Source organism: Mycobacterium decipiens (assembly GCF_963853665.1).
Lineage (GTDB): Bacteria > Actinomycetota > Actinomycetes > Mycobacteriales > Mycobacteriaceae > Mycobacterium > Mycobacterium decipiens.
Window position 1 is genome coordinate 3624442 of record NZ_OY970459.1, and the last position, 57671, is coordinate 3682112.

Annotated in this window: 47 protein-coding genes and 2 tRNA genes (2 of these 49 only partly in view); 22 read left to right on the forward strand and 27 right to left on the reverse strand. The window is 66.1% G+C overall.

All coding sequences use genetic code 11. The features are described 5' to 3' along the window. Window positions 1-455, forward strand: the 3' portion of a protein-coding gene (locus AADZ55_RS15965; RefSeq protein ID WP_085324446.1) for an enoyl-CoA hydratase. The gene continues 316 nt to the left of window position 1, outside the view; only the last 455 of its 771 coding nucleotides appear in the window; the start codon falls outside the window, past its left edge; its stop codon occupies window positions 453-455. 22 nt (window positions 456-477) lie between these two features. Here the strand turns inward: AADZ55_RS15965 and AADZ55_RS15970 are convergent, their stop codons facing one another. The 11 genes from AADZ55_RS15970 to AADZ55_RS16020 form a co-directional block, all read right to left on the reverse strand. Further along, window positions 478-1659 carry a dihydrolipoamide acetyltransferase family protein gene (locus AADZ55_RS15970; protein ID WP_085324445.1) on the reverse strand — a complete coding sequence of 394 codons (1182 nt, stop codon included), beginning with the start codon at window positions 1657-1659 and terminating at the stop codon, window positions 478-480. Beyond that, the gene (bkdB, locus tag AADZ55_RS15975; RefSeq protein ID WP_085324444.1) at window positions 1656-2702 is read right to left on the reverse strand and encodes a 3-methyl-2-oxobutanoate dehydrogenase subunit beta; all 1047 of its coding nucleotides are present in this window, start codon (window positions 2700-2702) and stop codon (window positions 1656-1658) included. Before bkdB ends, AADZ55_RS15970 begins: the two co-directional genes overlap by 4 nt. Beyond that, window positions 2686-3804 carry a pyruvate dehydrogenase (acetyl-transferring) E1 component subunit alpha gene (pdhA, locus tag AADZ55_RS15980; protein ID WP_085324443.1) on the reverse strand — a complete coding sequence of 373 codons (1119 nt, stop codon included), beginning with the start codon at window positions 3802-3804 and terminating at the stop codon, window positions 2686-2688. Before pdhA ends, bkdB begins: the two co-directional genes overlap by 17 nt. A 177-nt stretch (window positions 3805-3981) precedes the next feature. Continuing rightward, complete coding sequence (locus tag AADZ55_RS15985) at window positions 3982-4803, reverse strand: HpcH/HpaI aldolase/citrate lyase family protein (protein ID WP_085324442.1); 822 nt, start codon at window positions 4801-4803, stop codon at window positions 3982-3984. Beyond that, window positions 4800-5306, reverse strand: a complete 507-nt coding sequence (locus AADZ55_RS15990; protein ID WP_085324441.1) for a MaoC family dehydratase — start codon at window positions 5304-5306, stop codon at window positions 4800-4802. Before AADZ55_RS15990 ends, AADZ55_RS15985 begins: the two co-directional genes overlap by 4 nt. Continuing rightward, window positions 5303-6469: an acyl-CoA dehydrogenase family protein gene (locus tag AADZ55_RS15995; protein ID WP_085324440.1), complete on the reverse strand. Its 1167-nt coding sequence runs from the start codon at window positions 6467-6469 to the stop codon at window positions 5303-5305. The genes AADZ55_RS15990 and AADZ55_RS15995 overlap by 4 nt, the downstream gene beginning before the upstream one ends. A 3-nt stretch (window positions 6470-6472) precedes the next feature. Then, a complete protein-coding gene (locus AADZ55_RS16000; protein WP_085324439.1) occupies window positions 6473-8437 on the reverse strand; it encodes an acetyl/propionyl/methylcrotonyl-CoA carboxylase subunit alpha in 1965 nt (654 codons plus the stop codon). Window positions 8438-8441: 4 nt separating this feature from the next. Next, window positions 8442-10025 (reverse strand): carboxyl transferase domain-containing protein, encoded by a 1584-nt coding sequence (locus tag AADZ55_RS16005; RefSeq protein ID WP_085324438.1) that lies wholly within the window; start codon window positions 10023-10025, stop codon window positions 8442-8444. Then, window positions 10022-10669, reverse strand: a complete 648-nt coding sequence (locus AADZ55_RS16010; RefSeq protein ID WP_085324437.1) for a 3-oxoacid CoA-transferase subunit B — start codon at window positions 10667-10669, stop codon at window positions 10022-10024. Before AADZ55_RS16010 ends, AADZ55_RS16005 begins: the two co-directional genes overlap by 4 nt. A 55-nt stretch (window positions 10670-10724) precedes the next feature. Continuing rightward, a complete protein-coding gene (locus AADZ55_RS16015; RefSeq protein ID WP_085324436.1) occupies window positions 10725-11468 on the reverse strand; it encodes a CoA transferase subunit A in 744 nt (247 codons plus the stop codon). A 72-nt stretch (window positions 11469-11540) separates the two neighbouring features. Further along, the gene (locus AADZ55_RS16020) at window positions 11541-13184 is read right to left on the reverse strand and encodes an AMP-binding protein (protein WP_085324435.1); all 1644 of its coding nucleotides are present in this window, start codon (window positions 13182-13184) and stop codon (window positions 11541-11543) included. 115 nt (window positions 13185-13299) lie between these two features. Here AADZ55_RS16020 and AADZ55_RS16025 point away from each other — a divergent pair, with 115 nt between their 5' ends. Then, the gene (locus AADZ55_RS16025) at window positions 13300-13947 is read left to right on the forward strand and encodes a TetR/AcrR family transcriptional regulator (RefSeq protein ID WP_085324540.1); all 648 of its coding nucleotides are present in this window, start codon (window positions 13300-13302) and stop codon (window positions 13945-13947) included. Between the two features lie 113 nt (window positions 13948-14060). After that, window positions 14061-14867, forward strand: a complete 807-nt coding sequence (locus AADZ55_RS16030; protein WP_085324434.1) for an MmpS family transport accessory protein — start codon at window positions 14061-14063, stop codon at window positions 14865-14867. Here the strand turns inward: AADZ55_RS16030 and AADZ55_RS16035 are convergent. Continuing rightward, on the reverse strand, window positions 14864-16234 hold the full coding sequence (locus tag AADZ55_RS16035) for an MFS transporter (protein WP_085324433.1): 1371 nt from the start codon (window positions 16232-16234) through the stop codon (window positions 14864-14866). The two genes, AADZ55_RS16030 and AADZ55_RS16035, sit on opposite strands and share 4 nt — an antisense overlap. A 44-nt stretch (window positions 16235-16278) precedes the next feature. Between AADZ55_RS16035 and cmrA the strand changes: the two genes are divergently transcribed. Continuing rightward, complete coding sequence (cmrA, locus tag AADZ55_RS16040; protein ID WP_085324432.1) at window positions 16279-17082, forward strand: mycolate reductase; 804 nt, start codon at window positions 16279-16281, stop codon at window positions 17080-17082. Between the two features lie 3 nt (window positions 17083-17085). On the opposite strand, the gene AADZ55_RS16045 is transcribed toward cmrA, so the two are convergent. Next, window positions 17086-18687: a helicase HerA-like domain-containing protein gene (locus tag AADZ55_RS16045; protein WP_085324431.1), complete on the reverse strand. Its 1602-nt coding sequence runs from the start codon at window positions 18685-18687 to the stop codon at window positions 17086-17088. Between the two features lie 68 nt (window positions 18688-18755). Here AADZ55_RS16045 and orn point away from each other — a divergent pair, with 68 nt between their 5' ends. After that, entirely contained in the window at window positions 18756-19403 is a 648-nt protein-coding gene (gene orn / locus AADZ55_RS16050; protein ID WP_085324430.1) for an oligoribonuclease, read from the forward strand. 47 nt (window positions 19404-19450) lie between these two features. After that, window positions 19451-19526, forward strand: a tRNA-His gene (locus AADZ55_RS16055). 36 nt (window positions 19527-19562) lie between these two features. On the opposite strand, the gene AADZ55_RS16060 is transcribed toward AADZ55_RS16055, so the two are convergent. Further along, entirely contained in the window at window positions 19563-20720 is a 1158-nt protein-coding gene (locus AADZ55_RS16060) for a L,D-transpeptidase (RefSeq protein WP_423202403.1), read from the reverse strand. A 262-nt stretch (window positions 20721-20982) separates the two neighbouring features. Between AADZ55_RS16060 and AADZ55_RS16065 the strand changes: the two genes are divergently transcribed. Next, a tRNA-Lys gene (locus AADZ55_RS16065) sits at window positions 20983-21058 on the forward strand. Between the two features lie 19 nt (window positions 21059-21077). Here the strand turns inward: AADZ55_RS16065 and AADZ55_RS16070 are convergent. Continuing rightward, complete coding sequence (locus tag AADZ55_RS16070) at window positions 21078-21305, reverse strand: DUF3618 domain-containing protein (RefSeq protein WP_085324539.1); 228 nt, start codon at window positions 21303-21305, stop codon at window positions 21078-21080. Window positions 21306-21367: 62 nt separating this feature from the next. Here AADZ55_RS16070 and bcp point away from each other — a divergent pair, with 62 nt between their 5' ends. Continuing rightward, on the forward strand, window positions 21368-21841 hold the full coding sequence (bcp, locus tag AADZ55_RS16075; RefSeq protein ID WP_085324428.1) for a thioredoxin-dependent thiol peroxidase: 474 nt from the start codon (window positions 21368-21370) through the stop codon (window positions 21839-21841). Here bcp and AADZ55_RS16080 read toward each other — a convergent pair. The 4 genes from AADZ55_RS16080 to AADZ55_RS16095 form a co-directional block, all read right to left on the reverse strand. After that, on the reverse strand, window positions 21813-23174 hold the full coding sequence (locus AADZ55_RS16080; RefSeq protein ID WP_085324427.1) for a dipeptidase: 1362 nt from the start codon (window positions 23172-23174) through the stop codon (window positions 21813-21815). The genes bcp and AADZ55_RS16080 overlap by 29 nt on opposite strands. Before the next feature lie 112 nt (window positions 23175-23286). Further along, window positions 23287-23679, reverse strand: a complete 393-nt coding sequence (locus AADZ55_RS16085) for a holo-ACP synthase (protein ID WP_085324538.1) — start codon at window positions 23677-23679, stop codon at window positions 23287-23289. Window positions 23680-23765: 86 nt separating this feature from the next. Then, complete coding sequence (locus AADZ55_RS16090) at window positions 23766-33029, reverse strand: type I polyketide synthase (RefSeq protein ID WP_085324537.1); 9264 nt, start codon at window positions 33027-33029, stop codon at window positions 23766-23768. A gap of 548 nt (window positions 33030-33577) precedes the next feature. Continuing rightward, the gene (locus tag AADZ55_RS16095; RefSeq protein ID WP_085324426.1) at window positions 33578-34300 is read right to left on the reverse strand and encodes a DUF1906 domain-containing protein; all 723 of its coding nucleotides are present in this window, start codon (window positions 34298-34300) and stop codon (window positions 33578-33580) included. A gap of 143 nt (window positions 34301-34443) precedes the next feature. On the opposite strand from AADZ55_RS16095, the gene AADZ55_RS16100 reads away from it, so the two are divergent. Next, window positions 34444-35580, forward strand: coding sequence for an aromatic ring-hydroxylating oxygenase subunit alpha (locus AADZ55_RS16100; RefSeq protein ID WP_085324425.1), 1137 nt, complete (start codon window positions 34444-34446; stop codon window positions 35578-35580). Here the strand turns inward: AADZ55_RS16100 and AADZ55_RS16105 are convergent. Continuing rightward, window positions 35552-36925 (reverse strand): secreted hydrolase, encoded by a 1374-nt coding sequence (locus tag AADZ55_RS16105; RefSeq protein WP_085324424.1) that lies wholly within the window; start codon window positions 36923-36925, stop codon window positions 35552-35554. The two genes, AADZ55_RS16100 and AADZ55_RS16105, sit on opposite strands and share 29 nt — an antisense overlap. A 42-nt stretch (window positions 36926-36967) precedes the next feature. On the opposite strand from AADZ55_RS16105, the gene AADZ55_RS16110 reads away from it, so the two are divergent. Further along, window positions 36968-38458: an aldehyde dehydrogenase gene (locus tag AADZ55_RS16110; RefSeq protein ID WP_085324423.1), complete on the forward strand. Its 1491-nt coding sequence runs from the start codon at window positions 36968-36970 to the stop codon at window positions 38456-38458. Here the strand turns inward: AADZ55_RS16110 and AADZ55_RS16115 are convergent. The 6 genes from AADZ55_RS16115 to AADZ55_RS16140 form a co-directional block, all read right to left on the reverse strand. Further along, entirely contained in the window at window positions 38430-38876 is a 447-nt protein-coding gene (locus AADZ55_RS16115) for a MaoC/PaaZ C-terminal domain-containing protein (protein ID WP_085324422.1), read from the reverse strand. The two genes, AADZ55_RS16110 and AADZ55_RS16115, sit on opposite strands and share 29 nt — an antisense overlap. Further along, window positions 38873-39415 (reverse strand): FAS1-like dehydratase domain-containing protein, encoded by a 543-nt coding sequence (locus AADZ55_RS16120; RefSeq protein WP_085324421.1) that lies wholly within the window; start codon window positions 39413-39415, stop codon window positions 38873-38875. The genes AADZ55_RS16115 and AADZ55_RS16120 overlap by 4 nt, the downstream gene beginning before the upstream one ends. A gap of 24 nt (window positions 39416-39439) precedes the next feature. Further along, entirely contained in the window at window positions 39440-39868 is a 429-nt protein-coding gene (locus AADZ55_RS16125; protein WP_085324420.1) for a nuclear transport factor 2 family protein, read from the reverse strand. Between the two features lie 41 nt (window positions 39869-39909). Beyond that, complete coding sequence (locus AADZ55_RS16130) at window positions 39910-41478, reverse strand: AMP-binding protein (protein WP_242670026.1); 1569 nt, start codon at window positions 41476-41478, stop codon at window positions 39910-39912. Window positions 41479-41482: 4 nt separating this feature from the next. Further along, window positions 41483-42571 carry an aromatic ring-hydroxylating oxygenase subunit alpha gene (locus AADZ55_RS16135; RefSeq protein ID WP_085324418.1) on the reverse strand — a complete coding sequence of 363 codons (1089 nt, stop codon included), beginning with the start codon at window positions 42569-42571 and terminating at the stop codon, window positions 41483-41485. A gap of 116 nt (window positions 42572-42687) precedes the next feature. Further along, window positions 42688-45072: a CoA transferase gene (locus tag AADZ55_RS16140; protein WP_423202321.1), complete on the reverse strand. Its 2385-nt coding sequence runs from the start codon at window positions 45070-45072 to the stop codon at window positions 42688-42690. 61 nt (window positions 45073-45133) lie between these two features. Here AADZ55_RS16140 and AADZ55_RS16145 point away from each other — a divergent pair, with 61 nt between their 5' ends. Continuing rightward, window positions 45134-45955: a FadR/GntR family transcriptional regulator gene (locus tag AADZ55_RS16145; protein ID WP_085324536.1), complete on the forward strand. Its 822-nt coding sequence runs from the start codon at window positions 45134-45136 to the stop codon at window positions 45953-45955. 59 nt (window positions 45956-46014) lie between these two features. Here the strand turns inward: AADZ55_RS16145 and AADZ55_RS16150 are convergent, their stop codons facing one another. Then, window positions 46015-46860 carry an LLM class flavin-dependent oxidoreductase gene (locus AADZ55_RS16150; protein WP_085324416.1) on the reverse strand — a complete coding sequence of 282 codons (846 nt, stop codon included), beginning with the start codon at window positions 46858-46860 and terminating at the stop codon, window positions 46015-46017. 72 nt (window positions 46861-46932) lie between these two features. Here AADZ55_RS16150 and AADZ55_RS16155 point away from each other — a divergent pair, with 72 nt between their 5' ends. The 11 genes from AADZ55_RS16155 to AADZ55_RS16205 all read left to right on the forward strand — a co-directional run. Continuing rightward, window positions 46933-47985 carry an acyl-CoA dehydrogenase family protein gene (locus tag AADZ55_RS16155; RefSeq protein WP_085324415.1) on the forward strand — a complete coding sequence of 351 codons (1053 nt, stop codon included), beginning with the start codon at window positions 46933-46935 and terminating at the stop codon, window positions 47983-47985. Further along, window positions 47982-49109 carry an acyl-CoA dehydrogenase family protein gene (locus AADZ55_RS16160; protein ID WP_085324414.1) on the forward strand — a complete coding sequence of 376 codons (1128 nt, stop codon included), beginning with the start codon at window positions 47982-47984 and terminating at the stop codon, window positions 49107-49109. Before AADZ55_RS16155 ends, AADZ55_RS16160 begins: the two co-directional genes overlap by 4 nt. After that, window positions 49106-50263, forward strand: a complete 1158-nt coding sequence (locus AADZ55_RS16165; protein WP_207569052.1) for an acyl-CoA dehydrogenase family protein — start codon at window positions 49106-49108, stop codon at window positions 50261-50263. Before AADZ55_RS16160 ends, AADZ55_RS16165 begins: the two co-directional genes overlap by 4 nt. After that, window positions 50260-51189 (forward strand): acyl-CoA dehydrogenase family protein, encoded by a 930-nt coding sequence (locus AADZ55_RS16170; RefSeq protein WP_085324413.1) that lies wholly within the window; start codon window positions 50260-50262, stop codon window positions 51187-51189. The genes AADZ55_RS16165 and AADZ55_RS16170 overlap by 4 nt, the downstream gene beginning before the upstream one ends. Beyond that, window positions 51186-52652, forward strand: coding sequence for a class I adenylate-forming enzyme family protein (locus tag AADZ55_RS16175; protein ID WP_085324412.1), 1467 nt, complete (start codon window positions 51186-51188; stop codon window positions 52650-52652). The genes AADZ55_RS16170 and AADZ55_RS16175 overlap by 4 nt, the downstream gene beginning before the upstream one ends. A 625-nt stretch (window positions 52653-53277) precedes the next feature. Further along, entirely contained in the window at window positions 53278-54246 is a 969-nt protein-coding gene (locus AADZ55_RS16180; protein WP_085324411.1) for a 3-oxoacyl-[acyl-carrier-protein] synthase III C-terminal domain-containing protein, read from the forward strand. Next, entirely contained in the window at window positions 54243-55160 is a 918-nt protein-coding gene (locus AADZ55_RS16185) for a diiron oxygenase (RefSeq protein WP_085324410.1), read from the forward strand. The genes AADZ55_RS16180 and AADZ55_RS16185 overlap by 4 nt, the downstream gene beginning before the upstream one ends. Beyond that, complete coding sequence (locus AADZ55_RS16190; RefSeq protein WP_085324409.1) at window positions 55150-55428, forward strand: hypothetical protein; 279 nt, start codon at window positions 55150-55152, stop codon at window positions 55426-55428. Before AADZ55_RS16185 ends, AADZ55_RS16190 begins: the two co-directional genes overlap by 11 nt. Further along, window positions 55425-56357: a hypothetical protein gene (locus tag AADZ55_RS16195; RefSeq protein WP_085324408.1), complete on the forward strand. Its 933-nt coding sequence runs from the start codon at window positions 55425-55427 to the stop codon at window positions 56355-56357. The genes AADZ55_RS16190 and AADZ55_RS16195 overlap by 4 nt, the downstream gene beginning before the upstream one ends. Beyond that, window positions 56354-57445 (forward strand): SDR family oxidoreductase, encoded by a 1092-nt coding sequence (locus tag AADZ55_RS16200; RefSeq protein WP_165759359.1) that lies wholly within the window; start codon window positions 56354-56356, stop codon window positions 57443-57445. Before AADZ55_RS16195 ends, AADZ55_RS16200 begins: the two co-directional genes overlap by 4 nt. A 16-nt stretch (window positions 57446-57461) precedes the next feature. Further along, window positions 57462-57671, forward strand: partial view of a ferritin-like domain-containing protein gene (locus AADZ55_RS16205; RefSeq protein ID WP_085324406.1) — the 5' portion only. The gene runs 375 nt beyond the window's last position; only the first 210 of its 585 coding nucleotides appear in the window; its start codon is at window positions 57462-57464; its stop codon lies beyond the right edge, outside the window.

Sequence of the window (57671 nt, forward strand, 5' to 3'; positions counted from 1 at the left end):
GCGCCGCCGTCGGAGCCGGGCTGAACCTGGCGCTGGCTGCCGACGTGCGCATCGCCGGGCCCGCAGCGATGTTCGACGCCCGTTTCCAGAAGCTGGGCATCCACCCCGGTGGGGGTGCGACCTGGATGCTGCACCGGGCGGTCGGCCCACAGGTCGCCCGGGCAACCTTGCTGTTCGGCATGCGCTTCGACGCCGAGGCGGCGGTAGCGCATGGGTTGGCACTGCGGGTCGCCGAGGATCCCGTGGCCGCCGCGCTCGAACTGGCCGCCGGACCCGCCGCCGCCCCGCGTGAGGTCGTGCTGGCAACCAAAGCCACCATGCGCGCCACCGCAAGCCCGGGGTCACTCGACAATGAGCACCACGAACTCGCCAAGCGCACCGAGTTGGGCCCGCAGGCCCGATCGATCCAGTCACCGGAGTTCGCCGCCCGATTGGCGGCGGCACGACGCAAGTAGCAGCTACCGCGACGCCCTCAACCTAGAGGTCCAACAACGCGGTCTCGGGCGACTCGATCAGATCCCGCAGCTCGCACATGAACTGGGCGACCTGGGCACCGTCGACAACTCGGTGGTCGAACACGCAGGTCAGCGTCATCGTTGGCCGGACAACAACGGAGTCGGCGACGGCCACCGGGCGCGGTTTGATCGCGCCCATCCCCAGGATTGCCGCTTCGGGGTGATTGATCACCGGCACACCGTCGTCTACGCCCAGAGCACCGAAGTTCGACACCGTGAACGTCGAACCGCGCAGCTCCGCGGGGGTCAGGGTGCCTTCACGGGCACCGGCGATCAATTCAGCTGCGCGGCCGGCAAGTTCGCGGGTGTTCTTGCCCTGGGCGTCAGTGACCACCGGAACCAGCAACCCACGCTCGGTGGCCACACCGAAGCCCAGATGCACCTCGTGATGGACGTGTACCTGCGGACCTTCGGCCGAGTCGACCCACGTTGAGTTGAGAATCGCATTGTGTTTCAACGCAATAACAAGCAGCCGCAAGGTCAGAACGAACGGCGAGATCTCGGGCACCGCCGAACGGAACCTATCGCACAGCCGCAGCAATTCGGCACACACTACCTCAACGCTGGCCTTTGCAGCCGGGATTTCTTTGTGGGACAACGTCATTTTCTCGGCCATCCGCGCGTGCACACCGTGGACCGGTCGCACGTCTGGCCCGGCTTGGGGGGCGCCGGGAGCGGCGGCCAGCACGTCCGCCCGGGTGATTACCCCACCCGAGCCCGACCCGGGCCGCAGCGCGGCCAGGTCGACCGCCAGCTCCTTGGCCAGCTTGCGCACTACAGGTGCGGCCAGCGGCCGGCTTGGCCGTCTGCTGGTTTCGGCGCCCGCGTCGGCACCGTAGCCGACCAGCGTGGGTACCGCCCCCTCACCGTTGGGTGGCGCGACCAGCGAGGGTCCAGTGTCGATCCGAACCAACACCGCGCCCACCTGGAGCACATCGCCCTCGGCGCCGCCCCTTTCGACGATCCGTCCGGCGTAGGGGCTTGGGATTTCGACCTCGGCCTTGGCCGTCTCCACCGAGCACAGCGTCTGGTTGATCTCCACCTCATCGCCGACGGCGACGCGCCAGCACGTCACCGTCACCTCCTCGAGTCCCTCTCCGAGGTCGGGGACCCGGAAGGACCGGATGCCGTCGTCACCGCTCATGGCTGACGCAGCGCCCGCTCGACGCAGTCCAACAGCCGATCGGGCCCGGGTAGCCACCATCGCTCCAACCGCGCAGGCGGGTAGGGCGTGTCAAATCCGCAGGCACGCAACACCGGAGCCTCCAGTTCGTAGAACATCTCCTCCTGGATACGCGCGGCCAAATCGGCACCGTAGCCGAGGCTTCGTGGCCCCTCATGCATCACGACACAACGCCCGGTGCGGTGGATCGACGCGGCGATGGTGTCGATGTCCAGCGGGACCAACGATCGCAGATCGATGACTTCCAGGCTCCAATCGTGCTGTTGCTCAGCATCGTCCGCGGCCGACAAGGCGGTGCTTACCAGGCTTCCGTACGTCACGACGGTCACGTCGGTGCCGGGCCGGCGCACTATTGCCTGGCCGATCTGCGGTTCCGGCTGACTCGTGTCGACCAGCCCGCGGCCGTGGTAGCGGCGCTTGGGCTCCAGGTACATCACTGGGTCCGGGCAGGCGATAGCGTGGCGCAGTAGCCAGTAAGCGTCCCCGGGTGTCGACGGCACCACCACCTTGAGGCCCGCGGTATGCGCCCAGTATGACTCGGTGGAGTCCGAATGATGTTCGGCCGCACCGATACCGCCGAACGACGGGATCCGGACGGTCACCGGCATGTTCACCTCGCCGCGGGTGCGAGTCCGGTACTTGGCCAGGTGGCTGACCACTTGGTCGAAAGCCGGGTATGAGAAGCCGTCGAACTGAATCTCTGGCACCGGCACAAAGCCGCGCAGCGCCAGTCCGACGGCGATCCCGATGATCGCGGACTCCGCCAGTGGCGTGTCGAAACACCGGTCTGCGCCGAATGTTTCGGCCAGTCCCTCGGTCACCCGAAACACCCCACCCTCGACCGCGACATCCTCGCCGAACACCAGTACCCGCTCGTCGGCCGCCATCGCGTCATGCATCGCGCGGTTGAGCGCCTGCACCATGGTTAACGGTTGCCTGATATTGGCCACCGCCGCCGCGAGTGTTTCGTCGGTGCGGGTCGGCCGGTCAGCGATTTGAGTCATGCCCGCCTCCTTGGTCGGTCCGGGCCAGTTCGGCGCGCAGCTGTTCGCGCTGCGCCTGCAACCCGGGTGTGATTTCGGCGTACACCATGGTGAACACGTCATCGACGTCGAAGTCAGGCGCATCGAAGACCGCGTCGCGCAGCTCGGCCCGCATTCGTTTCGACCGGGCCGTCACCCGTTCGTCCAGGCGCTCCGACCACAGGCCCTGGCCTTGTAAGTAGGTGCGGTAGCGGGGAATCGGGTCCAGCGCGAGCCAGCGGTCCACATCCTCGGCGCTGCGGTACCGGGTCGGATCATCGGCAGTGGTGTGCGGACCAAGGCGGTAGGTGACGGCCTCGATTAGCGTTGGACCGTCGCCGGCCCGGGCCCGGGCGGCAGCTTCGGCCATCACCGCGTAGCATGCCAGCACGTCGTTGCCGTCCACCCGGATGCCCGGCATCCCGTAGCCAACCGCCTTGTGCGCGATAGAGGGTGCGGCGGTCTGCTTGGATACCGGCGTCGAGATCGCCCACTGGTTGTTCTGCACGTAAAACACGCACGGCGTGGTGAACACCGCCGCGAAATTGAGCGCCTCGTGCACGTCGCCCTCGCTGGTGGCACCGTCGCCGAGGAAGGTCACCGTCACGGAGTTCTCGCCGAGGCGTTGCGCGGCCATCGCCGCACCCACAGCGTGCAGGGTCTGGGTGCCGATGGGAACCGACATCGGTGCGCAGCACTTCTTGGTGAATTCCAGACCGCCGTGCCAGGTTCCGCGCCAGGCGGCCCCCACATGGCCGGGGGGGATGCCGCGCACCAGATAGACGCCCAATTCTCGGTATTGGGGGAACAACCAGTCGGTCTTGCGTAGGCAGGCCGCCGCGCCGACCTGCGCCGCTTCCTGCCCCCGACAAGGCGTGTACAACGCCAGCTGCCCCTGGCGCTGCAGATTGACGAATTCGGTATCCAGCTCGCGGGCGATGACCATCATCTCGTAGAGCCAGCACAGCGTCTCCTCGGGGAGGTCACGACCGTACTGGCATTGGGCCGTCGGCGTGCCGTCCGGGCCGACGAGTTGCACCGGCTCAAGTTCGACAGTCATCGGCACCTGGGACCTACCGCCCATTCCGCCTCCTCAGCTCGGAGCCACGACGGTTACACCAGCTGCGAGCCGAAGTCGATCGCCAGCCCCGCGATAGCTTCCGCTCGCCGCAACACTGGCGTTCTTCCATTATGCCCCCAATTGCGAAGACCCCAGGCCGATCGAGAAGGATAGCAGCCGCGTCGCGACGATCCGCAACCATCACCCAGGGGTGGCTTCCCCGGCCCGCCGCAACATCGCTTCGGCGTGCCTGAGCACTGGCGAGTCGACCATCTGGCCTTCGAACGCGAACGCCCCACGCTCGTTTCGGGACGCGGCCAAAACACGTCGCGCCCAGGCCAGCTTCTCGTCGCTGGGCCGATAGGCTTTACGCACCACCGGGATCTGACTCGGGTGGATGCACACGGTCACGTCGAAGCCCACCGCCGCGGCGTCTCTGGCCTCTTCCTGCAAGCCCTCGACATCAAGGATATCCAGATGTACCGCATCGAGCGCGAGGCGGCCGAACGCGGACGCGGCGAGCAGGATGGTGGACCGGACATGACGGGTCACGTCACGATAAGCACCGTCGGCCCGCCGGCTCGAGCTGCCGCCCAGGGTGGCGATCAGGTCTTCGGCACCCCACATCAATCCCACGATGGGATCGGCGGCGGCAATCTCGGCGGCACGGACGGCACCGCGCGCGGTCTCCACCAGCGCGATGACATCGCGTGGCGCCAGCTCGGCGACCTGGGCGGCCGATTCGGCTTTGGACAGCATCACCGTTGTATAGGCGGTGTCCACCAGGGCCTTTAGGTCACGGGCCTGGTCCTCGGTGCCGCACGCGTTGATTCGCACCACGGTGCGTTCGGGGTCCAGCGGGGTGTCCCGCAACGCCCTGCGCGCGGCGGGTTTCTCCGCCTCGGCGACGCCGTCCTCGAGGTCGAGTATCACCACGTCGGCCGCGGCCGCGGCCTTCGCGAAGCGCTCCGGGCGATCGGCAGGGCAGAACAGCCACCCGGGACCGGCGGCACGCAGGTTCATTTCGCCTCCTGACTTGGCTGCTTGTGGACCAGCGTGGTGCGCACCGCCCGCGCGACCACGTCACCGTGCTGGTTGCGGCCCGTGTGCTTGAGGGTGACGATGCCTTCGCCGGGCCGGCTTTTCGACTCGCGTTTGCCGGTACAGACAGTCTCCGCATACAGCGTGTCGCCGTGGAAGACCGGGTTGGGAAACGACACTTCGGAGAAGCCGAGGTTGGCCACGATGGTGCCCAGCGTCAATTGCGCAACCGACAGACCGACCAGCGTCGAGAGGGTGAACATCGAGTTCACCAGCCGCTCGCCCCGAAAGCCCGGCTGCTGCCCGGCCCACGCCGCGTCGAGGTGCAGTGACTGGGTGTTCATCGTCAGCGTGGTGAACAAGACGTTGTCGGCCTCGGTCACCGTGCGGCCGGGCCGGTGCAGGTATGTGGTGCCGGTCTCGAACTCCTCGAACCACAAGCCCCGCTGGAGAACGGACTTGCCGGACGGCTCCGCGGCGGTCATGAGAGCCCCAGGGATCGCGCGATGAGCATCAGCTGCACCTCCGTGGTGCCCTCACCAATCTCGAGGACCTTGCTGTCGCGGTAGTGCCGCGCCACCGGATACTCGTTCATGAAGCCGTATCCGCCGTGGATCTGGGTGGCATCGCGGGCGTTATCCATCGCCGCCTCCGAGGAGACCATCTTCGCGATAGCCGCCTCCTTCTTGAAGGGCTTGCCCGCCAACATCTTTGCGGCCGCATCGTAGTACGCCGTGCGAGCGACGTGGGCGCGCGCCTCCATCCGTGCGATCTTGAAGCTGATTGCTTGATAGGAACCGATCGGCTGGCCGAACGACTGACGCTCGTTGGCGTACTTGACGCTCTCGTCCACACAGCCTTGGGCCGCCCCGGTGGCCAGCGCGGCAATCGCGATCCGGCCCTCGTCCAGAATGGACATGAAGTTCGCGTAGCCGCTCCCGCGGGCGCCCAGCAGGTTCTCCCGGGGTACGCGTGCGTCGGCAAACGTCAGCGGGTGGGTGTCTGAGGCGTTCCAGCCGATCTTGTTGTAGACCGGCTCCACGGTGAACCCCGGTGTGCCGCTAGGCACGACGATCGTCGAGATCTCCTTCCTACCGTCGGTAGCGCTCCCGGTGACCGCAGTGACAGTGACCAGCGAAGTGATGTCGGTGCCCGAGTTGGTGATGAATTGCTTGGAGCCGTTGATGATCCACTCGTCACCTTCGAGGCGCGCCGTGGTGCGGGTGCTGCCGGCGTCCGATCCGGCACCCGGCTCGGTGAGACCAAAACCGGCAAGCGCGCGGCCCGCGGTCAAGTCCGGCAACCACTTCTGTTTCTGCTCCTCGGTGCCGAACCGGTAGATCGGCATCGCACCGAGGCCCACCGAGGCCTCCAGCGTGATCGCAACCGACTGGTCGACCTTGCCGAGCTCCTCAAGTGTGAGCGCCAGCGCAAAGTAGTCGCCGCCCATGCCCCCGTACTCCTCGGGAAACGGCAGGCCGAACAGTCCCATTTCGCCCATCTTCGCGACGACCTCGTACGGGAAGCTGTGTTCCTCGTCGTGTTTGGCCGACACCGGCGCGACCACGGTGCGGGCGAAATCGGCCACTGTGGCGCGAAGATCCTCGTATTCCTTGGGTAACGTCCCTGCGGTGATCGCTGTCGTCATGATCTAATCCTTGATCCTCGCCAATACCTGTTCGACCTTCACCTGATCACCAACGGACACCAGCACTTCTACTTGTCCCGAAACCGGCGCGGTGAGTGAGTGTTCCATCTTCATCGCTTCGACGACCACCACGGCATCACCCTGCGACACCGCAGCGCCGGACGCGACCTGCACGGCGATCACGTTGCCGGGCATGGGGCTGACCACCTCGTCCTGCCGCTCGCCCACAGCGCGGTGAATCTTGCGCTCCTCGGCCTCACGCAGGTGCCAGGTTCCGCGCTCATCGGCGATCCACAAATGCCGGTCGGCCTCCGCCCAACGATACTCCCGGCGCAGCCCGCCTATCGTCGCGCTGATCTGCTCCCGCGTAACTTGCGCACTCGCAGATTCGATCTCGCCATCGCCAACCTGAACCCTGGCGGCCTCGGGTAGCCCCCACACCGACACGGTCTCACTGCGCAGCGGGGTGCGCATCGCGGTGCGAACCGGTGCCATACGGCCGCCGACCCGCCATCCGGTCGGCGTGGCCCACGGGTCGCTCTTTGCCAGGCGGGCCAGGGCCCACTGGCGGTAGAGACCACCCGCGGCGAGCACGTCGTCGGGCGCCGGCAACGGAGTGAAATCGGCCAGGCGCTCGTCCAGCAAAGCGGTGTCCAAATCCCCGGCGCGGACCCGCTCGTCGGCGAGCAGAAAGCGCAGGAACTCGACGTTGGTCTGCACCCCCAGCACCGCCGTCCGGGCCAGCGCCTCATCGAGCCGATCCAGCGCCTGCTCCCGGTCGGCACCGTACGCGATCACCTTGCTCAGCATCGGGTCGTAATCACTGCCGACCACCGTGCCGCCCAACAGCGACGAGTCCACCCGCACACCGGCGCCGGAGGGTTCGAACACCTGCAGCACCCGCCCACCGGTGGGCAGAAATCCCCGTGCCGGATCCTCCGCGTACACCCGGGCCTCGATCGCGTGCCCGCGTAGCTCGACGTCGTCCTGGGCGAAGGCCAGCTTTTCGCCCGCGCCCACCCGTAGCTGCCACTCGACCAGGTCCAGCCCGGTGATCGCCTCGGTGACCGGATGTTCCACCTGCAGCCGGGTGTTCATCTCCATGAAGAAGAATTCGTCGGGGCGTTCCGCCGAGACGATGAACTCCACCGTGCCGGCGCCGACGTAATCGACGCTGCGAGCGGTGTTGCAGGCCGCGGTCCCGATGCGCGCCCGGGTCTGCGGGTCGAGCAGCGGCGACGGAGCCTCCTCGATGACCTTCTGGTGGCGTCGCTGCAGGCTGCACTCACGTTCACCCAGATGCACCACGTTGCCATGCGTGTCTGCGAGCACCTGCACCTCGATGTGCCTGGGCCGCAACACAAACCGCTCCAGGAACAGCGTGTCGTCGCCGAACGAGGACGCCGCTTCGCGCCGAGCACTCACCAGCGCTTCACGCAGCCGTGCGGGATCTTCCACCAACCGCATGCCTTTGCCACCACCGCCCGCGGACGGTTTGATCAGCACCGGATAGCCAACCTCATCGGCGGCGGTGACGAGATCGTCGTCCGTCAGCCCGGCACGTGCCACACCGGGCACCACCGGCACGTCGAAGGCGGCGACCGCGCCCTTGGCGGTGATCTTGTCGCCCATCACCTCGATCGCGCGCGCCGGAGGGCCCAGGAACACCACCCCGGCCCCCTCACACGCCGCGGCGAAATCGGCGTTCTCGGAAAGAAACCCGTAACCCGGATGGATCGCCTGGGCTCCGGTGCGCGCCGCTGCATCGAGCACCTTGCCGATATCCAGGTAGCTTTCGCGCGCCGGGGCGGGGCCAAGCCGCACCGCCGCGTCCGCCTCGAGGACGTGGCGGGCATCGGCGTCGGGGTCGCTGTAGACGGCGACCGACCGGATATTCAGCCGGCGCAGCGTCGCGATCACCCGAACCGCGATCTCGCCACGGTTGGCCACTAGCACGGTGTCGAACATTGCCTCACATCCGAAAGACGCCGTAGCCGACCTGATCTAACGGAGCGTAGGCGCATACCGAAAGGGCAAGCCCAACAACCGTTCTAGTGTCAGCCGGGTCGATGATGCCATCATCCCACAACCGGGCGGTCGAGTAGTATGGGTTGCCCTGGTGCTCGTACTGCTCTCGGATGGGCGCCTTGAACTCCTCCTCTTCGTCAGGTGACCACGGGCTACCCGCTGCGGTGAGTTGCTCACCGCGCACGGTCGCGAGCACCGACGCGGCCTGTTCACCGCCCATCACCGAGATCCGCGCATTCGGCCACATCCACAGAAAGCGCGGCGAGTAGGCGCGTCCACACATCGAGTAGTTGCCCGCGCCATAGGACCCCCCGATCACGACGGTCAACTTCGGCACCCGGGCGCAGGCCACTGCGGTGACCATCTTGGCACCGTGCTTGGCGATGCCGCCGGCCTCGTAGTCGCGGCCGACCATGAAGCCGGCGATGTTCTGCAGAAACAGCAGCGGGATCTTGCGCTTGTCGCACAGCTCGATGAAATGCGCTCCCTTGAGCGCGGATTCGCTGAACAACACGCCGTTGTTGGCGATAATCCCGACGGGGTGGCCGTGAATGCGGGCAAACGCGGTCAACAGGGTTTTGCCGTATTTGGCTTTGAACTCATTGAATTCGCTGCCGTCGACCAGCCGCGCAATGACCTCGTGCACGTCGTAGGGGACCCGCGGGTCCGGGGGCACGATGTCGTAGAGCTCGGTCTGTGCGTGCTTGGGCTCGACCGCACGGCCCACTTCCCATTGCGCGGGTTCGCGCGGGCCGAAGGTGCCCGCGATCGCGCGCACGATCCGCAGCGCGTGCTCGTCGTCGTCGGCGAGATGGTCGGTGACACCGGACGTTCGCGAATGCAGGTCGCCGCCGCCGAGTTCCTCGGCCGAGACGATCTCGCCGGTCGCCGCCTTGACCAGTGGTGGACCGCCGAGGAAGATCGTGCCCTGCTCGCGGACGATGACGGCCTCGTCACTCATCGCCGGCACGTAGGCTCCGCCCGCCGTGCAGGAGCCGAGCACCGCAGCCACCTGCGGGATGCCCTTGGCGCTCATCGTCGCCTGGTTGTAGAAGATCCGCCCGAAATGCTCGCGGTCCGGAAACACCTCGTCTTGGCGGGGCAGGAAGGCGCCGCCCGAATCCACCAGGTAGAGGCACGGCAGCAGATTCTGCAGCGCGACCTCCTGAGCGCGCAGGTGCTTCTTGACCGTCATCGGGTAGTAGGTACCGCCTTTGACCGTCGCGTCATTGGCGACGATCACGCATTCCCGCCCGGACACCCGACCGATTCCGGTGATGATCCCCGCACCCGGGGATTCGTCGCCATACATGCCGCCGGCGGCCAGCGGAGCCAGCTCGAGTAGCGGGCTGCCCGGGTCGAGCAGCCGATCCACCCGTTCGCGAGGCAAAAGCTTGCCGCGGCTGACGTGGCGTTCCCGCGCGCGTTGGTTACCGCCCAGGGCGGCGGCGGCAAGCTTGTCGTTCAGCTCCGCCACCAGCCGACGGTGCTCGTCGGCAAAGGAAGGTGCGGGTGCGACGGCCGTCACCGTGTCGCCAGATCTGAAAGCATTAGGGGCGGTTGGGTTTTCGCGACAACCTCGTCGACCGGCACGTCAGGGGCGGTCTCGACCAAGTGCAGGCCATCGTCACAAACATCGATGACCGCGAGTTCGGTGACGATGCGGTCCACGCAGCCGACCCCGGTCAACGGCAACGTGCACCGTTGCAGGATTTTCGGGCTACCGTCCTTGGCGGCGTGCTCCATCATCACGATCACCTTGCGAGCGCCGTGCACCAGGTCCATCGCCCCGCCCATGCCTTTTACCATCTTGCCGGGGATCATCCAGTTTGCGAGGTCGCCGGTGACCGAAACTTGCATGGCCCCAAGCACTGCGACGTCGAGATGACCACCGCGGATAATGCCGAAGGATGCCGACGAGCTGAAGAACGCCGCACCCGCCAGCGTGGTGACCGTCTCCTTGCCCGCGTTGATCAGATCAGCGTCAACATCCGCAGGCCGCGGGTATGGGCCGACACCGAGGATGCCGTTCTCCGAATGCAGGACGACGTGGACCCCGTCGGGAATGTGGTTGGGGATCAAGGTGGGCATTCCGATGCCAAGGTTGACGTACTGGCCGTCCTCGAAGTCCGCGGCCACCCGCGCGGCCATGTCGTCCCGGCTCCAGCTCATACTGCGCCGCTCCCCCTCATCGCTGGCGCCTCGAAGCACATCTCCCTGGGCACGCTCATCGGACCGTCTCCTTCTCGATCTTCTTGGTCAGATCGGGCACATGTAGGACCCGTTGCACAAACACGCCCGGGGTGTGCACGGTGGCTGGGTCGATCTCACCGGGTTCGACGAGGTGCTCGACCTCGGCGATCGTGATCCTGCCGGCCGATGCGCACTCCGGGTTGAAGTTGGCCGCGGCGTAGCGGTACACCAAGTTCCCGTGCCGGTCGCCCTTCCAGGCATGCACCAACGCGAAGTCGGTTCGGATCCCGCGCTCGAGAACGTAGGTGACGCCGTCGAACTCGCGAGTCTCCTTGGCGGGCGATACCACCGCCACCCCACCCGAGGCGTCATAGCGCCACGGCAGGCCGCCGTCGGCGACCTGGGTACCAACGCCGGCCGGCGTATAGAAGGCCGCTATACCCATCCCGCCGGCCCGCAACCTCTCGGCCAGCGTGCCCTGCGGGGTCAGTTCCACCTCGAGTTCACCCGATAGGAACTGCCGGGCGAACTCCCTGTTCTCGCCCACGTAGGAGGAGATAGTCCGGCGAATTCGCTTGTGTTCCAACAATAGTCCTAGACCGACTCCGTCGATGCCGCAATTGTTCGAAACCGTCTCCAGGTCGGTCACACCGCTGTCCACCAACGCTGCGATCAGTGCCTCGGGGATGCCACATAGACCGAATCCCCCAACCGCCAGAGACGACCCGTTGGTTATGTCTGCTACCGCCTCTGCAGCGGTGGCCACCAGCTTGTCCATTACCACAACTTTCAGTTAATCTTCATTAACTGGAGCGAGAATACCACTGTCCGCACGGTGCGTCCAGGGATGTCACTGTCGGCCGCTGAGGTATTCGACGGCCCGTTGTCGCATCTCCACTTTACGAACCTTGCCGGTGACAGTCATCGGGAACTCGTCGACGATCCACAGGTACCGCGGGATCTTGAACCGCGCGATGCGCCCCAGGCAGAACTCGCGCAACCGCTCAACAGTCAGCTCCGGCGCCCCGGCTCTTAGCTTGACCACCGCCATGAGCTCCTCGCCATACTTGGCGTCGGGCACCCCGATGACGTGACCATCGACAATATCGGGATGGGTGAACAGGAGTTCCTCGATCTCACGCGGGGAGATGTTCTCGCCACCCCGGATGACGAGGTCTTTGATCCGGCCGGCGATCCGGACGTAGCCGCATTCGTCCATCGCCGCCAGATCCCCGGTGTGCATCCAGCCATCCGCGTCGATCACCTCGGCGGTCTTCTCCGGGTCATTCCAGTACCCGGCCATCACCGAGTAGCCTCGCGTGCAGAACTCGCCTACCACGCCGCGGGGCACCGTCTCGCCCGTGACCGGATCCACCACCATGATCTCTAGATGCGGACCCACCCGGCCGACCGTGCCGACGCGGCGCGCCAGCGAGTCGTCGGTGCGTGTCTGGGTGGAGACCGGCGAAGTTTCCGTCATGCCGTAGCAGATCGAGACCCCGGGCATGTGCATGTGCGAGATCACCTTGCGCATCACCTCGACCGGGCACGGCGCGCCCGCCATGATCCCGGTGCGCAGGCTGCCCAGCTCGTAATCGGCGAACTCCGGCAGGCCGAGCTCGGCAATGAACATCGTCGGCACGCCGTACAGGCTGGTACACCGCTCGGTCTGCACCGCCCGCAGCGTGTCGGCCGGATTGAAGCCAGGCGCCGGGATCACCATTGCCGCGCCGTGAGTAGTGGCCGCAAGATTACCCATCACCATGCCGAAGCAGTGGTAGAACGGCACCGGGATACAGATCCGATCTTGCGCGGTGTACCCGAGCAGCTCACCAACCAAGAAGCCGTTGTTGAGGATATTGCGATGGCTCAGCGTTACACCCTTCGGGTATCCCGTTGTACCGGAAGTGTATTGGATGTTGACCGGATCACCGCTATGCAGCGTCGCCGCGGTCCGCTGCAGTGCAGTCGGATCGGGCTCGGCACCCGCCAGCGCGTCCCAGCCATCGCTTTCCATAAAAACCACGTCGGCCAGATCGGGACATCGCGGCCCCACCTCGGCCAGCATGCCACGATAGTCCGCATCCTTGAAACCCGTTGCCGCGATTACCATCGCGACGCCGGATTGCCTAAGCGCATAATCCAATTCGCGAACCCGGTAGGCGGGGTTTATCGTCACCAAGACCGCACCGATCTCAGCTGTCGCGTACTGGACAAGCACCCACTCCCACCGGTTCGGCGCCCAGATGCCGACCCGATCGCCCGCGCCGATCCCCGCCCGCACCAGCCCCGTCGCCAGCCGGCGCACGTCGGCCAGCAGTTCGGCATAACTCCACCGCCGCGCGGCCCCGACGTCGACGAGCGCGTCCCGATGTGGGTATCTGGCGGCGGTGGCTGCGAAGTTGGCGCCGATCGTCGACTCGAGCAACGCTGGCGTGCTCGGACCGCGATCATAGGAAAGCGGATTGGGGCCTGCGAATTCCGCGGCTGCCACGGTTCCTCCGCCTGGTGCCTACCGCGTCACCGACTCGAGTTATTGACAAATAACTCGTGCTACGTTAGTGACGATTAACCGAAGTGTCCAGCACAAGTTGTGTACGGAGGCCGTCGTGACAGCGTCCGCCCCGGACGGCCAGCCCCCCCGGCCTGAGGCCCCAAATCGTCGCAGTCAGTTGAAGTCCGACCGGCGATTGCAACTCCTGTCAGCCGCCGAACGATTGTTCGCCGAACGAGGATTCCTCGCGGTGCGGCTCGAAGATATCGGCGCAGCCGCCGGCATCAGCGGTCCGGCCATCTACCGCCACTTCCCCAACAAGGAGTCGCTACTGGTGGAATTGCTGGTCGGCATCAGTGCCCGGCTGCTCGCCGGTGCACGCGATGTGACGAACCGCAGCCCTGACTCGGCTACCGCGCTGGACGGCCTCATCGAATTTCACCTCGACTTTGCCCTGGGCGAACCGGACCTCATCCGCATCCAGGACCGTGACCTTGCGCATCTGCCGGCCGTCGCCGAGCGGCAGGTGCGAAAGGCCCAGCGACAATACGTGGAGGTCTGGGTCGGCGTCCTGCGTGAGCTGAACCCCGTCCTGGTCGAAGCCGACGCCCGGCTGATGGCCCACGCCGTATTCGGCCTGTTGAACTCCACGCCACACAGCGTGAAGGCGACCGATAGCAAGCCGGCGCGGACGCTGCGGGCACGCGCCGTGCTGCGGGCCATGACGGTCGCCGCGCTATCAGCCGGAGATCGGTGTCGGTAGCGTCAATACATGTTGAAGACCCATCGACCGGACACCTTCCCACGCGGCGGTGTCGTCGGGTGCGTCAGCGCACCCGAGACCGCCGCGGGTACCCTGCATCCCATGAGGTGGACATGAACGATCCACGTCGCCCCCAGCGATTTGGTCCCCCTCCTCCCGGGTATGGACCGGCCGGGCCGCACGTTCCCCGAAATCCGTCGACTACCGACCCGGCCTACGCCGACCAGGCGCCATACGGCTCCGCCTACGGCGGCTACGTTTCCCCACCGTGGTCCCCACCGGGGCCCCCGCCATGGCCGGGCCCCAACGAGCCCAACCCGACCCAACAGCCGCCGCAATACTGGCAGCAAGACCCGCCCCCGCCGGGCGGATTTCCCACCGACGAGCTGACTCCCCCACCACCGCAAGGCCCACGAACGCCGCGCTGGTTATGGTTCGCCGCAGGCGCGGCCGTGCTGCTCGTCGTCGCGTTGGTCATCGCACTGGTCATCGCCAACGGCTCGGTCAAGAACCAAACCGCGATCGAGCCGTTGCCCCCGATGCCCGGGCCTAGCCCGACACTTCCGACAACGACAACACGGATCACACCCTCACCCAGCACCACACCGGTACCGACAACTACCAGCGGTACGCCCACCGAGACAACCGCCGGCGCGATGCAGACCGTTGTCTACAACGTCACGGGGGAAGGCCGTGCGATCAGCGTCACCTACATGGATACCGGCGACGTGATACAGACCGAGTTCAACGTGGCGCTGCCATGGCGCAAAGAGGTCAGCCTGTCCAGGTCGGCCTTGCATCCGGCCAGCGTCACGATCGTCAACATCGGTCATGACGTCACCTGCTCGGTCACGGTGGCCGGGGTTCAGGTACGCCAGCGCACCGGGGTGGGCCTGACGATCTGCGACGCCGGAGGCTAGATCGGCTCGGCCGCGACAGCGCCGCCGTGCCGCCCAACGCGCACTCGCAGCATCAGCAGCAGTCCAAGAATCAACACCAGGCACACCCCGCCCAAGCCGGCCCGGACAGCATGGAACACGTCCACGAAGACGGAAAACATCCAGGGCGCTAGGAAGGACACCGCCCGGCCGGTCATCGTGTACAGCCCGAAGGCGACTCCTTCCTTGCCGTGTTGGGCCATCTGCAGCAGCAGCGCGCGAGACGAGGACTGGGACGGTCCGATGAACAGGCACAGCAACAGCGCGCACACCCAGAACGCCAGCGGCCCGGACAGGGCAAGCAAAGTCAATGCCATGGCGATGATCGCCGTCAGTGATCCGACGATGACCCGTTTGGATCCGATCCGGTGGTCGATGAGGCCACCCACTACCGCTCCTAGCGCGGCCACCACGCAGGCGGCCACACCAAAGACCAGGACGTCGGCTTGCGAAAGGCCATATACGTTGACACCGAGTACGGCGCCGAAAACAAACATCGCCGCCAGCCCGTCGCGGAAGACCGCGCTCGCCACCAGGAAGTACACCAGGTTTCGGTCGCGGCGCCATTCCGCGGTGATATCCAGCCAAAGTTTGCGATAACCACCGAGCATGCTCATCGGCGGGGGGGACACCGGACCTGTTTGCGGACCTGACTCGGGTAGCCGGTGGGCGAACAACAGCAGTGGCAGCGCGAACAGCGCCAGCCACGCCGCAGTCATCAGCATCGTCGCCCGCACGTTCCAGCCATCCTGGGTGGGCAGGCGCAGCAGACCGCGCGCCGGGCCGGTTCCGGACATGAAGCCCAGATAAACCACCACCAGCAGCAGTACGCTCCCGACGTAGCCGGCCGCCCATCCGAAGCCCGAGATCCGGCCCGCGGTCTGCGGTGTGCAGAATTGGCGCAGCATCGCGTTGTACGGGACGCTGGCCAGGTCGCTGGACGCCACGGTCGCCGCCAGCAACGCCAAGCCGGGCAACAAGTAGCGCGGGTCGTCACGAATCAGGCTCATCGATGCGGTCAGCGTCACCACCAGGCTGGTCAACCCGCCCAGTACTACCCGTCGGCGGCGCGGCGACTCCACCCAGACGCCCAGTACCGGGGCAAGCACGGCGATCGCCAATCCGGCGATGGCCAGCGTCCGACCCAACCAACTCTCCGGGGACGTACCTCCGGCCGGGCTCTGCCCCACCCTGTCGGTCAAGTAGACGGTGAACACGAAGGTCCCCACGATGGCGTTCAGCCCGGTGGAACCGCAGTCCCACAGTGCCCAGGCCAATACTGGGGATCGCGCAGGTGTGTCCCGACGTTCTACTCGGCGGCTCGCTGAACCCGACTCCGAGTGACTCATGCCCGGCACTCTAACGGGACTTGCTGCGTGTTTACGATTGGCGCATGCCGATACCCGCCCCCAGTCCCGACGCACGTTCCGTTGTCACCGGAGCCTCGCAGAACATCGGCGCAGCGTTGGCCACCGAACTTGCCGCACGGGGGCACAGCCTGATCGTCACCGCGCGGCGCGAAGACGTGCTCACCGACCTCGCCGCCCGGTTGGTCGACAAGTACCGCGTCGCCGTCGAAGTACGACCGGCCGATCTTTCCGACCCCGGGGAACGAGCCAAGCTATGCGACGAACTTACCGCCCGCCCCATCTCGATCCTGTGCGCCAACGCCGGCACTGCGACATTCGGTCCGGTCTCGGCACTCGACCCGGCGGGCGAAAAGGCGCAGGTGCAGCTGAATGCCCTTGGAGTGCATGACCTTACGTTGGCGGTGCTACCTGGAATGATCGAGCGCAAAGCCGGCGGCATATTGATTTCCGGTTCGGCAGCAGGCAATTCACCAATTCCCTACAACGCCACCTACGCCGCCACCAAGGCCTTCGCGAACACCTTCAGCGAATCTCTGCGCGGCGAATTACGCGGTACCGGGGTGCACGTCACCCTACTCGCGCCGGGCCCGGTACGCACCGAGCTCCCCGATGCTGGCGAAGCGTCGCTCGTTGAGAAGTTGGTGCCCGACTTCCTCTGGATCTCGACCGAGCACACCGCCCGGGTATCTCTGGATGCCTTGGAGCGCAACAAGATGCGCGTTGTCCCGGGCCTTACGTCAAAAGCCATGTCGGTCGCCAGCCAATACGCTCCACGCGCGATCGTGGCGCCGATCGTGGGAAGCTTCTACAAGAAGCTGGGCGGCTAGCCGCTACCTGCGCCGGCGCCGCCCAGTACCGAAGATGCTGCGGGTGATCTCGCGCGCGGTGGTGTTCAGCACGCTCTTCACCGTCGGATTCTTCAGTACCTCTTCCCACATGGACGGGCCTTGCGGCCCGGCCGGCACCGGCATCGGCGGCACTTCGATGTCGCTCGGCCAAGGCAGCGGATCGTAGGGCCCCCGCTGGGCTGGAACCTCCTGCTGCGGGGCTTGGGGCCCCGTCCCGTACTTTTCGTTCACCAGCTCGTAAGCCGACTGTCGATCAATGGTCTGGCCGTATGCGGCTTGCAGTGAGCTGGCCCTGGCCGCAGCGTCAATCGCGTCGGTGCCGATGGCGCCCATCAGCGATCGGGGTGCTCGCATCCGGGTCCACGCCACCGGCGTCGGCGCGCCCCGCTCCGAGAGCACGGTGACGATAGCCTCGCCAATGCCCAGGGACGTCAGCGCGGACTGAAGGTCGTAGACATCGGTTTTCGGGTAGGTCCGGACGGTCTTGGCGAGCGCCTTGTGATCGTCGGGGGTGAATGCCCGCAGCGCGTGCTGTATCCGGGCTCCCAGTTGGGAGAGCACGTCCTTGGGTAGATCGGTTGGCAACTGGGTGCAGAAGAACACCCCGACGCCCTTGGAGCGAATCAGTTTGACGGTTTGCTCGACCTGCTCCAGGAAGGCCTTGGAGGCGTCGGTGAACAGCAGGTGCGCCTCGTCGAAGAAGAAGACCAGCTTGGGCTTGTCCAGATCCCCCACCTCGGGCAGGAACGTGAATAGATCGGCCAACATCCACATCAGGAAGGCGGAGAACATCACCGGGCGCAACGACTGACGGCCGAACTCGAGCAACGAGACGATGCCGCGGCCTTGGCTGTCGACGCGCAGCAGGTCCTCCGGTCTGATTTCCGGCTCGCCAAAGAAGGTGTCGGCGCCCTCGGCCTCCAGATTGACCAATGCCCTCAAGATGACGCCGGCCGTCGTGGGAGACACTGCCCCAAGGGATTTCAGCTCGGTCTTGCCCTCGTCGCCGAGCAGGTAACCGATGACCGCACGCAAGTCCTTCAGGTCCAGTAATGGCAATCCCCGCTGGTCGGCCCAATGGAAGATCAGCCCGAGCGTCGATTCCTGAGTAGCGTTGAGCCCCAAGATCTTTGCCAGCAAGATGGGGCCGAAGCTGGAAATCGTCGCACGCACCGGAACCCCAATTCCCTTGGTGCCCAGTGACAAGAACTCCACCGGGAACGCCGTCGGCGCCCAGTCGTCCCCGGTGTCCTTGGCGCGCGCGGCGGTCTTGTCGTTCGCCTCTCCCGCCCGGGCCAGGCCGGACAGATCACCCTTCACATCGGCCATCAGCACGGCCACACCCGCCGCGCTGAGCTGCTCGGCGATCAGCTGCAGCGTTTTGGTCTTGCCGGTTCCGGTGGAACCGGCCACCAGGCCGTGCCGGTTGACGGTGGCCAGCGGAATGCGAATCTGTGCGGTCGGGTCGGCCACGCCGTCAACGACGACGGTGCCCAATTCCAGCGCCCGGCCTTCGACGGCATAACCGGCCGAGATTCGCTGGGCCGGCCCGCCAAGCCCACCGGACGCCGATTCGGTGCTCATAGCCCCATCACACTACTTGCCCGGGGGGAGGCCGCTGCGATGGCTGGCGTGCGCCTACGCTGAGCGCTGTGCGCGACGAATTGGTGTGGATCGACTGCGAGATGACCGGGCTCAATGTGGGTTCGGACAAGTTGATCGAGATCGCCGCCCTGGTCACCGATGCCGATCTGAACATTCTGGGCGACGGTGTCGACGTGGTGATCCACGCCGACGACGCCGCGCTGTCGGGCATGATCGACGTCGTCACCGAGATGCACTCGCGCTCGGGACTGATCGCGGAGGTGAGGGCGTCCACCGTCGACATGGCGACTGCCGAAACCATGGTCCTTGACTACATCAACGAGCACGTCAAGCAACCCAAGACGGCGCCGCTGGCCGGCAACTCGATCGCCACCGATCGTGCGTTCATCGCCCGGGACATGCCCACCCTGAACTCGTTTCTGCACTACCGGATGATCGACGTCAGCTCGATCAAGGAACTCTGCCGACGCTGGTACCCGCGCATCTATTTCGGCCAGCCGCCCAAGGGGCTGGCGCACCGGGCGCTGGCCGACATTCACGAATCCATCCGCGAACTGCAGTTCTACCGGCGCACCGCATTCGTGCCCCTACCAGGGCCCTCTACCAGCGAAATCGCGGCGGTGGTCACCGAACTCCAGGGCGGAGCCGACGCACCGGGAGAAACCGATTCGGCCGACGAGCCGCCAAGCGGTTAATATCGACGTCGCCGCTCGTTGCCCCTGCGGGGCCGCTGGCGGCCATGGTGAGTGTAGTTCAGTTGGTAGAGCACCAGGTTGTGATCCTGGGGGTCGCGGGTTCGAGTCCCGTCACTCACCCCAAAGCGGAACGTGGGCCCGAATGCGCTGTAGCGGCGCTCACGCCTTGGCGTTGCCGGCGCGCCATTGATCCCACGGGATGTTCCAGTCGCCCAGCCCCTCGGTCCCGGGCAGCGTGCCTCCCACGGTGTTGACGATCTCGACGATGTCACCACGTTTGACGTGGTCGTAGAACCACTCCGCGTTGCTTGGGCTCACGTTCAGGCAACCGTGGCTAGTGTTGGTGCGGCCCTGAGCGCCCACCGACCACGGCGCGGAATGCACATAGACACCGCTGTAGGAAATCTGGGTGGCCCAATTGACGTCGGTGCGATATCCGTTGGGCGAGTTGACGGGTACGCCGTAGGTCGACGAGTCCATGATGATGTGCTTGAACCGCGCACCGACGATGTAGATGCCGTTGGCCGTGGGGGTGCTGTCCTTGCCCATTGACGTCGGCATGGTTTTGACGACTTCGCCGTTGACCCGCACGGTCAGCATCTTGGTGTTGTCGTCGGCGGTCGCGATGACCTCATCGCCGATGGTGAAGTGCGTGCTCACGTTGTCCTCGCCGAACATTCCCTCACCCATATCGACACCGTAGGTGTTGACCGCAACGTCAACAGCGGTACCCGGCTTCCAGAAATGCTCGGGGCGCCAACGCACTTCGCGGTTGTTCAGCCAGTACAACGCGCCCTCGACGGGCGGGTTGGTGGTGATTTTGATGGCCTTCTCGGCGGCCACGCGGTCTGCGATGTTCTCGTCGAACCGGATCGCCACCGGCTCACCGATACCCACCACCTCACCATCACCCGGCATGACGTAGGGCATCGTCAGGTGCGCGGGGGAACTGGTTTGGAAGGTCATCTGGCGGGTCGCCGCGCCCGCAAGTCCGAGCGCCGTCGCGTTCAGTGTGTAGCGCCGGTTGTAGCCGAGCTGTTCGGTCGTCGACCAGTGCAGTCCGTCGGGGCTGAGCTGACCAGTCACCGGCCTGCCGTTGTCGTTGACCATGGTGACCGCCGCCAGCACGCCGTCGGCCGCGGTGACCGACACCGGTGCATCCACGGTGACGCCGACGGCGCCGTCGGTCACCGAGGCGGTGAGCTTGGGGACCAGCAGATCGGCGAACGGCGTGCCCTTATCCACGATGACCTGCAGCGGCGCAGGTCCGTTCCCGCTGCTGCATGCGACGGCACCGACCACCACGGCGGTCATCATCAGCGCGGTCAACCAGGCTCTGCGAGCGCTGGACCGGCCCGGACGGGTCACTGTCGCCACCTTTCGGCCCACCTGTGGCATCCTTCCCCTCACCTCCCTCGTTTTGGGGCCCTCACTGCGTCGTGACCGGGCTGAAGCGCTACACTCGGCTAAAGTCTAGGGCCAGACAGGCTACCGGGGTGCGATGCTTCCACCATGTCCGGTGTGAGATTTCACGCTGGAGGGCAATGCCTGTTAATGTGCCCTGGCTAAGTGAATCTAGGCGCCGTTAGCTCAGTTGGTAGAGCAGCTGACTCTTAATCAGCGGGTCCGGGGTTCGAAACCCTGACGGCGCACCATTGCCACACGGATATCGCGTCAGCGATTCCTGACCCGGCGCACCACCACGACCACGACGAGGATGCCAACCCCAACCAGTGACACCGTCACCGCGGGCCGCGTGACGAACCCGATCGCCCGCGCCTTGAGGTCATCCGCGAGACGGCGGGGATTGGCGCGCTCAGCAAGGGAATCGACGGTCGCGGCCAGCTGGTCGCGGGCGAGGTCGATCTCCTGCTTGATGGTGTCGGGATCGCGGTCCGCCACGTGTCTGTCCTCCAAGTCGCCCACTATCCGGCTCAAGCACCTGCCCGCACTACCCTAGAGCAGTGACCAAGACCTCGCGGTTGGCGCCCGGCGACACTGCGCCTGCTTTCACCCTGCTCGATGCCGACGGCACCAAGGTGTCGCTGGCCGACTATCGAGGACGCCGCGTCGTCGTGTACTTCTATCCGGCGGCCTCGACACCGGGATGCACCAAGCAGGCCTGTGATTTTCGCGACAACTTGGGCGATTTCACCGATGCCGGCCTCGACGTCGTCGGTATCTCCCCCGACTCACCGGCGAAGCTCGCCAAGTTCCGCGACGCCGAGGGCCTGACCTTCCCACTGCTGTCCGATCCCGACCGCACGGTGCTAGCCGCCTGGGGCGCCTACGGGGAGAAGCAGATGTACGGCAAGACGGTCCAGGGGGTGATCCGGTCCACCTTTGTCGTCGACGAAAATGGCAAGATCGCCGTCGCGCAGTACAACGTGAAGGCCACCGGCCACGTCGCTAAACTTCGGCGCGACCTGCCGGTGTAGCCGCCAGGTTGGCCAGCAGCAGCGCCTCGGTGGCCGCCGCGCGTTCCAGCACGCCCAAATGCAGGCTTTCGTTGACGCTGTGCGCTTGTGTTCCCGGATCTTCCACCCCGGTGACGAGGATCGTTGCCTGCGGGAATGCGGCGGCAAACTCGGCGATGAACGGGATCGATCCACCCATTCCCATATCGATCGGATCCGCACCCCAGGCCTGCCGGAACGCCGATCGCGCGGCGTCATAGGCCGGGCCGGTCGCGTCGATAGCGTAGGGCTGGGCGATCTCGCCGCGTGTGACGCTGACCCGTGCGCCCCACGGGGCGTGCTGTTGCAGATGGGCTTCCAGCGCGTCCAGGTGCGCCGCGGCGTCGCCGCCGGGAGCAACCCGGATACTGATCTTGGCCCGGGCCCGTGGAATCAGCGTGTTCGACGCTGCCGCAATGGATGTAGTGTCGATGCCGATCACCGTGATCGCTGGCTTGGCCCACAACCGCTGCGGCACCGAGCCCGAGCCGATTTCCGAGACCCCGTCGAGCAAGCCGGACTCGGTGCGTACCCGATCGGGCGGGTACGCAGGGAAATCGGCTGCGGCTGGGGTGCTTTCATGCAAGCCGGCTACGGTCACGTTGCCGTCGTCGTCGTGCAGGCTGGCGAGTAGCCGCACCAGCGCACTCAGCGCGTCGGGAACCACACCGCCCCATAAGCCCGAATGCAGCCCATGATCGAGTGTGGCAACTTCCACCACGCAATCGGCCATGCCGCGTAGCGATACCGTCAGCGCCGGGATGTCGGTGCTCCAATTGTCCGAGTCAGCGATCACGATCACGTCGGCGGCCAGCGCGTCACGGTGGGCTGCCAGCAACCGGGCCAATGACGGCGAGCCGGATTCCTCTTCGCCCTCGACGAAGACCGTGACGCCCACCGGCGGCTTGCCGCCATGTGCTCGGAACGCGGCCAAATGCGTTGCGATGCCCGCCTTATCATCGGCGGTGCCCCGCCCATACAGGCGCCCGTCGCGTTCGGTCGGCTCGAATGGCGGCGACACCCACTGACCTTGGTCACCCTCGGGCTGTACGTCGTGATGGGCATACAACAGCACGGTCGGCGCCCCTGGCGGCGCCGGATGCCGCGCAACGACCGCCGGCGCGCCCCCTTCGCTGACGATTCGCACATCGTCAAAACCAGCCTGCGACAACAGCTCCGCCACCGCCTGCGCACTTCGGTGCACATCATCCCGCCGATGGGGGTCTGCCCACACCGATTCGATTCGCACCAGGTCCTCAAGATCGCGCCGTACCGACGGCAACACGTCGCGCACCCGCTCAACCAGATCAGTCACGGCTCAAGGCTAATCGTCGTCCGAAGCCTCCCCACCGCCACGCTGGCGTGACGCTCGACACGCACCGCCACGCTGGCGTGACGCTTCGCGCGGCGGCAGGGCACACAGGGGCTCAGGGCGCCTCGAGTATGGCCACCGCGGCTGCGGTATCCCCTTCGTGGGTCAGCGACACGTGGATCGTCACGTCGGCCAGATACTCCGCGATGGCTCCGGTCAGCCGGACCCGCGGTCGACCCCACATGTCGGTGACCACCTCGATATCGCGGTGGATGTCCTCCGGCAACACCGGACGCTGCGCGAAGCGCGACCCGGACCACGCCTTGATCACCGCCTCCTTCGCGGCCCAGCGGGCCGCCAGGTGACGGGCCGCCGACGAACTCTTGTCGGATGCGTCGCGCCGCTCACCCGGGGTGAAGGTTGCCGAGAACACCGTCCCCGGCTGGTCGACCTGCTCGGCGAAATCGGGAATGGAGACCAAGTCGATCCCCACTCCGACGATGCCCATGGGTCGCCACGTTAACGGATGACCCAGTCCGGCGACGATGCGGTCCGCGCAGCCGACCGAGGTGAAGCCTGGCAATCCGGCCAAAGTCAGCCGATATACGCCTCGCCGTCACCGAGCCGGGCGGCCGGATCCAGCAACATCGCCGCCTCCTGCGGCTTCTCCGGGGCGTGGTGGTCGAATCGACGGTCGGCCGGCCGCTGGTACATCGGCGCCCCACCGGCGATAGCGGCGGCCAGCCGGCGCTGACCGGCCAACAGGCGTGTGTTCGCACGCCGCTGGTAGTCGGCGCGCTGTGCGGGGTCCAGCGACGCAATGAACGCCTGCGGGTGCACCAGTGCGACCAGGCCGGACACATGGCCGAACCCGAGGCTGGTCAGCATCCCCGCTTTGAGCGGGAACTTGCCGCCGAGCCGCAACGTCTCGCGCACCCACACGAAGTGCGCCGAGCCGGCGAGTTCGTCGTCCACGCAGTCCAGGCTGCGGTTGGGTGGGACCACGCCGTCCCGCAGCATCTGGCAGAGCCCCATCATCTGGAAGACCGCCGCACCTCCCTTGGCGTGGCCGGTCAAACTCTTCTGCGACACCACGAACAGCGGGGCGCCTTCGGATCGTCCGAGTGCGTCCGCGAGTCGCTCGTGCAGCTCGGTCTCGTTGGGATCGTTGGCCAGCGTCGAGGTGTCGTGCTTGGAGATGACCGCCACGTCGTCGGCAGCCACGCCCAGCTTCGCCAGCGCCCGCGCCAACGGCGAATCCTTGCCACCGCGGCCCGCACCGAGCGCGCCCAGGCCCGGGGCCGGGATGGACGTGTGCACGCCGTCGCCGAACGACTGCGCGAACGCCACCACCGCAAGCACCGGCAACCCCATCTTGAGCGCCAGGTCACCACGGGCCAGCAAGATGGTGCCGCCACCTTGGGCTTCGACGAAGCCCAGCCGTCGGCGGTCGTTGGGTCGGGAGAACTTCGAGTCGTGGATGCCCCGGCCACGCATCATGGAAGTGTCGGCGGTGGCCGCCATGTCACCGAAGCCGATGATGCCCTCCAGCGTCAGGTCGTCCAGACCACCGGCAACCACCAGTTGGGCCTTGCCCAACCGAATCTTGTCGACGCCCTCCTCGACCGACACCGCGGCCGTCGCGCATGCCGCAACCGGGTGGATCATCGCGCCGTAGCTGCCGACGTAGGACTGAACCACGTGCGCGGCAATAATATTCGGCAAGACTTCCTGGAAGATGTCGTTCGGCTTGTTACGGCCCAACAGATTGCCGTGGTACATCGTCTGCATCGAAGTGCCGCCACCCATGCCGGTGCCCTGGGTGTTGGCCACCAAGCTTGGGTGCACATAACGCATTACCTCGGCCGGGCTGAATCCGGAGGACAGGAACGCATCGACGGTCGCCACGATGTTCCACACCGCCAGCCGGTCGATGGAGCTCGCCATGTCCGGGCTGATCCCCCACACCGTCGGGTCGAACCCGGTCGGGATCTGGCCGCCAACAACCCGCGACAGCTTGGTCTTCCGCGGCACCCGGATCTCAGTGCCGGCTTTGCGGATGACTTGCCAGTCGCTCGAGTCGGGCACCGGCCGGATGACCGTGTGCTCTGGATCGAACTCGGCGAAAGCCCGCGCGTCGGCCTCCGAAGACACCACGAACGAAAAGTCCTTGTCCAGGAATACCGACACCAGCAACGGCGAGGCGTGGTCGGGGTCGATCGCCCCGTCATCAACAAATTCGCGAACTCCCACTCTGTCCACGACGGTGTCGTGGTATCGCTCGACCAGCTCGGATTCGTCGACCAACTCGCCGGATCCGGTGTCATACCAACCCGGTTGAGGGTCGTCTTCCCAGCGGATCAACCCGGTCGTCCAGGCCAGCTCCAACACACCGGCCGCCGACAGCTGGTTCTCGACCTCCATCTCGAATCGGGTGCGAGACGAGCCGTACGGGCCGATTTCCGCGCCGCCGACGATCACTGCCAGGTCGGCCGGGTCGACGTCGAGGTCGTCCCATTCCGGCGGCGGGGCCGGACGGTCGCCGCGGGGCGGCGAGGGCAGCGCGTCGATAATGCCCTCGGCCCCGGTAGTTTCGGCGTCGTCGTGCACAGCTGAGTCGGCCGACATCTGCTCGCGCGCCTTGGCGGCCAGTTCGGCCATGTCGAGGTTGGCTTCGGCAAGGCCGCCGGTCAGGTCCGCCTTGATCGGCGAGCTGGCCGCGGCCACCCTGGACTCCACGTCGCACAGATCCAGCAGCATTGCGGCCATCTCATCGGTGGAGTAGGTGGTGACGCCGGCCTCTTCGACTGCGCTGACGATGGCATCGTTGTGGCCCATCAGCCCGGTGCCACGGGTCCAACCGATCAGCGCATGCGCCAGGCTGACCCGGGCCGCCCACGAAGACTCGGCGTGCCAGCGGCTCACCACTGCGTCCAGCGCAGACTTGGCCTCGCCGTAAGCGCCATCACCGCCGAACATTCCGCGGTTCGGCGAGCCGGGCAGCACCACGTGCAGCCGCGACGCGATGTCACGCTCGGCGCCGATCGTCGACAGGCCGCCGATCAACCGCTCCACGGCCCACAGCAGTACCTTCATCTCCATCTCGGCCCGCGAACCGGCCTCCGACAGGTCGCCGACGACACGCGGTGCCGCGAACGGGAACAGCAGCGTCGGGGTCTGCGCGTCCTTGATGTGAATCGACTGCGGCCCAAGGCTTTCGGTCTGCTCCGTGCCCACCCATTCGACGAGAGCGTCAATGTCGGAGTAGGACGCCATGTTCGCCGCAACGACCCACAGCGCCGCGCCGTAGCGAGCGTGGTCGCGATACAGCGTGCGGTAGAAGGTCAATCGCTGCTCGTCCAGCTTCGAAGTCGTCGCGATGACGGTGCCACCGCCGTCGAGCAGTCGCGCGACCACCGAAGCGGCGATGGAGCCCTTCGAAGCGCCGGTCACCACGGCGATTTCGCCGCCGTAGGGGCCCGGGTTCGGGTTCTCAGCCCCGGCGGCGATACGGCCGTACAGCGACGCGTGGATGTGGCGGCCAGCGGCCAGCGACTTGCCCTGCCACCAGGTGGCCTGGGTCGCCACGACGTGACCGGCGCCCTCGAACCTTTCGGACAGATGCGACCACCCGGCGTCAATCTCACCCTCGTCGGTCAGCCACAACTTGACCAGATCCTCGCGGGCGCTGGCCCAGCGGTCGTCGAAGACGACGGCCTTCTTTCCGTCGAACACCGGCGCCACCAGACGTGGCCAGTCCGCGCCCAGTTCGGCGGTGACCAGGTCGATGAGCTCGGCATCGGTGGCCGCGGGGGACGCGGAAACCGGGTCATCCAGCCCCAGCTGGCCAAGCACCAGGCGGGCCGCCGAGGCAAGCACGCCGTCGCGGCCGGTGATCTGCTGGGTGAACTCGGAGAGCGCGGCCGCGTCGACGGTCGCACCACCCCCACCGCCGCTAGCTGGCAGGGCGACGGCGACACCCCGACGCGCGGCGACCGAAGCGACTGCGGCGTCGACGACCTTGTCGACGGAAGCGGCGTCGGCCAAAGCACCCTCGTGCAGGTGCCCCAGGGCGTCGCCACGAACGCTGGTGCCCTCGCGCGTTCCCAGCGCGACCTCGACCGTGACGTGCTTGGCCCAACCGTCACCAAGCTCCCAGGTCTTCTTGACCCGATCGGCGATGGCGCCGGGCCGCTTGCCCGACGGGCCGAGCACCGTCCGCAGCTGATCGTTGATCGCGTCGGAAAGCACTGGGCCGTAAGGCTTATATGTGCGCGCCAGCTTGGTGACCTGCGAACGCAGCCCGGCCAGGTCGGACTCCGCGGCACCGTCGATGGCACCCAGGTTCAGCTCCGAACCCAAGTCCACCAGCAACTGGTTGCGCCGCGACGACGCGCCGTCGGTGATGGACTCGATGGAGTCCAGTTCCTCGATCTGGTCGATGCGCATCTTGGCCGACAATGCAATCAGCGCCAGGGTGGCATCGGCGGCGTCGAAGGCCAGGTCGTCGGGGCGCGCAGCCCCGGACGGAGCTCCGGCGCCAGCCGGAGCGACCGCCGGGGCGACATCGACCGCGGGTGCAGCGTCCGGCGCTGCGGCTTCTGCCGCGGGTGCCGACTCGTCCTGAAGCTCCGGCTCGGGATCGGTGTCAGTGGCGAACAGCACCGCGGCGTCGCGCTCGGCATTGAGCACTTCCACTGTGCTGTGGGCATATTCGGGCAGCTTGAGGGTGTTGGTGGCCAAACCCGCCACCGTCGGCGACGTCTTCACGCCGATCTCGACGAACCGCTCCACACCCAGGCCGCCGGCGGCCTCCTCGATAAACAGCAGATCCTGCGTCTCGATCCACCGCACCGGGCTGGCGAACTGCCAAGCCAACAGCTCGATGAACACCGTGCGGGCCATCTCGTGCGGGCGCTCGCGAAGCCAGGTGTCGTAGTCGGCCAGAATTTCGTCAAGCGGCTCGGCGGGCACCAGATCCCGGATCTCCTGGATGAAGTCACGATCCAAGGTGAACAACCGCGGCACCAGGTTGGGGATATAGCGCCCGATGATCAGGTCGGGATCGGCATCGCGCGGCATGACCCGGTCCAGCGAGCGGCGGAAATCCGCCACCCCGACCCGCAGTACCCGCGAATGGAACGGAACATCGATGCCGGGCACCAGGATGAAGGACCGCCGGCCGCCAGCGAGTTCGCGGCGCCGCTCCACCTCGGCTTCCAGCGCCTCGAGCCCGCGCACCGTACCGGCAATCGCATACTGCGACCCGCGCAGGTTGAAGTTCACAATCTCCAGAAATTCACCGGTGCTCTCGGCGATCCCGGCGACGAATGCGGGAACGTCGGCGTCGGGGAGGTCGATCTGGGACGGCCGAATCGCGGCCAGCCGGTAGTTGGAGCGGCCCAGCTCGTCGCGCTCCACGATGTCATGCATCTTCGAGCCGCGGTGAAACACCATCTCCAGCAAGGCTTCCAGCTCATAGATCCCGGTCACACAGGCCAGCGCGGTGTACTCGCCAACCGAGTGGCCACACGCGATGGCATCTTCGACAAAAGCGCCTTGCTCCCGCATCTCGGCGACCTGGGCGGCCGCCACCGTCGCCATGGCGACCTGGGTGAATTGGGTGAGGTACAGCACCCCATCGGGGTGGTGGTAGTGCACACCACTGGCGATGATGCTGGTGGGATTGTCGCGCACCACGTGCAGCACCGAGAAGCCCAGCGTCTCGCGGGTGAACTTGTCCGCGGTGTCCCACACCTTGCGAGCCGCCTTGGAGCGGGCCCGCACCTCCATGCCCATGCCCTTGTGCTGGATGCCCTGCCCGGGAAATGCGTAGACGGTCTTGGGTGCCGCCAGCCGTGCCGACGCCGACATGACCAGATCCGAACCGATGCGGGCGGCTACTTCCAGAACCTCTGCGCCCTGGTCGATTCCGACTCGCTCGACGCGGAAGTTCACCTCGTCGCCGGGACGAACCATGCCCAGGAACCGCGCGGTCCAGCCGACCAGTCGGGCCGGTGGACGGGCCTGCCCGTCGGTGGCGGTCACCGCGTGCTGCGCTGCGGCCGATAACCACATGCCGTGCACGATCGGCGATTCCAGGCCGGCGAGCAGCGCGGCCGCCCGGTCGGTGTGAATGGGGTTGTGGTCGCCGGACACCACCGCGAACGGGCGCATGTCGACCGGTGCGGTGATCGTTACATCGCGGCGCCGCCGGCGCGGGGTGTCGGTGGCGTTTTCGGAGACCGCGCCACCGGCCCGCATCGGCTCGACCAGTTCGGCGGCGCCGGTGCGCCCAAGGATCGCGAACCGCTCCTGCATGGTGACGATCACCGCGCCGTCGCTTCCGCTAACCGTGACCGAAACCGGGACGACGCGGCCCATGTCGGTGTCGACCGCATTGGAAGCCGTTGCGGTGACGGTCAATTGGGCCGGGACGGTCGGCAGCCGACCGATCACACGGGCGGCGTGGTCCAGGTGCACCAGGCTCAGTAGGCCCTCCACCACAGGGTCACCGGTGTCGGCGACCGCCGAGCCGATGGCTGCGAAAACCGCGGGCCAGCAAGGTCCGACGAGCGCGTCGGGCACGGTGGTGAGGCTGGGCGCCAGCGGCTCGCCGAAGGTGGCCGTGACCCCGGTGTGGTCGGCGACCCGCTCGGGGTCCCAGTCCACCGCCAGGGTGGCCGTCCCGTTGGCGACCGGGGGCAACGACTCCGGGCCGGCAACGCCGGCGGCGATCGCCAGCACCGAACGCATGGCGGTGGTGGCGTCCTCGGTGGAGATCACCGGGGTACCGCCGTCAGCGGTGTTGGCCGGCAGGGTGAACCGGATGTCGACCCAGGTGCCCGACACCGGCACACTCAGCACGACGTCGCCGCCTTGAGTTTGCAGCCGAGCTCCGGTGGATGAGTGTGTGGCACGCGGGTTTTCGGGTCCATCGTGCACCTGCCAGTCGGCCGGATCGGCGATTCGATGAACCGGGTTGGTGGCGGTCCGCCCGCACCAGCGCACATCGGGCGCGTCGAGCACGACGGCCAGCGCACCACAGACATCGGCGCGGCCGCGCCTGCGCGAGGTGACATCTTGTGGCTCGGCCCCGGTGGCGAGCACTTCATCGATCGCGGCCCGCTCGAAGCGGTCCAGCAACTCACCGACCGGCTCGTCCATCCTGGTGATACCGGCGACCGACGCGGTGCCCGGAATGATGCACACCTGGTCGGCGTCGTAGCGCGCGTCGTGCGCCTGCCACAGCGAGTCGCTGCGCCACCAGCGCCGCACGTCCTTGTCGATCACTGGCACGAAGTTGACCGGCTTGCCCAGTGTCTTGCACAGCGTCACGAAGAAGGGCACGTCCGCGGGATGCAACTGCACGGTTTCGGCGTCTGGGTAGTGCGCCAGCAGGGTGCCGATGGCCTGGTCGGGGTTTTCCAGCAGCGCACCGTCGGTGAACACGGTCTCGATTGGGCCGAAGTCCTTTGGATGCAACCGGGCTTCGGCGCGTTGCAACATCTGCTCGAAGCGGTCCCGCCAGGTGTCGGCCAGCCAGGGGCTACCGGGTGAGGCGGTGTCGGCAGTCGAGGTGCCCTCGCCGATGGTCAGCTCGACATAGCGGCGCAGCCACCGCAGGTAGGTCATCTCGGCGACGTCGCCGAAGTAGGGCTTAGCCGTGCGGTCCAGCGCCGCGACGATCTCGTCGCGGCGCGCCGCGACGGCCTCGGCGTCGCCGGCGACCTCGTCGAGCAGCCGGCCACAACGCGACGCGGTGTTGTCGATCTCGTGAATGTCGGCACCGAGCTGGCTGCGGCTGGACGCCATGCCGCCCTGAGCCTTCCCGGCACTGATCCATTGGTCGGTGCCGTGCGTCTCGACCAGCATCCGCTTGACCGACGGCGACGTGGTGGATTCCTTGGTCGCCATCGCCGCGGTGCCAACCAGGATGCCGTCGATCGGCATCAGCGGGAAGCCGTAGGCCTGTGCCCAGCGCCCGGACAAGTACTCGGCGGCACGTGCCGGCGTGCCGATGCCGCCGCCGACGCAGACAGTGATGTTGGCGCGCGACCGCAACTCCGAGTAGGTGGCCAGCAGCAGGTCGTCGAGATCTTCCCAAGAATGGTGGCCGCCGGCGCGCCCGCCCTCGACATGCATGATCACCGGTTTGGTGGGCACCTCGGTCGCGATCCGGATTACCGAGCGGATCTGTTCAATGGTCCCGGGCTTGAACACGACGTGGCTGATGCCGATGTCGCCCAGCTCGCCGATCAGCTCGACCGCCTCCTCGAGGTCCGGGATGCCGGCGCTGACCACCACGCCGTCGATCGCCGCGCCGGACTGGCGGGCCTTCTGTACCAGCCGCTTGCCGCCCACCTGGAGCTTCCACAGGTAGGGATCGAGGAACAGCGCGTTGAACTGGTAGGTGCGGCCAGGCTCGAGCAGTCCGGCCAGTTGTTCGATCCGGTCATGGAAGATTTCTTCGGTAACCTGCCCGCCGCCGGCCAGCTCGGCCCAATGCCCGGCGTTGGACGCGGCGGCGACGATCTTGGCGTCGACCGTGGTGGGGGTCATGCCTGCCAGCAGGATCGGCGACCGGCCGGTCAGCCTGGTGAACTTGGTCGAGAGCTTAACCCTGCCGTCGGGGAGGCGAACCACGGTCGGGGCGTAGCTGGACCAGGGCCGGGCGACCTCGGGAATGGCACCGACGGTAAAGAGGTTGCGCTGACCTCCGCGGGTGGCGGCGGGCACAATGCCCACGCCGAGGCCGCGGATGACCGGCGCGGTCAGCCGGGTCAGGATATCGCCGGGACCCAGATCGAGAATCCAGCGCGCACCGGCCTCATGGACGCGGGTGATTTCTTCCACCCAGTCGACCCGGCGTACCAGGATGGACTCGGCCAAGTCCCGGGCCAACGTGACGTCGAGACCCAACCGCTGCGCCCAGCCTCCGACGATGTCAATTCCATCGGCCAGCCGCGGCGTGTGGAAACCCACCTCTACCTGCACCGGGTCGAAGACCGGCGCGAAGACGTCGCCGCCGCGGACCTTGTTCTTACGGTCGGCCGCTTCCTTCTCGGCGATCTGCTGGCAGTAGAGCTCGAAGCGCGACAACTGCTCGGGCGTGCCCGTGATGACGACGGAACGCCGGCCGTTGCGGATCGACAACACCGGGGGAAGCACCGTGCGAACGTCCTGGGCGAACTCGTCGAGCAACCGGCCGATGCGCTCGGGGTCGGCGTTGGTGACCGACACCATCGGCGCACGATCGCCGAGCACGGAAATTCCGCGCCGGCGGGCCACCAGCGTTCCGGCGGCGCCGATCAGCTGGGCCAAGGCAAATAGCTCTACGTCGCGTGCTCCACCGGCCTTGAGCGCCTCCACCGCCAGTACACCCTGGGAGTGCCCCGCCAGGGCCACCGGCGGGGTGGCCATCAGGTCCATACCCTGCCGGGCCAGCGCGCGCGTGGCCGCGATCTGGGTGAGCAGCACACCCGGTACCGACACCGCGGCGGATGTCAGGTGCTTGTCGGACGGAACCGGATCCTCGGCCGCCAGCTCACGCACCCACTGCAGCGGCTCGAAGCCGATCGGGCGCACCACTATGAGTTCATCGGCGACCGGCTCGAGCAACAGGTCCGCCTCACCGACCAGCGTCGCCAACTCGGGTTCGATCCCAGCGGCCGACACCAGCTCTTCGAGGGTCTGAAGCCAGGCGCTGCCCTGGCCACCGAACGCGACGGCGTACGGCTCACCAGCCATGAGGCGATCGACCAGAGCATGGGTGTCGCCGGCAAGCGGGAGCTGCCCCTCATGCGGGCTATCCCCGCCGCGATCAGCGGACACCCGGTCGTGCTCGTGGATCGTCACGTTGTCTCCCTGTGTGCGTCTGTACGTGTTCGTGCGGCGGGTCATCGCCGCCGTGCGGGTCCTGCCGATTCCGGGCCGATTTCAGGCCGATCCCGGTTGATTCCGCATCGAATCGCCGCCGAAAATCGTCTGACCGGTGTGTTGTCGGTCGGCCGGCCCGTGGATCGAGCGGCGCGACGGACTGCATCGGCCATATAAGAGTGGCATAAGGAGCGGTCCACTTTTTTTACGCTGATTGGTTACTGGCGAGTTCTACGCACGGGTAACCGTGTCGTGGGTAACACCGCGTTTGATCGTCGGCGCGGGGATCCACAACAAAGCTCCTGCATGCAGGTGGTTACGGCTGAGTAGCTATAACTGCGCTGATCAAGGCAGTTTTGTTATCAAATCGTTATGTTAAAATTAACCGCTGCGGCGGGGGCGTGACGATGTGCCGACCGTGGCGCCGCGCAATCGGTCGCGTTTGGCCCGGAACTGGCAATGCCGCGCAGCGAGCGAACGAGTGTTTGCTGGAGTGCAGCGCGCGGCGGGCCTGACCGGGCAGCGGGCTAGGCCCACTGCCCGAATTGGGGCTTGAGGATTTCGTTGACGTCCACCCCGACCCCACCAACCGAGCGCTTGTCGATCTCTACCTGGTGCAGGTGTGCGGCCGGGTGGGCGTACCCCTTGGGCGAGCCCCAGTTGTGCTGCCAGAAGTAGGAGCCCAAGCCGTCGCGCAGCGCCCAATCGATGGTTTTCGAGTTGGCGTATACCCCGGTCCGCTGGTGTCCGACTACCGACTCCCAGGACCGCAGATACGGAACGATCTGGTTCTTGTACTGCTCATATGACGGGTTGTCGTCGATCGAGGCGTAGATGGGGGCGCTCGCCGGGCCGCCTGCGGCCGTGTGCAGCTGCAGCCCGCGCTGGGCATGCTGCAGGCCGGCGCCGGCACCGCCCAGCCAGTCGGCGGTGCTCCCCTTGCCGTACTGGTAGCACGACACGATCTTGAGTCCATTGCGGTTCAGGTCACGGGCCTCGGCGAGCTGCATCGGCTTGCCGAGCATCCAGGCGCCGCCGGGCCGCCGATCCGACACGTATCGGATCGCACCCGCGGCGCCGGCCGCCCTGATCTGGCTGGCGGGGATGACTCCGGCCGCGTAGTCCAACAAGGTGCCAAGTGAACCCGCCGACGCCGGTACGGCGCGCAACGCCGACGCCGCGACGCCGAGACCCAATAGGCCCGGCGTCGCCGCCGCGCATTTGAGCACATCACGCCGCGAAACCGCCATATGCCACAGGGTACGACAAAAGCCCCAGCTGACACACTGACTCCATTGGTCACATATACATCACGGTGACCCAACAACCGTCGTGGCCGAATCTTTGTTGTCACTATAAAGTTAGTAAAGTTACCCTCAACGAGGTAGTTCCGATGGATCACGACCAACTCATCGACCTCACCCGCCGGGCCTTGAAACTGGCCCGCGACAAATCGACCGACCTCGCGCCCCAGCAGTACGCGGTCGACGCGCGGGACTACACCTCGCCGGAGCGACACAACCGCGACAAAGCCATGTTGATGTCCAGTCCACAACTGGTCGGTTACGTGTCGGAGCTGGCCAGTCCGGGCGCGTATTGCACCAAGACGGTGATGGGACGATCCATCCTGCTGACCAGAACGTCCGACGGATCAATCAAGGCGTTCGACAACGTCTGCTTGCACCGGCAGGCACCGGTGGTGACCGGGTGCGGCACCGCGAAGCGGTTCAGCTGCCCGTACCACGCCTGGACATACGACAACACCGGGCGACTGGTCGGGCTACCGGGCCGCGAAGGCTTCCCCGAGGTGGCCTCCAAGTCCGATGGGCTTACCGAACTTCCGGCGGCCGAACTCGCCGGGTTCCTTTGGGTGGCACTAGATCCCGGTGCCACCCTGGACGTCGCAGCACACCTGGGGCCGCTGGCCGACGAGCTCGACTCGTGGGGGATCGCACGGTGGTCGCCGCTGGGCGAAAAGGTGCTCGACTCCCCAATCAATTGGAAGCTGGCGGTTGACACCTTCGCGGAGAACTACCACTTCGCTACCGTGCATCAGCAGACTTTTGCCACCATCGCCCGCAGCAACTGCACCGTTTTCGACTCATATGGTCCGCACCACCGGTTGATCTTCCCGCTCAACACGATCGTGGACCTCGACAACGTTTCCGAGGACCAGTGGGACCCGTTGCACAACATGGTCGTGATCTACGCACTGTTCCCGAACATCGTGGTGTCGGTGACGATCGCCAACGGAGAGCTGTTCCGGATCTACCCGGGCGACCACCCGGGTAGGTCCATCACCGTTCATCAGAACTCGACGCCGCTGGACCTGTCCAACGATGCGGCCGCCGCCGGCGCCGCAGCCGTCTTCGACTACGCACATGCGACTGTGCGCGACGAGGACTACCGGCTGGCCGAGGGGCTGCAAGCGAACCTGACGGCCGGCATCCGCGACCAGTTGGTGTTCGGGCGCAACGAACCCGGGCTGCAGCATCGCCACCTCACGTGGGCCCGCGCACTGCGCCAGTAGGCGCGTTGGTCAGCGAGTCGATCACCGCGTCGAGGGCGTCTCGGACATCCTGGTCACAATCCGCCGGCAGCACCGCGGATGGCGCCCGCAGCACGTCGAGCGCTTCACGGCGGCGGCCCGAAACTACCATCGGCAGCACGTTGTCCACCGTCGCACTCAAGCCCGGCTCGGCATTCGCGACGGCGGCGGCCAGCACATCGATCAGCTCCCAATCCCGGTACAGTGCCAGCGAACGTTCGTAGAAAGCAAAGCCACGCACCGGTCTACCCCGCAGCATTCCGCGGTAGCGGTACGGACCTGCCAAGTATTCGATCGGCAGGCAATGCGCCGGAACGGCCACCAGGGGCTCCCCAACGAGATCCAGTTGCATTGTGGCGCTGATGATTCGGTGGCGATCCGGCAGGTACCGGGCGCCAGCGATCGGAGGCAGGAGGGGCCGCACCGAACTTGGCCAGCGGACATAGCTGTTGACGGTGACATCGATGTCCTCGGCGCACTGCGGGACCAGGTCAGGATCGGGGTAGCTTGTCGTCACACCGGTAAACGGTTGCAGCGCATTACCATTCATGCGGTCGAACTGTCGCCAGATGCTCAGATCGACGCCGTTGTCGAGATTGATCGTGCACCATTCATGCGATCTGGCCCGCGGGTCTCCCCCACTTCCCCCGCCGCCCGCATACTTCGGAAACCACTGCCGGTCGACATGCCCGGCAACGCCGGAAACCTGTTCGGCCAGCTCTCCCCAGCACAGCGTTCCGGTCATGGCCATTCCGGTTTGGAAGTAGGAGTAGGTGTCGGGTTGGCCGAAGCAGACGATCTTCCCGTGGTACGTCGAGGCGCCCACTGGTGTCGGAGCGCGTGTCGGCGTCACGGCCAGGTCCAGCCGCATGGACCGACCGGACTGGTCTTCGCCGACCAGGCTGACCTGGTAGGTGTAGGGCCGCAGTTCCCCTGCGCCGTCGCGGCAAGTGGTCCACGACGCGGCGCCGGCACTGCTTTGGTACTCGAGGTCGAGATGCCCCACAGCGACGGACAGCTTGGGCGCCACGCCCGGTTTCATGCTGGCCGGCGGCATGTCGTAGTCCGTATACGTGCCGTACCCCGCGGTGTCCAGATCGAACAGCGCCAGCGTGTAGAAGTCGGCCACGACCGATCCCCCCGGCCGGTTCTTGTTGAAGATGGTCAGGAATGCGAACGACCGGCCGGTTTCGCGCCCGTCGAGCTGACCGCCCAGAAACCAGGTATCGGACTCCTGGTCGGGATGTTCGCCTTCGGCGGCGGGAAACTCCAGCCAGTCGTCACCGGGCACCAGCCGAAATGGGTACTTGCGCCAGTCGCCATTCATCTCAGCCCCGCTTTTTTGGCTATGTTAGCGTCAATAGTCAAGATGACGGAAAACCCCGAACACCATTCCTACGATGAACTGTTCATCGGCGGAGGCTGGCGCAAACCCGCCGCTGCCGATCGGCTCACGGTCATCTCCCCGCACTCCGAAGAGCCGATTGGCCACGCTCCGGTGGCCGGCCTCGACGAGGTAGACGCCGCCGTCGCCGCCGCGCGGCAAGCTTTCGACCACGGTCCGTGGCCGCGGTTGGAGCCGCAAGAGCGGATGCGCAAGATCGAAGAGCTGGCCGCGATCTACGCGCGCCACCTCGACGAAATGGCCGACCTGATCACCGCGGAGATGGGGTCGCCGCGCAGTTTCAGCAGACTGGGCCAAGCGGCCGGAGCCGCGTCGCTGATCCACCTCACCCTCGCGGCAGCCCGGGACTTCGGGTGGACAGAACGCCGCCACGGCGTGCTCGGCGAGGTACACCTGCGCAGGGCTCCGGTCGGGGTGGTCGGGGCGATCGTGCCGTGGAACGTGCCGCAATTCCTGATCATGCCCAAGCTGATACCCGCCCTTATCGCAGGCTGCACCGTCATCGTCAAACCGGCGCCGGAGACACCGCTGGACGCCTTGTGGTTGGCCGAGATGATCGGCCAAGTTGATCTACCCGACGGCGTGGTATCGGTGCTCACCGGCGGACCGTCGGTGGGCGCGGCGCTGGTGCGCCATCCCGGTGTCGACAAGATCGCGTTCACCGGTTCCACCGCCACCGGGCGCCGGATTGCCGCCCTGTGCGGAGAACAGCTGAAACGGGTGAGCCTGGAGTTGGGTGGCAAGTCGGCCGCCATCATTCTCGACGACGCCGACATCGACAAGACCGTTGCGGCATTAAAGACGGCCGGCCTGATGAACAACGGACAGGCCTGCGTGGCACAGACCCGAATCCTGGTCAGCGAACGGCGTCATGACGACGTCGTCGACGCGTTGGCCGAGATGATGTCGGCCCTGCGCGTCGGCGATCCCGCCGACGAGGCGACCGACATCGGACCTCTGGTCACCCGACGGCAACAACATCGGGTCCAGGATTACATCCGCTGCGGGGAAGGGGACGGCGCCCGCATCGTGGTCGGTGGCTGGGACAACCCGGCCGGGCGCGGCTGGTACGTGCGGCCGACGCTGTTCACCGACGCCACGAACGACATGCGCATCGCCCGGGAGGAGATATTCGGCCCGGTCCTGACCGTCCTGACTTACCGGGACGAGGACGATGCGGTGCGGATCGCCAACGACAGCGATTACGGTCTGGCCGGTTCGGTGTGGACCGCCGATTCGGCCCACGGGCTCGAAGTCGCCGCGCGGGTGCGGGCCGGGACCTATGGCATCAACATGTACACGCTCGACATCAGCACCCCGTTCGGCGGCTTCAAGCAATCGGGCATCGGGCGCGAATTCGGGCCCGAGGGCCTTGGTGAGTATGTCGAGCTGCAGACGGTGCTGTGCAAGGGAAAGATGCCGCCGGTCAAGGGGATTCGGGAACCTGCAGGGTGAGCTCCACCGGGCAGCACAGCGCGCCGTGCTGGTTGATAACCTCGATCTGGATGTCGACAAGGTAGCGCGGCGGGTCGACGGAGGTGTCACGCCGTTTGGCCACCGCCCGGCCCCGGCCAACGATGGTGTCACCGGCATAGACCGCGCCGGATACCCGCATCCGGCGCCGCACCACGCGGCTGCCCGGGCCTGCCCAGTCGGTCGCGATCCGATCGACGAACCCCGCCAGATGCATCGTGTTGACGAAAATCGTCGGGTTGCCCTGGCTTTGGGCATAGCCGGGGTCGAAATGGCCGGGGTAATAATCCCAGGTTGCGCCGGCGTTCTCCACCACCCGCTGGTAGCTGATCCGGTCGGTCACCTCGGGCAGCTCGACCGGAACGTTGATCTGGTTCCAGTCCAGATCCGGGCCCGTCACGAGGCCTCCCCGGAGCGTGCCCCGGGAGTGAACCGGAACAAGGTATTCCGGCTTCTGGCCACCACGGCACCGTCCTGTCGGCGATAGGTCTGCAGCGTTTCCACGAAATGACCGACGCCCAGCCGGGTCCGCTTTTCCGGCGACACCGACACCAGCTGCTCGACAACGGTAAGCAGATCACCCTCGACGATGGGTTGCAGAAACTCGGCGTCGTTGGCCGCGTTGACGAATGTCGTGCCGGGTAACGGTACCCGCAGCGCAACCGATGTGGCCGGTGCTCTCGCGCCCGCTTGATCCGATGGCTGCCACGGCGGGGGTATCAGCCATCCCGGCAACAAAGCCGGTGGGGCAAGTAACCCTCCCCAACGTTGACCGGCGTATGCGGCGTCCCAATAGGAACGATTGCCGTCGTGGACCAGGGCGGCGAACAACTGGATGCGCGCACCGCTGACCACCGTCGCCGCGGTTCGCGGTTCGGTCGTCGCGCCGAGAATCCGCAGCGCATCCGCATAGGTACCGAAAGCCAATTCGTAGCTCACTTGATAGCCATGATTTCGATCAGCTCACATGACGAGCGGAAACCGGCTCGGAACCGAATCCCAGTGCAGTTCACGGGAAGTGAAGTACCACCCGCCCCGCTCGTAGCTCAGCTGATCCCGGTAGGTCCCGGTGGCCAGCAGGGTGGCGTCGCCATATCCGCTGACCGCGAAAAGCACGGCGGCACAGCGCTGGATCGCATTGACCCCGTCGACGTGGATCTCGTGGTCGAGGGTGACCAGGCGTTGCCCATTGCCGCCGTCGAAGGCCGAGCTCAGATCGTCGACCGGCTCGCCGTCACGGGTGTAGCTGGCACCGGCGTGGCGGAACGTGGCGATCCAGGTGTCGCGGTCGCCATCGGAATAGGCCCGATTGTGCCGGGCGGACAGATCCAGGATGGCGGCGCGGGCCGTTGCGGCGTGCAGCATTTGCTCCTGCTGATAGGTCATGGTCATCGTGTGCTCAAGCCTCCCGCGAAACTGACGTAACACTAAACTCACCGGCGAACTACGTAGCCGTGGCGTTCACGGTCCCAGGCCCCCGGACTCAGCCCTCGGGCACGCAATTGATCTTTGCGTATCCGTCCGATGCCATTTTTCGGAAGCTCGTTGACCGTCTCGACAAACCGCGGCACGCAAAAGTAGGGCATCCGCACTGCGCAGAAATCGAGCAGTTCGGCACAATCCAGTGCAGCCCCAGGGCGCAACGTCACAATGAGGAGGATGTCGTCCTCGCCAACTTCACCGGGGACGCCCACCGCCGCGGCTTCGGCCACCGCCGGATGGCGCATGACGACGGTCTCCACCTCCACCGAGGAGACGTTCTCTCCGCGTCTGCGCAGCGAATCCTTCAGGCGGTCCACGAAAGTCAGACTCCGGCCCCCGTCTTCGCCACCGTCGATCCTGCCCAAGTCTCCGGTGCGGAACCACTCAGGGTGCCGATCCAGCCGCCCACCGTGACCTAGGTACCCTTCGCTCATTACGTGCGGATACCTAGCCCGGCAGGCGATCTCCCCGACCACTCCGGCCGGCAAGGCAACGCCGTCCTCGTCGACGATGCGCACGTCGAAATTCGGGTTGGGCCGGCCCGACGCTGCGGTGATCCCGTCATCGGCGACGCCTTTGACGGCGATGGGAAATGCCTCGGTCAGCCCATACATCGTGACGATGCGACAGCCGTAGCGCTCCTCGATCGCATGGTAGCGGCTCGCGTCGATGGGCGCAGCGGAGATGAACCGCAGCGGCAACCGCGCATCACGTGGATCGGCGGGAAGGTTCTGCAGCATCGAAACCATCGCGCCGGCGCCGACGAAACCGATTGCTCCATGGGCGCGCACGTCGTCCCACACCTCGGCGGGATGAAACGCACCGGCGAGCACGGTTGTCCCGCCCACCAGCATCGGGGACAGCACGCTGGGTGCCGCGCTCAAGTGGTAGAGGGGCATCGCGGTCCACAACACCTCGCCCGCGCGCAACTCCCAGGACGAGGCGACGGTCGCAGCCACCGAGAACAGGTAATGCCACGATGTGGCAACCGCTTTGGAAGCTCCGGTGGTGCCCGAGGTGAAGAACAGCGAGCCCACCTCCCCAGCCTCGGCAGAATCGTCCAGCGGGGCGGCATCGCGCATCAGCGCGCTGTTGAGTGAATCACCTTGCACCACAATATCGGCAATCGTTTCCAAGCTGGGCAGTATCGCGTCGACCCTGGGGCGTCGCTCTGGGTCGGTCAGGATCACCTTCGCCCGCGACAAGCGCAGGGCGTGCAGTAGGAAGTCGCCCTTGTTCGCGGCGTTCACCGCCGCGCTCACCGCGCCAATCCGTGCTGCACCCAGCCAGAAGTAGATCCATTCCGGGCAGGTCGCGGTGAACAGCGCCACCCGGTCGCCCCGGCCGACACCCAGGTCGGCTAGCACGTTCGCCGCCGCGCAGGACCGCCGTCGCATCTGCTCGAAGGTAACCTCGGTGCCGGCCACGCACATCATCACCCGATCGGGAAACTGCTCAGCTCGACGGTCCAGCACGGCCGGCACCGTGAAACGATCGACGCCGAAATTCGAGGGCGCCAAGGGATCAGGCCCCCCAGACCGCCGGGTCGGGTTCGCCCTCGGGCGTGTACCCAAAATCGGTCGGCGTGGGTTGCTCGCCCGGGTAGAAGCGGTGTGCCCAGCGGCGCAGGGCGGCATAGTCGTGCGCTTCCTCGGGCGCCAGGTTCGGCTTCTCCAGGTATTTCATGTTCTCCCAGGTGAAGAAGTCCTGTTTGATGACCTCTTGTTGGAGCGCCAAGAACTTGGCGGCGCGGCCGTTGGGCACACCGCCGGTGTCACCGGGCTCGCGAACGGAGGCTTGGGTGTAGAAGTAGTCGGTGTAGTCCTCGTCGACCGGTGTCTGCCCGGTGACCTGGACGGTGGCCACCAGGTCGCCGGGGAAGCGAACGACTCCCAACCCCAGCGAATAGTTGTCGTAGACGATCTTGGCGTCGACCGGACCATGCGGAGTCAACCAGGTCTTCGCCCGGCCGCCACCGAAGTTCGCGTTGACCGTGGCATGCAGGTGGTAGCCCGAAACCTCAAATGAGGCGGTGTTTGCCGGGTTCGCGGCCTTGTGTACGTACTGGACGTGGTAAGGGTCCGCGGCGTTCTCGATGATCATCTGCGGATGCACTTTGACTCGGTTGAGCATCCGACTGTGCGGGTGCAGCGGGTAGTACTCGCCGGTCTCCAGTTCCGGTAGCACCGGCGGTTGCCAGTACGGTGACCTACCGTGGCGCTCGTGCCAGACCAGGATGAAGCCGTACCACACAATGGTCGGGTAGGTACGGATCCGGACGTTGTTCTTACAGCCGATCTTGCTGTACGGGATCAGCGCGTTGGTGCCGTCACCACGCCAATGCCAACCATGCCAAGGGCAGACGATGTGTTCCCCCGCCACGGTGCCGCCGACGCCCAGATTCGCGCCGAGGTGCTGGCAGTAGGCGTCCAGCACGTGCACCGCGCCGGATCCGGTACGAAATAACACCAGCTCGGAACCGAAGTAGTGCAAGCGCTTGACCTCACCGGCGCCCAGGTCGGATGCGAAAGCAACGATAAACCACCCCGTCGGAAACCGGTACGAGGAGAGCGCGATCCCGCCCGGACCGAACTCCCGTTCCGACGGATCCATAGCGAGTTCTCCGTACTAGACGCTGGCGCGCCCTAGTTATTGTTACTATCTTAGTGCTTGCACGTCAACTTTTCTGGATTCGCTTTGTGGCGCAAGGACTTTCCCAACAATGACGGTCACACGCCACTGGGACGAGTACCGATCACCCCGCTGGTTGCCAAGCGCGCGAGATCCTCCCCGGTCAACCCGCACCGCTCCCGCAGCACCTCTTCGTTGTGTTCGCCGAGGGTGGGTGGCGGGCGCATGAGCCATTCGCGCTGGCCGGCGATGCGCGCGAAAGGTGGACACGGATAAAGTCCGGGGCCGGTCCGTGGGTGGATCAACGACTCGAAGAAGCCCCGAGCGCGAAGTTGGGGATTCTCAGTCACCAACGATGGTGATACCACCGGCGCGGCCGGAATGCCGGCGCCGGCCAGACGTTCCACCGTCGATGCCAGCTGCTGGCCGGCGAACCAGTCCTGTAGCCCACGGTCGATCTCGTCGGCCCGCGCCCGCCGTCCGGCCCCGGTGCACAGGCCGTCATCACACCAGGCCGGTCGACCCATCAGATCGACTAGCGCGCACCACTGCTGGTCGGTGGCGACCGTGACCGCAATCCACGCATCGTCGCCGTCGCACCGGTACAGGTTCTGCACCGCTGAACCCGAACCGCGGTTGCCCCGCCGGCTCAGTGTGCGCCCGAAGACCTCGGATTCGATCGGCTGGATTGCGGTCGCATTCAGCACCGTCTCGACCATCGGCAACTCGACCAGCTGACCCGAGCCGGTGCGTTCGGCGAAGTGCAGCGCGGCCAGCACCGCCCACGCCGCGTGCACGCCGGCCAGCGGATCACAGGCTCCGCGTGGGGTCACCGGTGGCTGCTCCGGCAATCCGGTCACCCAGGTCAGGCCACCGATCTGCTCCATGGTGGGCGCGAATCCGACTCGATCGCGCCACGGCCCGGCCAGCCCGAACGCCGGCATCCGGGCGACAACCAGCTTGGGGTTCACCGCTAGCAGCGCGTCGGCGGTGAGCCCGAAGTGGTCCATCACTCGCGGTGAGAAATTCTCGATGACTACGTCTGCGCCCGCCGTCAATGCGAGGAACAGCCTACGTCCTTCACTGGAGCCCAAATCCAATGTGACCGAACGCTTGTTGGTGTTCATGGCGTGGAACACCCAGCCGTATTCCCACCAGTCGTCCACGTCGGTGCGCATGCCGCCCGAGTAGCGAATACCGTCGGGCCGCTGGATCGATTCCACCTTGACGACGTCGGCGCCGAACGCGGCCAGTAGGTGGGTGGCGGCCGGCCCGGCCCAGAACGCGGTCAGGTCGACAATGTGAACCCCCGCCAACGGCAACCCCTGCGGTGCCGCGTGGTCCTCGGGTTCGCATTGGCGCCAAGGCGGTTGGTCGTTGTGCGCACCCAGGCCGGGCGTCGCACCTACCGGCGCGGGTGCACACCGCGACATCAGCCACGGTGGGCGGGGCTGGTGAAAGCCGGCGGGGTTGCGGACGAACACCCCGCGTTCGGTTATGTAGTCCATGTTCCCGATGGTGGCGCCATTGCCCAGCGCCGCGATCGGCAGCCGGAAAAGTTGCCCGAGCCCTACGATCTCCGCCACGGTCCGTTCGGCCATCCAGGGACGGATCAGTTCGCGAATGAGGTCACGGTATTGCCACCGGCCGATCTGAAAACGCAGCCGTTCGATCTCCTCGAGCTGCGGGCATTCGACCATCGCGGCGAAGTCGAGCCACTGTTGACCGGTGACCATCGTGATCCCGACGTAGCCGTCCTTGGCGGGTTCGATCGAGGGCACTTCGAGGGTGCGGGTTACCGGCGGGACCCGCAGCAACTGGGAATGCAGCCACTCGCTGCTCTGCATCAGGGTCATCGCCTCGAGCATCGATAGATCGAGATGTTCACCGCGGCCGCCGTGCTCGACGCGGCGGCGCACGGCCAGCGCGCCGAACGCGGCGAACACCCCGCCCATGTACTCCCCGAGGTCGCCGCCAATCGAGATGGGCGGCCCGGCCGGGTCCCCGCGAAAGCCGGGCGAGCCCGCCCAGGCTTGCAGCGTGAACTCGCTGGCCGCGCGATCGGCGAACGGGCCAGTCCAGCCGAAGTCGGAGATGGTGACGACGACCGCCCGGCCAGAGTCGGCCAACAGCCGCCGCGGATCGATGCCCAGGGCCGACGCCCGCGACCGGCCGGCGGTCACCACCACGACGTCGGCGGCGGCGAGTTCGGCGCGGTATCGCGTGGAATCGGGTGCGCAGGTCAGGCTCTGTTTGCCCGCGTTGAGATAGCTGAACAATGGTGAGCTAGCATCATCGGGCACCGGTGAGCAGGTGGCCGTGTACCGCCGCAGCGGATCTCCTTGCGACGGTTCGATTTTGCGCACCTGTGCGCCGGCGTCGACCAGCAGCTTCCCGCAGTAGCTGCCGGCTATGCGGTCACTGATCTCGACGACACGCAATTCGTCAAGCGGTGTCGGCCGTCGGCCCGACCCGTGAGTCACGCGGCTATTTATACCATTACTGCTAAGATAGCTAAGCCTGCTACTTCGTTGCGAGGATCGGATGACCGCCCTGGGAATTGGCCCCGAACCCCGCCGCCGGTTGTCGGCGCCGAGGATCGCCGAGATCGTAGCCGATGAATTGCGCCGCCAGATCATCAACGGTGAGCTATCCGACGGCGATCTGCTGCCCCGCCAGGAGGTGCTCGTCGAACAGTTCAATGTCAGCCTGGTCTCGCTGCGGGAAGCGTTGCGGATCTTGGAGACCGAGGGACTGATCTCGGTCCGGCGGGGTAACCGTGGCGGCGCCGTCGTGCACGCACCGGCCAAGACCAGCGCCGCCTACATGCTCGGCCTGTTGTTGCAAAGCGAGTCCGTCGCCATTGGCGACCTGGGTGCGGCGTTGCAGGAACTCGAGCCGGCCTGTGCCGCACTGGCGGCCCAACGCCCCGACCGCTCCGACACCCTGGTGCCGGAGCTCAAGCAGGTCAACGACACCATGGCCGAGCACCTTGACGACGGCCGGCGCTTCACCGAAATCGGCCGGCAATTCCACGATCTCATCGTCCGCGGCTGCGGAAATCACACCATTATCGCGGTCGTCGGCAGCCTGGAGTCGCTGTGGACCAGCCATGAACGCCAATGGGCCGACGAGAGCTCGGCGCGTGGTACCTACCCGTCGCTGGCCAAGCGCCGCGCGGTGCTCAATACCCATATCAAGCTGACCGAGACGATCGCGGAAGGCGACGTCGATCGGGCTCGGCGGATCGCGGGCCGCCATCTTGCCGACACGCAGACCTACGTCCTGGCGGGTCGAGGAGAACAACGGATCTATGCACTCTCGCCGCAGGCGTTGTCCCGCCCGCAAGACATCCGGCGCCCCTAGGGAGCCTGTCGAGAACCGCATTGGTCACCCGGTGATGCCCACCGGAGCCTGTCGGCACGCTACGGCGTGGGAAACGCCTTGATCACCGATTCGCCGAATTCGGCCAAGGTTTCCGGGACGGCGAAGTCGGCGAACCACACGTAGAAGCGTTCGACCCGCTGTGCGGTCAGGCCCGCGAAGTGTTCGATCAACTCGCCCGCATCCCCGCAGACCAGCCCAGACCCCAGGCGACCGTATCGCCGGGTGCTCACCTCTCGCACGGCACTCGGCTCGCTGTCGGACCGCACGAAGCCCACAATCTGCTGAACCGATATCCGCGCCGATCCGGTTGCCGAGGCCAGCCGGGGCAACCGATCCAGCTTGTCCGCCTGCAGATTCCACCAATCCGCATATTTAGCAACGAGTTCCATCATCCGCGGCCCGCTACCGCCAAGGATCAACGGGATCGGATGGGCGGGCTTGGGCGATTGACTTACCTCGCTATCCGCCCAATACTTCCGGATCAGGGCCAGGTGGCGCTCGAGTTGTTCGACCCGGGCCACCGGATCCTGCTGACCGACGCCAAATCTGGCGAACTCCGCCGGCCAGGACCCCGAACCCAGGCCGAGGTCGAATCTGCCACCCGACGCCGCTGACAGGGTAACGGCTTGTTTGGCGAGCACCGCCGGATGCCGGAACGCATCGCAGAGCACCAGGTGGCCGATCGTCAGCCGCTGCGTCTTGGCCGCCACCCAGGTTGCGATGCCCATTGCCTCCCAGATGTTTTCATCGGGCCGCCCGGGCGCCTCCAGGTGGTCGATGAACGCGACGCCGTCGAATCCACTGGCCTCGGCGTTGCTCGCGCGCTCCACGACGTCGGCTATCGACAACCGGATCTGCGGCAAGAACAAGTGCCATTCGACCATGCGCCCACCCAAGTTCTCTGTGCGATTGCGTCCGGATCGCTAGTTTACTATTTTTATTATGTTAGGGGTCTTATGGATGTCGGTCTGACTTCGGAGCAGCTGGGGCTGCGCGACGCCGTACGCGCCATCCTGCGTACCGAGTGCCCGCCCGAGGCCGCCCGGCAAGCGATGTCAGATCCCGAGCGTTGGCGCACCCTGTGGAAGACGGTGGTCGACCTCGGCTGGGCGGATCTGGCGGCGCCCGACTCATCCGACGATTTTGGGCCCGTCGAGCTCGTGGTGGTTCTCGAGGAATGCGGGGCCGCCATCGCACCGATCCCATTGTTGAGCAGTGTCGGCCTGGCCGCCGGTGTGCTACGTGCCTGCGGCCCGGCTCTCGACGGGATGCTCGCCGACATCGCCGGCGGTGTAGTCGCCACCCTGGCGGTGCACTCCCCCGGACGCCGGCTGCCCGGGGCGCCCATGACGCTGCGGCAGGGGCGCCTGCGCGGCCGCGCGGTCGCGGTCCCCAACGCGACGCGCGCGGAGCTGACCGTCACACTGGCCTCATCCGGTGCCGGTGTCCTCGCCGCTGTCGCGCGCAGCTGCGACGGCGTGCGGATCATCGCGGGTGACTCGACCGACCCCGCACAGCCGGTCGCCGATGTCGAGATCGACACCGAACCCGTGGCCACCGCACCGGTGGACATCGAATCGGCCTTGGCAGCACCGCTGCTCGCGGTGGCCGCCGACCTGGTCGGCGTGGCGAGCGCGGTGCTGCACCGGAGTGTCGAGCACGCAAAATCGCGGCATCAGTTCGGCAAGCCGATCGGCGCATTCCAGGGCATCAAGCACGCGCTGGCCGACAACTACGTTGGCCTCGAGCGCGCCCGCAGCCTCACCTACGCGGCGGCTGCAAGTCCCACAGCCGACTGGACCGCGGCAGCACTGGCCAAGGCGGCAGCCGGCGACGCCGCCATCAACTGTGCACGCACCGCCGTCCAGGTGCACGGCGCACTGGCGCAGACCTGGGAACACGACATCCACCTCTACGTCCGGCACGCCTGGCAGAGCGCCGCGCTGCTGGGCGACAGTCGCGCGCTCTACCACGAGGTGGGCCGCCGCTTTGCCGGAGGCGCGACATGACCACGGTGACCCCGGTGGTCCCAATAGTTCGCGAATTTGCCGCGTGGCTGGCGGACTTTCTGCCCAATGACTACTACCAGCAATACCGCCACTACCGTTGGGATCTCGCGCTGCGGCGCAACTATCAGCGGGCCGCATTCGAAGCGGGATGGCTACAACCGACCTGGCCCCGCGAGCTCGGCGGTCGATCGCTCGGTTTGCGTGACGCGATGGAGATCCGGCTCGCGGCGGCAACCCGGTCCGCACCCAAGCTACCCAATATCGCCGGGCCCAACGTTGCCGCGCCCGCCATCCGCCAGTTCGGTACACCCGCGCAGATCGAGCGTCTGCTGATACCCCTGCTGCGTGGCGACGAATGGTGGGCGCTGGGCATGTCCGAGCCGGAAGCCGGATCGGATTTCGCCGGACTACGCACCCGCGCCGAGCGCGACGGCGACGTGTTCCGCGTCAAGGGCAAAAAGATCTGGACCACCCAAGCCCACCAGTCCCGTTGGTGCACGCTGTATGTCCGCACCGACCCGGCCGCGCCGAAACACCGCGGCATCTCCTGCCTCATCCTCGACCTGCAGTCGCGCGGGGTGAGAATCGAACCCATCCGGATGGCGTCGAGCTTCAACAGGACCTCCGACGAGACGTTCTGCGAGGTCTTTCTGGACGACGTCGAGGTGCAGGTGGACAACCTGCTGGGTCCGCGCCACGGCGGGTGGAACGTTGCGCTGTCGTCGTTGCACCATGAACGCCAGATGATCTGGATCATGAACTGGGTCGAGATCAAGCGCGGACTCCACTCAATACGCGGGGCTTGCAACGCCGAGGACATCTACACCGAGCTCGGCTCGCTGCTCGCTGACGCCGAAGCCCTACGCGCTACCGGATACCGCGCCCTGAGCAATGAACTCGCCGGCCGGCCCAGCCCGGAAGCCGACATTCTGAAACTCCTCGGGTCGGTGACGCTACAACGAGTTTGGGAACTGAGTGCGGGGGCCTCAGGACCAGCTTCGATCGGCGACCCCGATCTGCTCTTCGAACGCCAGGACGCCCTGGCCGCGACCATTTACGGCGGAACATCGGAGATCCAGCGCACCATCATCGGCGAACGGCTGCTCGGGCTGCCGAAGGGATGACGACGATGGACTACGAACTCGGCGACAACGCTAGCCAATTGCGGAAGAGCCTGCGGAGCTTGATATCTACTCACATACCCGTGAACTTCCTCGGCGCCTGCACCGACGATCCTCAAGACTTTGCCACCACCGAGTCGTTCTGCAAGCTGCTGGTTGACGCGGGGTTGCTGGCCCTGGCCTGGCCGAAAAAGTATGGGGGCGGCGGTGGTTCGGTTTGGCAACAGACCGTGCTGCGCGAGGAAATGTGGGCTCACCACGAACCGCGCGGTCCCCAGTACATGGGCATCAACTGGGTCGGGCCGGCCATCATGCGTTACGGGACAGCGGAACAGAAGGCCAAACACCTAGGGGCCATAGCATCCGGCGAAGTGGTTTGGTGCCAAGGTTTTTCCGAGCCGGAGGCCGGAACGGATTTGGCGTCGCTGCGGACCCGCGCCGTACCGGACGGAAAGGGGTGGCGCATTACCGGCCAAAAGGTATGGACGTCATACGCCCAGATGGCATCCTGGTGCGTGCTGGCGGCCTGCACCCATCCCGACGCCCCTAAGCCCAAACGCCTCACCCTGTTCCTGATCCCGATGGCGCGACCCGGTTTCACGGTCCGGCCGATCCCCTCGATGCTGGGCCCCCATCACCTCAACGAGATATTCCTCGACGGAGTGCAGGCATTCTCCGGCGATGTGCTGGGCGAGCCCGGCGACGGCTGGCGGGTGATGCGCGAAGCGCTGGCATTCGAGCGCGTCGGCATCGCGCGCTACGCGCGGTGCGAATCGCTACTGGACCGGATGCGCACAGAGCTCGGCGACGACTGGGACCGGCTGCCGGAATCGATTCGCGCCCGCTGGGTTCGCGCCCTCGTCGACTTGCGGGTGGCCAGGCTGTTGGCGTATCGAGCCGTGTCACTGCAGGACGACCCGGCCGCGACTGCAGCGGCCAGCGCCGCCCGAATTGCCGCCACCACCTGCGATCAACAGGTCGCCGAGCTGCTTTTCGATGTGGTCGGTCCGTCAGCGTTGGACAGCGGGGCGTCGGCCGCGCTGCACGGGGCGATCGAAGATCATTGGCGCTACGCGCAGGCGGCCACCGTCGCGTCGGGCACCATCGAAGTACAGCGCATGTTGGTGGCACGTGACGTCTTGGGAGCAAATCGGTGAATACCGAACTGCCGCAGGATATTACCGATTTCGCCACTGTCGCCGCCAAGCGACTGGCCCGGCTGGGCGGGCCGCAGGCGGCACTGCAGGCCGAGACCGACGACAGCGTGCGGCACGCGGCACGCGATGCCCTTCGTGAGGTCGGTGCGTTCGAGCTCGACGCCCGATCCGGGTCCGACGACCTGCTGGCCGCGGCGGTGCTCTGCCAGGCCGCCGGCGCGACCGCGCTACCCTATCCGCTCGTCGACGAGCTGCTGGCGATCGACGGGGACCGACTGGCGTTGGTGAATCCCGAGGCGCCCCGCATCGACCACGGGGATCTACCCGGAGCATGGATCGCCGCCGACCTCGACGGCAACCGCTACCACCCGCAACGTAGATCCCGAACCAACGCCAAGTTGGGCCCGTTTCTGGTCCCGGCCACCCTGAGTTCGCCCAACGGCACGGTGCCGGCCGCCGACGTCACCCTGCATCTTGTGCTGGGGTCGTGGCAGATTCTGGGCGCGATGCGGCGGTCAGTGGAGATTGTCACCGCGCACGTGCGCGCGCGGGTTCAGTTCGGCAAACCGCTGGCCGATTTTCAGGCTGTCCGGTTTGCGGTCGCCGATGCCTCCGTCGCCGTGCGTGGCCTGCACGAACTCGCCAAATACACTGTCTGCCGGCCGGAATCTACAGCAACACAAATTCATTCGGCCGACGCCCTCGTTCTTCGGCTCAAAGCCGCCGACACCGCGCGGCAGGTGCTGCGCACGACCCACCAACTGCTCGGCGCCCTGGGTTTCTGCGACGAGTCCGACGTCAGTGTGCTCGACCGGCACACCCAACCGCTCATCCGATTGCCGTTGGGGGCCGAGGGATTAAGCCTGCGTTTGATCCCCGACCTCAGAGACGGATACCTCGAAACGCTGTTCAGCGGGCCAGTGTGACCGCCGATCCGCTAGCCGACGGAATCCCGTTCGGGACCAAACTCCACGAGCTCGCTCGACGCCGGACCGACTCGCCAGCCTTGACCACGGTTGCCCCCGACGGCACCGCCCAATCGGTTACCTTCGGTCAGCTCGATGCCGGTGCCAATCAATGGGGACGAGCGCTGGCCGCCAGCGGCGCCGAAACGGGTTCCTATGTGGCCCTTCCGATCCCGAATTCGCAACACCTGGTGCTGGCCACGCTGGGATGCTGGAAGATCGGCGCGGTTCCCATTCCCATGCACTGGGATCTGCCCGAGTGGGAGCGAAATCGGGTGCTTGCGGTAGTCAACCCCGCCGTGGTCGTCGACGACCAGCACCGGTGGAAGCTGGCTGCCCGCGCCGCCGACGAGTCCGAAAGCCCGCTGTTCACCGCAATTTCCCCGATGGCCAACGGAATATGCAGCAGCGGATCGACCGGCGTACCCAAGGTGATTCTCAACCTGGCACCGTCGGTTTGGATACCCCAGCACGGCGAGCCATTCTTGGCGGCCTGGGCACCGGTCGCCCAGCCGCAGACCATCATGGTGCCCGCGCCGATGTACCACACCAATGGTTTCGCCACCTTCTTGTTCTTGCTGGCCGGTGACCATCTGGTGGTACTCGAAAAGTTCGACGCGGCACTGGTTGTGGACGTGATCGAGCGGTATCGGATCACCAACTTCACGGCCACGCCCACGATGCTCAAGCGCATCGCGGCCTTGCCCGACATTCGCCAGCGGGACTTGTCCAGCATCGTCTTCATCCTGCAGGGCGCAGCGGTGATGCCACCCTCGCTGCTGCAGACCTGGTTTGAGCTGCTCAGCCCGGAGCAGATCGTGACGGCCTACGGCATGACCGAGAATCTTGGACTGACCGCGTTGCGCGGCGACGAGTGGTTGGCGCATCCGGGCAGCGTCGGACGCGCGTTCCGCGACACCGAGATCCGGATTCTGGACGCCGAGAAGAGGCCACTGGGCCCCGGCGAAGACGGCGACGTCTACCTGCGCGCGCCGATGAGTGCCGGATACCGCTATCTGGGTGTGGCGGCGCCGCTGCCGTGCACCGAGGACGGGTTTCGTTCCGCCGGCGATATCGGCCACCTGGACGCCGACGGCTACCTCTACATCATCGACCGCCACGCCGACATGATCGTCACCGGCGGCGCCAATGTCTTTCCGGCGGAAGTGGAGTCCGCGCTCGCCGGGCACCCTGAGATCGCCGATGTCGTGGTCATCGGCATTGCGGACCCGGACTGGGGCCGCCGGGTGCATGCCGTGGTACAAGTCGCGGCGCCACTGACCGAGCAGCAGGTGATCGACTACGCCAAGAGCCGGCTTGCCCCGTACAAGGTCCCCAAGACGGTGGAGTTCGTCGACGCGATTCCGCGCACCGCGGCTACCAAGGTCAACCGTTCGGCGATGATCGCGGCCCGGGGCGGGTGAACGCCGCGCCGCAACTACCCGTCAGGCCTGTGACCAGGAAATTTAATCGTCGAGTAATGGCTTCCTACCAGTGTCCGGGCAAGATTCGCAGCTGAGGGAAGGGAATCGATCACTCGGAAGGCGAAGCTGCGAAGTGGCAGCGACGCCGATGGCGGTCGACGTGGAGGCGAAGTTCAAACGATGGCACCCATCTACTAAGGAGCAGCAAAGCAATGCTGAGTCCTCAGCTCCACCATCCCGATCTCGTCATCGACGCTGCCGAGGCACCCGTCGCGCGCGCCTGGATGGTTGGCGTGAGCACGTTGCTGATACGCCTTCTGAGGACTGAGTTCGAGGGAAACTCTTCTTGGCAATGACCTATACACCCTATGGGATATGGGTCAAGTGTGAAATTAACCGTTCCACATCATATTAACGTCACAATGCGCGTCTATGGATACCCCGTATAGGTACATTGCTGTGCCCCGGCGGGAGGACAACAGCACTGGAGAAGAAAGAGTCCGATGACACAGGCCAGCAGGACGATCGCACGGTTTGGTGGCGCAACCGCACTCGGAATGTCGCTTGTAGCTGTGGCTGCGCAGATGGCGGCGGCGTTTTATGAACTGAACTGCGAAAGCCCGGCATGGTAGTGGCATACGTCGATGCATTTGTCTATTCGCTCGGTGAGCGGAAGTGCGACGTCCGCGACTCGGCGGCGGCGGGCAGGCTGGTGTCAAGCGCGGAGGATCTGGAGTCCGCTGGGTTCCGCTGGCATCATGTGTGCGAACCCTCAACCGGGCCATACGATCTGGCCAAGGCGGTGACCACCGAGCTTGCCGATACGGTCGGTTTGGCGGATATCGACGCGATCATCTATCCCACCTGTCTTCCGGTCAATGGCAACGTGGGCAGCCCGCAGATGTGGGAGCGCACCGGCGACGTCAAGTACCTGATGGACTTCCCGGCCAGCCGGCTTCAGGCCGACTTCGCAATGGACGGTGCGGTCGTCATCGGCCTCAACCAGCAGGGCTGCACGGGAATGCTGGGAAGCATCCGGCTCGCTGCGGCGCTGCTTGCCGCGGAGACCGAATGGCAACGGGTCCTGTGCGTCACCGCGGACAGCTTCCCGGAGACGGCGCGCTACGAACAGGCGTACAACCTGATATCTGATAGCGCGGCCGCCTGCATCGTCACACGCGAGCAGCGCGGGTTTCGTTATGTCGGCGCCCATCAGATCACCAACGGCGGGCTCGTCGGAGCGGATGACGACGCGACGGTTGGCACCTTCTTCACCTACACGCATCGGGTCGTCACCGAAACCCTGACGCGCAACGGGCTGCGGATCGACGATTTGGACTGGATTGTCACGCAGAACACCAACGACAAGGCGTGGCAGGTTCTGGCCAGGTTCCTCGGCGTGGACATAGCCAAGGTCTGCTTCACCTCGCTCGCCGATGCCGGCCACGCGATCTCGGCCGACCAGGTGATTAACCTGGTCGAACTCATCGGATCCGGCCGGGTGCGTCCCGGCCAGCGACTAGCGCTCGTCGTGGCGGGCTCGGGTCTGACCTACCAGTGCGTCATCCTCGAAGCCACGCGGGAGTTCGCATGACGAACGGCGCTGTGAACTCCAGTCCACGGCGGTTGCGTGATGCCCTCGCCACCATGGGTGAGACCTCGGCCCGACTCAGCCACCTGTCCCGGAAGTCTTATCAAAATCCGTACACGGCGGTGGAATGGCCCGAAGCCGTACATCCGGAACGGGACTGGTTCAGCACCCCGGAGTATCTGAGTCTTTACGGCACGGCCATCTGGGACGAATTGGCCGAACCTACCCGTCGACTGCTCGCCTTCCACGAGGCGGCGAACTTCTACAGCCTGAACATCCACGGCGAGAAGTCGCTCATGCAGGGATTGGCGGCCCGCCTCTACCGCCGTGACCTGATGGACGTCGCCGACTACCTGCATCACTTCCTCGACGAGGAGAACAAGCACAGCATCTACTTCGGCGGGTTTTGCACCCGGTACGCCCAGGTGTACCGGACGCGGCAGCTCGCGCTGGATCATGAGCGGCCGCCGAGCGACGTCGAAGACTTCCTCTTCTTCGCCAAAACGATGATCTTTGAAGAGATCGTCGACCGCTACAACTGGGTCCAGGCCCGAGACACCCGACTGCATCCGATCGCCAGGTTCATCAACCACAACCACCACGTGGAGGAGGCTCGGCATCTCGTTTTCGGGCGCCGGCTGGTGACCTTGCTGTGGGAGACATGTGCTCCCTGTTGGGACGAGGCCATGATCGCCGACGTGCGCGACCAGCTGGTGCAGTTCTTCGTCGCGAGCTGGCGGGAGTACTACAACCCAGATGTCTTCGCCAATGTCGGGTTCAAAGATCCATGGCAGCTCGCCGACGACGCGTGGGGAGCCGACCAACAGCGGGAGCACCGGCGTGCGGTGTCCACCAAGTGTCTCGACTTCTTGCTGTCCAACCAGATCCTCACCGAGGAGCCAGCCGATGCGTTCTGAACCAGAAATCCGAGAGGCGTTGCGCCGCTGGGTGCTCGCCAAGGCGACGGGGCTGCAGCCGGTGGAACTCACCGACCAGACCCCGCTGTTCGAACAGCGCCATGTCCGCTCGGTACACGTGCCGGAGTTGCTGCTCCTACTGGAACGGTTGCGGGGCGCTCCGATCGACGTCGAGGATCTCCGTCCGGGCGACTTTCGAAACATCGACACGCTGATGCGCCGGTTCGGCGACCCGAGCCCCGCCGCGCCGCAGGGGTTGGCGACATGAGCCCGCCAACCCGGCTGGCGGCCGAGGAACGCGCCGCCGCTCTGGCCCGGCTGGGGCTCGTCTGGCAGGTTTCGGGCCAGGCCGGTTTGCGCGGACAACTGCTTGGTCTCGCCGAAGAGTGTGACCGCGCCTTGCAACGGATTAGCGCGGTGTGGCAGGCGCAGGAGGAGCGCCACCCGGCGACCCTGGCCGCGGACGTCTTGCAGCGCATTGACTATCTGGGGTCATTCCCACAACAGGCGACCTTCGCGGTCCGGCTGGATCCGCAGGAGACGAACCTCGACGAGTTTGTCGCCGGCCCGGTCGTCGACGAGGCCGGCCACGTTGCCGTGACCCGCCTATCGCCGATCCGCGAGGTCCTCACCCCGGCGGCCTGCTACCACGTGTACGCGGCCCACCAGGGTGAGACGCTCGACGGCCCGCTGTACGTGACCACGCGCAATACCTGCTTCCGCCAAGAGACGGTCTACGAGCCGCTGCGGCGGCTGCGGAGCTTCACGATGCGGGAGATCGTGTGCTTGGCTGACAAGGCCGAGACCAGCAGCTTCGCCGAGGCGGCGCGCGAGCTGATCGGCCGGTTCGCGACGCTCATCGAGGTGCCGATCCGCTGGCAGCCCGCGACGGACTGCTTCTTCCGACCGGCGCGCAACCCAAAATACCTGTTCCAGCGCCTAGAACCGGTTAAACAAGAAGCCACGTATGGCGACGGTCTGGCCATCGGGTCGGTGAACGTGCACCACGACCATTTCGGCGCGGGATTTGAACTGAGCTGGGCCGGCGAGCCGGCAAGCACCGCCTGTTTGGCTTTCGGCATCGAGCGATGGTTGTTCGCCATCACCGACCGGCACGGCATGGACCCGTCGTCTTGGCCCGATCTGGAAAGCGCCGCGGTGTCGGTATGTGCGGACGCGGCGGGGGTGCGCCGATGATCGGTACCACCGTGCTCACCGGTGCCGACGGCTACGTCGGGCACAAGATCGCCGCCGGGCTGCTCGAGCACACCGACGACCGGTTGATCCTTACGGTGCGGGCGAGCAGCCCAAGCGAGCTGTCCACCAAGCGGGCCAGGCTACAGGCGCTGCTTGGTCCGGCGCTGGATCGCCGGACCACGATCGTGCCGGCGGATCTGCGGGAGGCAGACCCGCTAGGCGACCTGGACACCAAAGGAGTAACGGCGGTGGTGCACACCGCCGCGGTCATCCGGTTCAACGTTGAGCGGGACTTGGCCCAGCGGACCAACGTCGACGGCACCGCTCGGGTCTGCGAGTTCGCGTTGCGCTGCCCCGACCTACGGCGTCTGGCGATCATCTCCACCCTCTACACGGCGGGAAAGCATCAGGGCAGGATCGCTGAGGCGCCCCTTGCCGACGCCGGGTTCGTCAACGACTACGAGTGGTCGAAGTGGGCTGCCGAACAGCACGCGCTGGCCACCTGCGCCGATCTACCCCTGTCGATCCTGCGCCTGCCGACCATCATCGCCGACGACCTGACCGGCACGGTCACCCAGTACAACGCCTTCCACAACACGGTAAAGCTGTTCTTCTACGGGTTACTCACCGTCGTGCCGGGCGCCAAGGACACCCCGGTCAGCGTGGTCACCGCCGCGTTCGTCGCCGCCGCGATCGCCACTCTCCTCGATCCGCGCAAGCCCGGCGGTGTGTTCCACGTCTGCCCCGAGCACAAGAACAACGCGACAGTCGGCGAGCTGGTCGACACGGCGTACACGGTGTTGGAGAGCGACGAGGGATTCCGTCGACGCAGGATCCTGCGGCCGCTCTACTGCGACCCCGAGAGCTTCAAGGACCTCGTCGAGGGCGCACAGGCGCTGCGGAAGGGGCCCATCAAGGAGTCGCTGGACTCAGTGTCTTCCTTCGGCGAGCAACTCTTCCTGCCGAAGGACTTCGCCACCGACGCGCTATATGCGGCGTGGCCGGAACCCGTGGTCGAGGATCCCCTCGCTCTCGTAACTGCAACCGTTTCCCATCTCGTCGCCACCCGCTGGGGACGAAATTCTTGACAGCTAAGGAGATCTGATGAGCCTTTCCGAAAACGACCTGTGGCTGCTCAGCTACTACCGCCACTCGGAGATCAATGCGGCCCAATTCTTCGCCCGGGTGGCGCGGTTCGTCCGCGGGCCGCTCCTGCTCGACGTGACACACCATTTCGCCGACGAGGCCAACCATGCCAACTACTGGACGAAGTGCATCGACGAGCTCGACGAACTGCCGTTGAAGACACAACGC

Excerpts from the sequence above, each read along its gene's own strand:
- AADZ55_RS15970 (WP_085324445.1), bottom strand. The coding sequence starts at position 1,659 with ATGAGCGGTGACGACGGCATCCGGTCCTTCCGGGTCCCCGACCTCGGA.
- bkdB (WP_085324444.1), bottom strand. The coding sequence starts at position 2,702 with ATGACTCAAATCGCTGACCGGCCGACCCGCACCGACGAAACACTCGCG.
- pdhA (WP_085324443.1), bottom strand. The coding sequence starts at position 3,804 with ATGGGCGGTAGGTCCCAGGTGCCGATGACTGTCGAACTTGAGCCGGTG.
- AADZ55_RS15985 (WP_085324442.1), bottom strand. The coding sequence starts at position 4,803 with ATGAACCTGCGTGCCGCCGGTCCCGGGTGGCTGTTCTGCCCTGCCGAT.
- AADZ55_RS15990 (WP_085324441.1), bottom strand. The coding sequence starts at position 5,306 with ATGACCGCCGCGGAGCCGTCCGGCAAGTCCGTTCTCCAGCGGGGCTTG.
- AADZ55_RS15995 (WP_085324440.1), bottom strand. The coding sequence starts at position 6,469 with ATGACGACAGCGATCACCGCAGGGACGTTACCCAAGGAATACGAGGAT.
- AADZ55_RS16000 (WP_085324439.1), bottom strand. The coding sequence starts at position 8,437 with ATGTTCGACACCGTGCTAGTGGCCAACCGTGGCGAGATCGCGGTTCGG.
- AADZ55_RS16010 (WP_085324437.1), bottom strand. The coding sequence starts at position 10,669 with ATGAGCTGGAGCCGGGACGACATGGCCGCGCGGGTGGCCGCGGACTTC.
- AADZ55_RS16015 (WP_085324436.1), bottom strand. The coding sequence starts at position 11,468 with ATGGACAAGCTGGTGGCCACCGCTGCAGAGGCGGTAGCAGACATAACC.
- AADZ55_RS16030 (WP_085324434.1), top strand. The coding sequence starts at position 14,061 with ATGAACGATCCACGTCGCCCCCAGCGATTTGGTCCCCCTCCTCCCGGG.
- AADZ55_RS16035 (WP_085324433.1), bottom strand. The coding sequence starts at position 16,234 with ATGAGTCACTCGGAGTCGGGTTCAGCGAGCCGCCGAGTAGAACGTCGG.
- cmrA (WP_085324432.1), top strand. The coding sequence starts at position 16,279 with ATGCCGATACCCGCCCCCAGTCCCGACGCACGTTCCGTTGTCACCGGA.
- AADZ55_RS16045 (WP_085324431.1), bottom strand. The coding sequence starts at position 18,687 with ATGAGCACCGAATCGGCGTCCGGTGGGCTTGGCGGGCCGGCCCAGCGA.
- AADZ55_RS16060 (WP_423202403.1), bottom strand. The coding sequence starts at position 20,720 with ATGATGACCGCCGTGGTGGTCGGTGCCGTCGCATGCAGCAGCGGGAAC.
- AADZ55_RS16085 (WP_085324538.1), bottom strand. The coding sequence starts at position 23,679 with ATGGGCATCGTCGGAGTGGGGATCGACTTGGTCTCCATTCCCGATTTC.
- AADZ55_RS16095 (WP_085324426.1), bottom strand. The coding sequence starts at position 34,300 with ATGGCGGTTTCGCGGCGTGATGTGCTCAAATGCGCGGCGGCGACGCCG.
- AADZ55_RS16100 (WP_085324425.1), top strand. The coding sequence starts at position 34,444 with ATGGATCACGACCAACTCATCGACCTCACCCGCCGGGCCTTGAAACTG.
- AADZ55_RS16105 (WP_085324424.1), bottom strand. The coding sequence starts at position 36,925 with ATGAATGGCGACTGGCGCAAGTACCCATTTCGGCTGGTGCCCGGTGAC.
- AADZ55_RS16110 (WP_085324423.1), top strand. The coding sequence starts at position 36,968 with ATGACGGAAAACCCCGAACACCATTCCTACGATGAACTGTTCATCGGC.
- AADZ55_RS16125 (WP_085324420.1), bottom strand. The coding sequence starts at position 39,868 with ATGACCATGACCTATCAGCAGGAGCAAATGCTGCACGCCGCAACGGCC.
- AADZ55_RS16135 (WP_085324418.1), bottom strand. The coding sequence starts at position 42,571 with ATGGATCCGTCGGAACGGGAGTTCGGTCCGGGCGGGATCGCGCTCTCC.
- AADZ55_RS16145 (WP_085324536.1), top strand. The coding sequence starts at position 45,134 with ATGACCGCCCTGGGAATTGGCCCCGAACCCCGCCGCCGGTTGTCGGCG.
- AADZ55_RS16150 (WP_085324416.1), bottom strand. The coding sequence starts at position 46,860 with ATGGTCGAATGGCACTTGTTCTTGCCGCAGATCCGGTTGTCGATAGCC.
- AADZ55_RS16155 (WP_085324415.1), top strand. The coding sequence starts at position 46,933 with ATGGATGTCGGTCTGACTTCGGAGCAGCTGGGGCTGCGCGACGCCGTA.
- AADZ55_RS16160 (WP_085324414.1), top strand. The coding sequence starts at position 47,982 with ATGACCACGGTGACCCCGGTGGTCCCAATAGTTCGCGAATTTGCCGCG.
- AADZ55_RS16165 (WP_207569052.1), top strand. The coding sequence starts at position 49,106 with ATGACGACGATGGACTACGAACTCGGCGACAACGCTAGCCAATTGCGG.
- AADZ55_RS16180 (WP_085324411.1), top strand. The coding sequence starts at position 53,278 with ATGGTAGTGGCATACGTCGATGCATTTGTCTATTCGCTCGGTGAGCGG.
- AADZ55_RS16185 (WP_085324410.1), top strand. The coding sequence starts at position 54,243 with ATGACGAACGGCGCTGTGAACTCCAGTCCACGGCGGTTGCGTGATGCC.
- AADZ55_RS16190 (WP_085324409.1), top strand. The coding sequence starts at position 55,150 with ATGCGTTCTGAACCAGAAATCCGAGAGGCGTTGCGCCGCTGGGTGCTC.
- AADZ55_RS16195 (WP_085324408.1), top strand. The coding sequence starts at position 55,425 with ATGAGCCCGCCAACCCGGCTGGCGGCCGAGGAACGCGCCGCCGCTCTG.
- AADZ55_RS16200 (WP_165759359.1), top strand. The coding sequence starts at position 56,354 with ATGATCGGTACCACCGTGCTCACCGGTGCCGACGGCTACGTCGGGCAC.